The following is a 57048-nucleotide window of genomic DNA, read 5'->3' on the forward strand; positions in this document are numbered from 1 at the left end:
GGCCAGGGCCGCCCGGCCGATGGCGCGGGCGGCGACGCGGCGGTCGCCGACGGCCGCGGCGGCGGACTCGTCGGCCCAGCGCTCCAGCGCGTACGACAGCGGGCCGCGCAGCAGCCGCAGCGCCGGGTGGGCGGCGCAGGCCAGGGCGAGGGCGGTGAGGAAGAGGTGGTGGCGGCCGGTGAGGTGGGCGCGCTCGTGGGCGAGCAGCACCTCGCGTTCCGCCGGGTCGAGCGCCTTGAGCATGCCGGTGGTGACGACGATGCGCCCGGGCCGCCCGGGAAGGGCGTACGCGTCGGGGCCGTCCTCGTCCAGGACGGTGAGGTCGCCGCCTGCCGTGCCCGACGCGGCGGCGGCGCGGCGGGCGCGGGCGGCCAGGACGACGTGCTGCCGGGAGGTGTGCACGAGCGCTGCGCCGACCGCGGCGAGCAGCACCGCGGCGACGCAGGCGGCCGGCACGGTGACCTGGTCGCCGACGACCGGCAGGACGAGGTGGCCGAGCGCGGCCACCGGCGGCAGCCGCAGCGCGCCGGCCCCGGCCAGCAGTGCCAGCGCTGCCGTGCTGCACGCGGCCAGCGCGACGGCGGACCCGGCGAGCGCCCAGGCCGCGGCCCGCGGCGCCAGCGCCTCGGCCAGCCGCCTGGCGGCGGGCGCGGCGAGCAGCGGCAGCAGCAACGGCACCCACACGGCATAGTTCACGCCTGACCACCGCCCGTCAGCCCGCGGCAGGCGCCAGGGTCCGCGGCGAGCGGCCGGCGCGTCGTCGGAGCGTGGTCCACGCGCCACCGCAGCCCGGAGCATGCCGGCCGCGTGGCGAGCGGCAGGGACGCCGTCACGGCACAGTTCACGCCCCTGCACCCCCTCCGTGCCCGTCGGTGCCGTCGGCGCCGTCAGCGCCGTCAGCGCCGTCTGCGCCGTCAGCGCCGTCAGCGCCGTCTGCGCCGTCAGCGCCGTCAGCGCCGTCGGTGCCGTCTGCGTCCTGGGCCAGCAGCTCGCGCAGCAGGCGTTCGTCGTCCGGGTCCAGCTCGGAGACGAAGCGGGCCAGGACGGTGCCGCGCAGGCCCTCCGCCGACTTGTCCAGCTCGGTGCGCATGCGGCGGGCGGCGAGGCCCGGGGGGTCCTGGGCCGGGAGGTAGGCGTAGCCGCGGCCCGCCCTGGTGCGGCTGACGGAGCCCTTGTCGTGGAGGCGGGCGAGGATCGTGGTGACGGTGGTGCGTGCGAGGTCGGCGCCGAGCGCGGCGACCAGTTCCCGCTGGACGTCGGCGGGGCTGAGCGCCCGGCCGTTCGCCGCCCAGAGCGCAGCGAGCACGCTTGCTTCCAGCTCGCCCGAAGGGCGGCGGGCTGACGCACTGGCGTCCGGCATGGAATCGCTCCTTCCCGCTCGTTCGTCTACAGTTCTGTAGACCGACTACTCGACTGTAGTCGGAAGGGGTGCCGCACCGCGCCCCCCGGACCCATTATGGGAGGGCTCCACCGCCATGCCCCTGCCCGTGCTGAACCAGGCCGTGAACGTACTCGACGCGACCTCCCTGCTGTCGTCCTTCGGAGCCGTCGGCATCGCCGTCGTCATGTTCGCCGAAACCGGTCTGCTCATCGGCTTTTTCCTGCCCGGTGACTCGCTGCTCTTCACCGCAGGACTGCTGAGCGTGTCCGGTGCGTCCGATGTGGTGCATCTCTCGCTGTGGCAGGTGCTCGTCGCCGCGCTGGCGGGGGCGCTGCTCGGCGCGCAGACCGGTTACGCCATCGGGAGGCGCGGCGGCCCCGCCCTGCTGGCCAGAACGCGGAACCGCAAGATCCACCAGGGCACGCAGCGGGCCGGCGAGCTGCTGGAGCGGTACGGCCACGCCAAGGCCGTCGTCCTGGCCCGCTTCGTCCCGGTGGTGCGCACCGTGCTGAACCCGCTGGCCGGCGCGCTCGGCGTGTCCGCCAGGACCTTCACGCTCTGGCAGGTCGCCGGCGGCACCCTCTGGAGCGTCGGCCTCGTCCTGGGCGGTTACGGGCTCGGCTCGTCGATCCCGCACGTCGACACCTACCTGCTGCCGATCGTGGCGCTCATCGTCGTCGTGTCCCTGGCGCCGCTGGCCGTGGAGGTCGTCCGCAGCCGCCGCGCCCCCGCCGACACCGCCGACTCGTCCGTGGAGGGACTGTGACCTCGCAGTTCGACGCGGGCCTCTACCGCTGGGTCACCGACGTCGCCCACCGCACCCCGCAGCCCGTCGACGACGTCGTCCGCTTCTTCAGCGACTACGGGCTCGGCGTCTTCGCCGTCATGATGCTCGTCGTGTGGTGGCGGGCCAGGTCGGGGGACGCCGCACGGATGGCGGCGGCGCTGTGCGTGCCGCTCGTCGTCGTCGCCGTCTTCCTCGTCAACGACCTGGTGAAGTCGGCCTTCGCCGAGCAGCGGCCCTGCCAGACGCTCCACACGGTGACCGTGGAGACGTGCCCCGCGCTGGGCGACTACGCCTTCCCGAGCAACCACTCCGCCATCGCCGCGGCGGCGGCCGTCGCCCTGCTGCTGGCCTCCCGGCGGATCGGCCTCTACGCGCTGCCGGTCGCGCTGCTCATGGGCGCCTCGCGGGTGTGGATCGGGGTGCACTACCCGCACGACGTGCTGGCAGCACTCGTCCTGGGCTCCCTGGTGGCCTGGCCGCTGGCCCTCGCCTCGCGGCGGGCCGCACCGGTGGTGGTGCGGCTGCGCGAGACGAAGCTGCGGGCGCTGGTCAGCAGCGGCGCGACAGCGTAGGAGCGCGCAGTTCCCCGCGCCCCTGACGGCTTGCCCTCTGCGTATGAGGGTGACCGTTTTCCAGGAGACGCCGGTGCCCCCGGGGCAAGCTCCGGGGGCGGAACTGCGCGACCAGCCCCCACCGGGGGAAGACGCACCGCACACGGCAAGGGGCGGCCCGTCAGGCGAGCTTGCCGCGCAGAGACGCGAGCCGTCGGAGGGCGGCGCCCGCGCCGGAGGCGAGGGTGTGGGCCTCGGCCCGGTAGTGGTCGGTGATGAGCGCGTCGACGTCCGCGGGCGTCAGGGTCGGGTGGAGGCGCCCGGCGAGCCGGGCCATGTCCCGGTAGGAGCCCTGGAGCTGGAAGGGCTCCCCGCCTTCCACAGCGGCAGCGATGTACGCCGCGTTGACCGCGAGCAGCACCCGCCGCACGTGCAGCGCCTGCCGCAGTACGGCGAGGATCGACGCCAGCTCGTCGGCCTCGTAGGGGTACGTGAGCGCGTCCGCGCGGGCCGTCGGGTCGTCGGCGGCGAGCCGCAGCAGCAGTTCGAGGTCGGTGCGTTCGCGGCCGGCGAGCGGGGCGAGCACCGGGTTGGCGGTGAGCGCGTTCTCGACGTAGCTGAGCGCGAAGACCTCCTCCCGGCCGGTCAGGACGTCGCCGAGGTTCCAGACGTCGGCGCGGTTGGCGAGCATGTCGGGGACCCGGAAGAGCCGGCCGGACTCTGTGTAGGGGTTGCCCGACATGCAGACGGCGAAGCGCTTGCCGCGCAGCTCGTGCGTACCGCCCGCGCCCTCGATGCGGCGCTGGGCGTCGCACAGCGGGATGAACTTCTGCAGCAGTTCCGGCGAGGTGTGCTGGATGTCGTCCAGGTGGAGCAGGACGTTGGAGCCGAGCGCGAGCGCGAAGTTCAGCTTCTCGACCTCGCGCCGGGCGGTGGCGTCGGGCGCGCGGTCCGGGTCCAGCGAGGTCGTGCCGGTGCCCAGCGCAGGACCCGAGACGGTGACCAGGGCCAGGCCGAGGCGGGCGGCGACGTACTCGACCAGCGTCGACTTGCCGTATCCGGGCGGCGACAGCAGCATCAGCAGGCCGCCCGCGGTGCCGAACTGCTTGGCGAGGCTGTCGCCGACCAGCGGCAGGTAGACCTCGTCGAGCAGCCGGTTGCGGACGAAGCCGGTGAGCGGGCGCGGGCGGTACGCGGCGAGCCCGAGCCGGTCGCGTTCCGCGGCGACGACGGCGGTGCGGTGGCGCTGGTACGCGCGGTACGCGGGCACGTCGTCCGCGCCGAACCGCCGTACCCGGGTCAGCAGTTCGTCCAGGCGCAGGGTCAACCGGCCGTGCACGACCCGCGGGTGCGAGCCGAGCAGGCCCTCCACCGTGACCTCGGCGGTGCCGTCGGCCTCGTAGCGCACGGCGTCCGCACCGCAGACCAGCGCGGCGGCCGTCTCCAGGTGGTCGCCGTGCGCCCCGGCGAAGGCCGCGAGCCACCCGAGGGCCAGCTGCCAGCGCGCCCGCAGGTCGCCGCCCAGCGCGTCGAGATCGCCGACGACCTCCTTGTACGGCACCGCGTCGATCCCGCCGAGCGCCTCGGCGAACCGCCGCCCGACGTCCACGGCGGCCTCCCCGGCCACGAACCCGGCCTGCTCGACGGCGAGTTCCGCGACCAGGTACTCGCCGACCAGGGCGCCGTCCACCTCGCCCTCGATTCCCGCGCCCCGCAGGAACCCGGCGGCGGCACCGCCGAGTTCTGCCCCGAGCGCGTCCAGGGCGCCGTCGGTGGCGGCCGCGCCGAAGGCCGCCGCCCGGGTCAGCGAGCGCGCCCGGGTCGTCCAGGCGGCCCGGGCCTGAGCGGTGGTGCCGTGCACCCAGAACAGCTGTGCGGCCGCCCGCACTTCCGGCGGGTACCGCAGCAGCCCGGCCCCTGCCGCGATCCCGGCGAGCGCCCCGAGCAGCAGCACGGCGTCGTGGTCGTGCACCCCGCGCTGGTACCCCTCGTCCACCCGCGCCTCGACCGCGCCCCGCACGAGCGCCTCGGTGTCGCCGAGTGACCCGGAGACGGCGTCCCCGCCGGGGCGCGGCCCGACCGCACCCGCGGCAGCCAGGTCCCCGCCGGACGCCGATCCGCCGGGTTGCGGACCTGCCGCCCCCGCGGCCGCGTTCCTGCCGTCACCGCCCGACGCCGGCGCGCCCGCGCGCGGACCCCGGGCACCCGCACCCGCGGTTCCGCCCCGTGCGGACAGCGCGTCCAGCAGGAGGCCGGCCGCCAGGTACTCCGCGCGGTACAGATCCGGGGTCTCGGAGACCAGCGGGCGGTCCCAGAAGCGGCGGGTGGCCGCGAAGGCCGGGTCGCCCACCGGCGCCAGGTAGTCCGTGCCGGTGATCGTGAAGGCGAGGGCGTCGCCGTGCGGGACGAGGGCCAGGTCGAAGGGGTGGGCGTTGACGGGGAAGCGGTGGCGGCCGAGCCGGATGGTGGCGCCGTCGTCCTCGTAGAGGTCGGCGCGGTCGCGCAGGGTGCGGGCGGTGTCCTGGCGGGCGGCCGCCAGCGCGGCGGTCAGTTCGGCCGCGCGGGACGGGTCGCCCAGGGCACGCAGCTCCGCCGCGATCCTGCGGTGCTCGGCCGGCATCGGGTCGGCGGCGAAGTAGGTGTTGACGTCGTCGGGCGAGGACAGCGCGGCGGCCCGGCGGCGGATGCCGTCGAGGATGCGGTCGGCGGAGGCGGCCAACCGGGAAGCCCGCTGGGCGCGTTCGTCGGCCAGGGACTGCCGGCGGGCGCTGAGGGTCTGCTGGATCTCGTCCCGCCGCCCGGCGAGCGCGGCGAGGCGCTCGGGGTCGGTCGCGAAGCGGGTGGTGAGGTTCTCGACCTGGACCAGCAGCCGGCCCAGCTGCAGGTCGCACGCCTCCGGGGTGTCCGCCGCGGCCAGCGCGCCGCTGACGCTCTGCGCCAGCAGGGCGCTCTCCGCGGCGAACTCGGCCGCGGACTCGGCGCCGAGCAGCGAGCGGCGGCACGCGTCGAGGACGGCCCGCGCCTGGTTGACCGCGCCGAGGACGTCCGCGGCGGCGGCGAGGATGCGGGTGCGTACGGTCGCGTCGGTGATCTCCAGGGTCGCGGCCGTCTCGGTGACGGTGGCGAGGCCGCCCGCCAGCTCGTCCAGGTCGGCCCCGACCGCGTCCCCGTCGGCCGCGGTGCCCAACGAGGCCGCTGAGGCGGCGAGTTCGGCCGCCCGCTCGCGGAAGCCGTCGAAGGCGTGCTCGTCGGCGAAGCAGTCGGCGGCCCTGCCGGCCGCGTCGGCCAGCTCGCCCGCCAGGGAGGCCGCGAGGGAGTCGAGCCGGCCGAGGTCGGCGTACCGCGTCTCGCGCAGGGTCGCCAGCCGGCCCTGCGCCTGCCGCAGTTCGGTCAGCCGGGTGACCCACTCGGCCGCGCTCGCGGCGGCCTCGCCGCGCACCCGGCGCACCAGGGCGGCGGCCCGGGCCGCGGCCTCGTCCACGGCCTGCGCGGCGCGGGCGGTGGCCTCGCGCACCCGGGCGTACTCGGCCAGCACCTCCCGTGCGGTGTCGCGGACCGCGGCGAGCGGGGCGTCGAGGCCGAAGCAGCCGTCGTCGGCCAGCCAGTGGTGCCGGTCGAGCACCCGGTCGCAGGAGGCGGCGAGCGCCTCGTAGACGGCGGCGCCCGGCGCGGTCTCCAGGGCGGCGCGGGCCACCGACAGCGCGTCGGAGACGGCCCGTACGAGGTCGGCGTTGCCGATCCTGGCCAGCGGCCCCTCGCCCGCGGGCTGCGCGGCGGCCCAGGTGTCGGAGACGAAGGGCGTCTCCCAGCGCTGGAGGGTGTGCACCCGGGCGGGCTCGTCGCCGTCGGCCGGGCGCAGGGTGAGCAGCGTGCCGTCGTCGTAGAGTGCGGCGCCCTGCACCGTCAGCGGGGCGGCGACCTCCTTGCGGATCAGGTTGTACGGCAGCAGCAGCCTGCGGCCCTCGGCGTGGAAGACGTAGAGCACGTCCTCGCCGTTCGCGGACCGCACCAGGCGCTCGAAGTCCAGCCGCACACCGGCGGTTTCGAGGTCGAAGGTGCGGGTGCCGCCGGTGGCCAGGGCGTAGCCGCCGGGGAAGACGACGCCCTGCTCGTCGGGCAGGCGCAGGCAGGCCTGGCCGATCGCGTCGAGCCGTTCGACCTGCTCGGTACGGGTGTTGACGGCGAAGTAGCGGTCGGCGTCCTCGCGGTAGGGGCGCACCCGGAGCAGCAGCAGCGGCTCCACGGCGGCGTGTTCGACCTCGGCGTCGGCGAGGGACTGCAGCGCGTCCTCGACCGGTTCCTCGTGCACGGTGTCGCCGACGGTGATCGTCAGGGTGCCGCCGGTGGGGTCGACGGTGACGCCGCCGAGGGCCAGGTGCGGGCGGCGCCCCGGCACGTGGGCCTCGCGCCCCGCGGGCGTCCAGGCCACCGCGTAGGCGCCGCCGTCGGCCTCCGCGGTGTCCCGGGCGGTGCCCTGGTAGGCGTAGGAGCCGTCGGTGCCGATGCGCCAGCCGAGCGCCTTGACGTCGGCGGGCGAGGGGCCGGTGCGGAAGACGGCGAGCAGCCGGCCCTCCAGGGCGCGCAGCCGCAGCAGCCGGGTCTGCCGGTAGTAGCGGTACAACTCCCTGAAGTCCCGTACGAACTGAGGGTCGTCGAGCAGGCCGGACACCGCGTCGTCGGCGTCCCGCAGCCGCAGGACGTCGGCGACGTCCTCGACCTGCGCGGGGTTCGCGCCGAACAGCAGCCGCCCGGCGACGGGGGCGACGTCCGCTGGCAGCGACGCCCGCACCGTGCCGAGCGTCTCGCTGCCCGCGAGCCGCAACCCGCCCCCGCCGAACACCTCCTGCCGGGCGCCGTTCAGCGCCTGCGCGCGCCCGGCCAGGTCCCGGGCCGCCCCGGCCAGCCGCTCCCGCAGCAGGTCGTACGCGTCGACGTCGAGCCCGTCCCCCTGATGCCCGCCGCCACCGGCGTCCCCGCCGGATTGCCCGGCCCCGCCCCGCCCGCCGTCGCCGCTCATGTCGTACCGCCCGCTCACTTCTTCGCGACGCCGTTGGCCGGGGTGCCGGCCGGCAAGGGCTTCTGGTCCTGGAGCTGGCCGAGCAGCGCGGCCAGCACGCTCGCCGCGTTGCCGTTGCCTGTGGCCCCGCCGTTGCCCGCCGCCAGGGCGCTGAGCACCTTCGTGGCGTCCTCGGTGAAGCGGCCCGAACCGTCCAGCCAGTCGGCGCCCAGTGCCTTGACGGTCTCCGAGCTGCCGACGAAGGAGTCGACGCTGCGGCCCGCCGCGACCGCGCCGAGCAGCCGGTCGAAGAAGACGGTGTCGCCGCCGACGATCTGGATGTCGGCCTTCTCCAGGCCGGTGGCCAGCACGGTCGCCTGCGCCTCGGCGATCTGCCGCTGCGTGTCCAGGCCCGCGAGCCGTACGTCCCTCTCCGCCGCCAGCCGCAGCCGGTACTCCTCGTGGCCGCGCGAGGCGTCGTCCAGTGCCGCCATCGCGGCGGCCTTCTCGGTCAGGCCCGCGGCCTCCGCCTTGAGCCGCCCGCCGATCAGCGCGGACTCCGCCGCCGCCTGGGCGGTGGTGCCCTCGGCCTCGGCGAGCGCCTTGGCCCGCACGCCGTCCGCCTCGGCCGTCAGCCGCGCCGCGGTCGCCTGCGCCTCGGCCACGCCCACCTTGCTGATCGCGGCTGCGCTGCGCTCCTGCACCTCGACCTCCGCGAGCCCGGCCGCCGCGGCCTCGGCCCGCATGCCCTCGGCCATCCGGATCTTCGCGGCGGCGTCCAGCTCGGACGCGGCCTTGCGCGCCTCGGCCATGGTCAGCGCCTCGCGCGCCCTGTGCTGCGCGGCCTGCTCCGCGGCCTCGGCCGCCTTGATGTCCTTGACCAGCTGCTCCTGCGCCTGCGCCTCCGCGGTGATGACCAGCGCCTGCCGCTCCCGCTCGGCCTCCTGCACCAGCCGCAGCGCCTTGATCGACTCCTCCTGCTCGGCGACCGTGCGGTCCACCGCGATGCGCTCGCGGACGACGTCGGCGACCTCCCGGCGCTCGCCCTCGACCTCCTTCTCCTTGGAGATCCTGGCCAGCTCCGTCTCCCGCTCCCGCGCGATGACTTCGAGCACCCGGTCCTTCTCGATGCGCTCGTTCTCGACCGCGATGACCCGCTCGCGGTTCTTCTGCGCGACCGCGATCTCCCTGGCCTGGTTCTCGCGCTGCACGCCGAGTTGCTCCTCGGTGCGCAGGAACGCGCCCTGGGCGCCGAGGCGTTCCTCCTCCTGGACCCTGGCGGTGACCGCCTCCTCCTTGGCCCGCAGCGTCTCGACCTCGCGGCGCTGCTTGATCTCGGCCTCGGCCTGCCGGCGTTCGAGTTCGAGGATGGTCTCCCGGGCGTCGACGTTCTGCCGGGTGATCTCCTTCTGCTCGGTGCGCTGGAACTCGTTGGTGCGGACGTGCTCGATCGCGGTCAGCTCGGTGATCTTCCTGATGCCCTGCGCGTCGAGGATGTTGGCCGGGTCCAGCTGGGTGAGCGGGGTCTGCTCCAGGAAGTCGATCGCACAGTCCTCCAGGTGGTAGCCGTTGAGGTCGGTGCCGATGACCTGGATGATCTGGTCGCGGAAGTGCTCGCGGTGGGTGTAGAGGTCGACGAAGTCCAGCTGCTTGCCCACGGTCTTGAGCGCCTCGGAGAACTTCGCGCTGAACAGCGCCTGCAGCGTCTCCTGGTGGCTGGCCCGCTCGGTTCCGATCGCCTGCGCGACCTTCACCACGTCCTCCTTGGTCTTGTTGACCCGGACGAAGAAGGTGAGGTGGATGTCCGCGCGGATGTTGTCCTGGCAGATCAGGCCCTCGCGGCCGGTCCGCTGGATCTCGATGGTCTTCACCGAGATGTCCATCAGCTCGGCGTTGTGCAGCACCGGCAGGACGACGGCCCCGGTGAAGGTGACGTCCACCTGCCGGGTGCGGGAGATGATCAGCGCCTGGCCCTGCTCGACCTTGCGGAAGAGCCGGCTGACGGTGAAGAGCACTCCGAGTGCGATGAGCGCGAGAACGGCGACGAGAACACCGATCCCGATGGCAGTGGCATCCATGGCGGATCCTCAGGTGGTGGTGAAGGTGTCGAGAGTGTCGAACGGCGCGACCCAGAAGAACTCGCCGTCCGGGTCGTAGGCGTAGAGCAGCGCGCTGCTGCCGGAGGTGAAGGCGTCCGCGCCGGTCTGCCGCACCTGCACCACGGCGGTGGAGCCGTCGGGTGCGGCGACCTCGGCCTGCCCGAAGCGGGCGGTCACGGCGCCGGTGCGGATCACGCAGACCCGCCCGACGAAGTCCTCCCGGGAGGGCGGCCGGACGTCGGGGAACAGGCGGCGCAGCGGGCGCACCAGCAGCCAGGTGCCGGACCAGGCGCCGGCCAGTGCGGCGGCGGCAACCGCGAGCCCGAGCAGGACGCGGACCGGCCGGCCGGGGACGTCCGCGCCGTGCAGGGCCGCGGAGCCGGCGAGCGTCAGGAACCAGGACAGCGCGACGAGCAGTGACAGGACGACGGTGACGGGCACCCCGCCGAGTCCAGCGGCGGCCAGCGCACCGGCTCCGCCGCCGTGGCGGTCCGCGCCGCCGGCCAGCCGGTCATGGCGCCCCCCGTTGACGCCATGACCGCTGTTCCCCCCTGCTCCCCCGTGTCCCCCGTGTCCACCCGTGGCGCCGTGGTGCCAGGGCCCGTGCGCGTCGGCTCCGCCGACCAGCACGATGGCCCAGAAGGCGACCACGGCCACCAGTCCCCCGGTGAACACCACGGTCGGAAAGCCGAGGACGACGTCGGTGAACTGCCCCATTCCCCGTTCGCCTCCCCCTGCCGGCTCTTCGACCGCCGCAGCGATCGTGGCAGCACGGGGGCGGGCCGGGCATTGCCGCTTTCCGGCAGACTTCCCGCGCCGATCGCGTCCGGGTCGTACGGGAACCGAAACGCCACCGGCCGCCGTCCGCGTGCTGACGCGGACGGCGGCCGGTGGACGGGGCCGTGCTGTGCGGCCGCTCCAGCGGGGCGGCCGGGCGGATCAGGCCTGGGCCAGGCCCGCCTCGATCTCCAGCGCGATCTTGATCTTGTCGCTGACCGCGGCACCGGCGGCACCGCCGGTGACGCCGAAGTCGCCGCGGCTGATCTCGGTGGCGGCGGAGAAGCCGGCCACCGCGTTGCCGTCGAAGCCCTTGCCGAAGCCGTTCAGCTCCAGCTGGAGGGTGACGGGCTTGGTCACGCCGTGCAGCGTCAGCTGGCCGTCGACCTCGAACAGCTCGGAGGTCTGCGGGCGGATGCCGGTCGAGGTGAAGGTCATCTCGGGGAAGCTCTCGACGTCCAGGAAGTCCGCGCTGCGCACGTGGCCGTCCCGGGTCTCGTTGTTGGTGCTCACCGACGCGGTCTTGATCACCGCGTTGACGGAGGACTCCACCGGGTCCTCGGCCGTCACGATGGTGCCCTCGAAGGCCGCGAAGTGACCGCGGACCTTGGAAACGCCGAGGTGACGGACGTAGAAGGACACGTCGGAGTGCACGGTGTCGATCGTCCACGTACCGGCGACATAGCCGTCGATCACTGCGGTCTGCGAGCTCATGGCGGATACTCCTTGGACGGAACCATCAGATGATGGTGGTGATTGAAAGCTCAGCCACCATATCCCGCTGGTGTTGAGAGTTCAACCACCGTTATGATGAACATATGGACGATGTGCGCTGGCTGAGCGCGGAGGAACAGGAGATCTGGCGGGCGTACCTGTCCGCGAGCGTCGCCTTCTCCGCGCACATAGACCGGCAGATGCGGCAGGACTCGGGCATGCCCATGGCGTACTACGAGATCCTGGTCCGCCTCTCGGAGGCGCCGCGCCGGCGTCTCCGCATGAGTGAACTCGCCGACGTCTCACTCTCTTCCCGCAGCCGGCTCTCCCACGCGGTCGCCGCGCTCGAACGCAACGGGTGGGTCGAGCGGCGCCCCGCCGACGGGGACCGCCGCGGGTGGGTCTGCGCCCTGACCGAGGACGGTTACGCGGCCCTCGCCGCGGCCGCGCCCGGCCACGTCACGACCGTGCGCGAGCACATCTTCGACGTCCTCACCCCCGAGCAGCTCGCGACCCTGCGGGACATCGGCCTGGCCATCAGCGCAGGCCTGAGCCAGGAGTGCGCCGCGGCCCGCGCGGAGGACGAGCAGGCCGACCCCTACGCCGGCTGAGCCTCAGGCCGAAGGGGCCGACGGCGGCCAGTTCAGCAGGCGGGCGCCCAGGGCAGCGGTCTCCAGGGTGTAGCGCTGGAGCGGGTCGTCCGGGTCGAAGCCGGTGAGCGCGGCGATGCGCTCCAGGCGGTACGACAGGGCGCGCACGCTCAGGTCGAGCCGGCGCGCGGCCTCCGCGTTGACATAGCCCGCGGCGGCGTACGCGGAGATCGTGTCCAGCAGCGGCGCCGCACCGCCCCGCGCCGCCTCCAGCGGCCCCAGCACCGACTGCACCAGATCCGTCATCGCGGCCCGGTCCCGCATCAGCACCGGGAAGACCAGCAGGTCGGCCGCGCTCAGGACCCGCCCGTCCAGGGCGAGCCGCTCGGCCAGGTCGAGCGCGCTGAGCGCCTCCTCGTAGGAGCGCACCACGCCCACCGCCCCGCTGTGCGCGCGGCTGACCGCGACCCGGGCGCCGTCGGCCGCGGAGACCAGCTTCACGAACGCGTCCAGCACCGGCCGCTGCCCGGTGGGCGCGACGCACACCAGCCGCCCGTCCTTCGGCGCGATCAGCGCGTCGTGGTCGCCGAATCGGCCGGCGAGCTCCCGCTCCACCCGCCGCAGCAGCGGGTGCGCTTCGTCGTACGGATGCCCCGGCGGCGGGGTGCCGACCGCGACGACGTGGCGCTCGGCGAGCCGCAGCCCGAAGCCCTCGGCCAGCTCGGCGATCCGGCCCGGGTCGCTGCGGCCGTAGAGCAGGTCGTCGACGAACGCGCGGCGGGCCGCCTCCGCCCGCCGTACCGCGTGCCGCTGGGCGCGCGCGTGGCCCTCGGCGAGCGCGCCGATCCCCGCTTCGAGCGCGCCGAGCACCGCACCGCCGACCCTGCGCAGCTCGGCGGCGTCACGGGCGCCCGCCACCCCCGGCAGCGCGGCCCAGGCGCGGCGGGCCGCGGCGAGGTGCCCCGCGGTCAGCTCACGCAGGCCTATACCGGCGTCGGCGGCCTGCTCGCCCAGCGCCCTGCGGCTCTCCCGCTCCGCCCGGGTCAGCGTCCGGCAGCTGCGGGAGATCTCGGCGAGCGTCTCGGGGAATCCGGCCAGGAACTCCGCCGGCACCGCACCCGCACCCCCGCCCGTACCCGCCGGCGCACCGGAACCCGCACTCGTACCCGCACCGGCTCCCGCCGTCATCACGTCCCCACCCCTGCCCGCCCGGCTTCCGCAACCCGGACGCCGAGAACCTACCAACACTGCCGGAACCCGGAAAAGGCGGCCTCCGGCGGCCCGCACCCGCGCACCACGCCACGAAGCCCCGGACGGGTGCCGTCCGGGGCTCGGCCGCAGCCGGGCACGGGGCCGCGGTGCGAGGTGGTGCAGGGTGCTGCGGGTGCGCTACTTCGCCGTGGTGGTGGCCTGCTGCGTCGGGGCGGCCTCGTTCGCGGTCACCACGTCACTGGGAGTGATGGCCTCCGGCGCCGGGGTCGGCGTGGACGCCGGCGCGGTGCTGGCCGCGGTCCCCGGGTCGTCGGTCTTCATCGCCTTGGCCTCGGACTTCAGGATGCGCATCGACTTGCCCAGACCGCGGGCGGCCTCGGGGAGCTTCTTCGAACCGAACAGCACGATGACGACGATCGCCACCACGATCAGGTGCCACGGCTCCAGCCCGTTTCGCAACATGGGATCCTCGCTTCATTCAGGGGGACTGCTTCGTACGTCTTGCGCCTCGACTTCGCATTGTCACCCGAAAGCCGCCGCAGACGGCACCCGGGTACTCAAAGCATGCGCAAAAAGCGCGTGAACGGGAAGACCCCCCAGCTCTGGCACCTTCCGTCGCGATGTGTCAGCCGTTGGCCGCGCCGGACTTCGACGTGTCCGTCTCCGCCTTCGAGTCGGCCGCCGACGAACCGGGCTTGCCGAACGTGCCGGACTTCGAGAGCCCGGCCAGCACCGGCTTCCAGCTGTCGCTGGTGACCATCGCCGTCATCTCGGCGATGTCCAGCGGCGGGTTCGGCCGCGTGATGGGGGCGTCCTTCTCCTGGCTCGAATTCCACTGGCTCAGCTGGACCTGGGCGCCGCTCGCTGTGACGAACGTCGCTGTCCAGTCCTTGGTCTCGGCGCGGTGGTCCGGGTACTCGAAGCCCTTGAAGATCTGCAGGGTGCCGCCGTGCACATGGGTGATGGAGCACCAGGTGCCCGGGTTCTGGGCGGGCGGCGGGCAGCCCTCGATGTCTTGGCCGTCGGGCTGCAGGCCGACCTCGACCAGGGCGGGGCCCGGGCCGTCGTCGAAGACGGCCTGCGCGGCCGCGAACGGGAATCCGACGTCCTTCGGGCCGCGGCCCTCCAGGTCCTTGACCTTGCCGGGCGGCAGCAGCCCGGCGAAGATCGCGGCGACCTTCTTGCCGGTCACCTGCGGTGCGGCCGGCTTCGCGGGGGCGGCGGTCTTCGGCTTCGACGGCTGCTCGGGCGCGGCGGCCACGCCGCTGCCGTTGCTGCCGTTGCTGCCGTTGTGCGCGAGCCCGCCGGCCATCACCCCGCCGACGGCGACCGCGGCGAAGGCTGCCGCTCCCGCCACGACGGTGGCGGTACGCCGGCGGCGCATCCGGCGGCCTCTGAGGTGGCCCGCGTCCACCAGGTCGCGGGGGTCGTCGGGCCGGAAGGTGTCGGCGGTCCGGCGCATGGCGTCGCCGAGGTCGTCTTCGAATTCCACGGGCATGGGTGTCCTCACGGGGGTGTTGAGGGGTGGGCGTGTCGGTGTTCCGGTGTGTCAGTGCGCGATGAGGTCGGCCAGCTCGCCGCCGAGTTCTTCGCGCAGCCGGCCCAGGGCGCGTACGCAGCGGGTGCGTATCGCGCCGGGGGTCGCGTCCATGGCCGCGGCCGTCTCCTCGATGCTGCGGTCCTCCCAGTACCGCAGGACGAGGACGGCCCGGTCCTTCGGGGCGAGGCGGGCGAGCGCTTCGAGCAGGGTGATACGGAGAGTTGTGTCGCTGCCCGCGCCCGCCGGACGGTCGGGCGGCTCGGCGATCGGGCGCTCGGTGCTGCTGCGCCGCCGCTGGTGCGTCAGGAACGCCCGGACCAGGACGGTCTGCGCGTACGCGGCGGGGTTCCCGAGCTTGGACGTACGGCTCCACACCAGGTACATCCGCCCCAGGGTCTCCTGGACCAGGTCCTCCGCCAGGTGCGTGTCGCCGCTGGCGAGCAGGCACGCAGAGCGGTACAGCGGACCCGTTCGTACCCGGGCGAACTCCAGGTAGGCCTGAGTCTGCACTTTTCGCACGCCTGCGGCTCCCTTCGCGTCGGCCTTCACCCTGAAGACGCGATGGCCCCGCACTTGCGTTACACAGGAAATCGCACCGCGGAAAACGGCAGGCCGCAGGGGCCGCCGCCAGGCCCTCCCGGACCGGCGGCGGGCACTCCCGGGCATGGGCCGGGACTTCCCGGACCGGCGGCGGGCCGTCTGCGCGGCCGTCAGGCCCTCTGCGCGGGCGTCAGTCCCGGGTCTCGCCGGCTCCGCGGGTTCAGACGCGCCGGGTGATCCGCTCCAGCAGCGGGAGGGCGGCCGCGAGCGTGGCCTGTTCCTCGGGCGTCAGCTCCTCGGTGATGGCCCGCGTCAGCCGCCTGCTCTTCTCCCGCCGGGCGCCGCGCAGGCCCTCCCGCCCTGCCGCCGACAGGGACATGACGATGCGCCGGCCGTCCGCGGGATCCGACTCCCTGACGACCAGGCCGCGTTCGTGCAGGACGGCGAGGATCGCGGCCATCGACTGCGGCCGCACGCCCTCGCCCGCCGCCAGCTCCGAGCCCGTCGCGGGGCCCTCGCGGTCCAGCCGGACCAGGGCGGAGGTCTGCGAGAGGGTCAGCTCGCCGTCGGGCCGGAACTGGCGCAGCCGCCGGACCAGCGGGCCGAGGGCCGCGCGCAGGTCCGCCGCGATACGGGCCGGGCTGCCGTCGGCGGGCGGTGCCGCCGGCTCAACCGCCTCCGCCGGGTCCGCCGCCTCCGCCCGAGGCGGGTCTTCCGGGGCGGGGTCCTTGCTGCTGGCCGTCATAATCTTCAGCATAAACTGATCAGTTCAGCCTTATGGTATAGCTGGCGGCATGACTGACTACCCGGACACCTCCCCCGGCTCGCTCTTCGCGACCACCCTCGCCGTCGCCGGGCACGACGGCGACCAGATCGAGGCGTACCTCGCCCGCCCGGCGGGCGAGCGCAGCCGCGGCGGCGTCGTGGTCATCCACCACATGCCCGGCTACGACCGGGAGACCAAGGAGATGGTCCGGCACTTCGCGGAACTGGGTTACGACGCGATCTGCCCGAACCTCTACAGCCGCGAGGCGCCCGGCGCCGACCCCGCCGACGCCAGCGCGGTGGCCCGCTCCCGCGGCGGCGTGCCGGACGACCGGCTGGTCGGCGACGTCGCCGGCGCCGCCGCGTACCTGCGCTCGCTGCCCGCCGCGAACGGCCGCGTCGGCGTCATCGGCCACTGCTCGGGCGGCCGCCAGTCCGTGCTCAGCGCCTGCCGCCTCGACCTGGACGCCGCCGTCGACTGCTACGGCGCCTTCGTCGTCGGCGAGGTGCCGGCGGGGATGGACCTGCGGATCACCAACCTGATCCCCGACCTGCCGAACCTGTCCGCCCCGCTGCTCGGCCTCTTCGGCGCCGAGGACCAGCACCCCAGCCCCGAGCAGGTCGCGGAGCTGGGCCGCATCCTCACCGAGCACGCCAAGGACTTCGAGTTCCACAGCTACGAGGGCGCCGGGCACGGCTTCTTCGCCGTCAACCGCCCCGCGTACAACGTGGCAGCGGCCAACGACGGGTGGGAGCGGATCGCGGCCTTCTTCGGCAAGCACCTGTCGACGGCAACGGCGACGGCGACATCAACATCGGCGGAGGGCTGAGACATGTGCACGTACGCGACCTTCAAGGACACGGTCGACGGCAGCGCCAAGGGTCCCGGCGGTTCGTGGTTCCACGTCACCGACGTGACCGTCTACTTCGACCATCCCGTGCACGCGATGGCCGAGCACACGCTGAACATCGACTTCGCCGACCCGGGCAGGGGGCCGGCGGCCCGCGTGGCCGTGGAGCTCACCGCGGAGTCCGCGGAGCGGCTGGTCGCGGCCATCCAGGCCGCACTTGCGGCTGTGCCGGTGGAGATGCGCGTCTGACGCGGACGGAGAACGCGGTGCGGACGGCAGGTCTGCCGTCCGCACCGTGGGTGCATCCGCTGGCTGTACGACTCGCTGCGCGTCAGCGCGCGCGCCGCTTGCCTCCCATGAATCCCAGGCCCATCGTGGCCAACCCGAGCGCACAGGCGACGCCGCCGATGATCGCGTTGTTCACGATCGTGTGGGTTGTCGCCGCGTCGGGTCCGGCGATCGCCCAAGGTGCCACGATCGTCCACACGCCGATCGCGACCGCGCACCAGCCGAGGCCGACGGTCCGCTCCAGCACCGAGCCGAAGCCCATGGCGAGCACGGCCAGCGCGATACCGGTGATCAGGTTGCTGACCCGCAGGCCCGAGAAGTTGGTGAAGCCCACCACCCAGGGCGAGATCGCCAGGTAGAGACCGGTCAGCAGGCAGAGGCCCTCGATCAGCCCCGAGATCGGCTTCGCAGACGCCTCCGCGTAACGGCCGCGCAGGGCCATCAAGTCGGGATGGCTCTCGATCTGCGACGTCGAGTGAGTCGAATCGGTGGCCATTCCAGCCACCTCCTTCGCAGTGTGCTTTGTCGTTTATACCGACGGATGTCCTCCGGGTCTCCGCCCCGGATCTGCCGCATCCTTACTCAGCGTAAGTCCGTAGGCAGCCCTCTGGCCACTTACGCGGGCTTTAACTTTGCGGTTTTCTGCCCCGATATGTTCCCAATCCAAGACGCAACCCGGAGGTTGCGCGTCGTCGAGGTCAAGTGCAACCATGAGGTTGCACTTGGTCCGGGGTGAAGGGAAGCACATGTCCGAGACACACATGACAAGGCGCGAGCGGCTGACCCTGCTCGTACTGCTGGGAGCCGGCTTCACGCTGTCCGTCGACTTCTCGATCCTCAACGTCGCCCTCCCCGAGGTCGGCGCCGGCGTCGGCCTCGGTCTGACCGGCCTGCCGTGGATCGCTTCCGCGTACGCCCTGCCGGCCGCCGGCTTCACGCTGCTCTTCGGCCGCCTGGCCGACCTGTTCGGGCGGCGGCGCCTGTTCCTGGCCGGCATGGTCCTGCTGGTCGTCGCCTCCCTGCTGGGCGGCTTCGCGTCCGGTGCCGGCACCCTGCTGACGGCCAGGGCACTGCAGGGCTTCGCCACCGCCATGGCGACACCCGCGGCACTGTCCCTGCTGACCAGCACGTTCCCCGAAGGCCCGCTGCGCACCCGCGCCCTCGGGCTGAACGGCGCGCTGCTGTCCGCGGGCTTCACCGTGGGTGCGATGGTCGGCGGCAGCCTGATCGACCTGCTCAGCTGGCGCGCGGCCTTCTTCCTCAACGTGCCCGTCGCCGTCGTCGTCATCGCGCTCACACCGTCGCTGATCGCCGAGAGCAGCCTGCCGGAGCGGGTGCGTACGGACCTGCCGGGCGCGGTGACCGTGACCGGCGGCCTGCTGGCCGTGGTCTACGCCGTCATCGAGAAGAACGCGCTGGTGGGCGCCGCCGGCGCCGTACTGCTGGCCGCGTTCTGGGTCATCGAGCGGCGCTCGCCCGCCCCGCTGGCACCCGTACGCATCCTCGGGCGGCCCACGGTCAAGTGGGGCAACTACGCGGGCCTGGTGATCTTCACCATGGAGACGTCCATGATCTTCCTGATGACGCTCTACCTCCAGCGCACCCTGGGCTTCTCCCCCCTGGTCACCGGCCTGGTCTTCGGCATCCCCGGGCTCGCCTCGATGGCGGCGGGAGTGCTCGCCGGGCGCTTCATCGGGCGCTTCGGCTACCGCAGGGTGCTGGTCACCGGCCTGGCCGTGCAGGGTGTGTCGAACCTGCCGCTGGTCTTCGTCGGCTCCGGGCGGGAAGGGCTCGCGCTGCTGGTGCCCGTGCTGTTCGTGTCCTTCTTCGGGCACGTCACCGCGATCGTGGGCTACACGGTCACGGCGACCTCCGAACTGCCGGACGGGGAGCAGGGCCTCGCGACGGGCCTGACGCTGATGACGCAGAACGTCGCCATCACTGTCGGCATCCCGCTGCTCAGCTCGATCGCCGCGACGCGGAGCACCGAACTGGCGGGCATCCACCTGGCGTTGGGCGTCGACATGGCGGTGGTGCTGGTCAGCGCGGCACTCGTGTGGTTCGGGCTGCGGCCGCGCGGCGGACCGGGCACGGCGGTGGCAGCGGCGGAGGTGGTGGTGAACGAGGCGCCGGTGCGCACGGCGGGCTGAGGTCGAGCACCGGCGCGCGGTCGCCGGGCCCGGCGCCGGGCTGCGGCGCCGCTAGCCGCGGGCCGCCCGCAGGGCGAGGGCCGCCAGGGCCTCCGGGGCGCCGGGCTGGTTGCGGACGCCGGGGAAGGCGTTGACGTCGACGATCAGCGGGCGGCCGCCGCCCGTGTCGATCACGTCGACGCCGTAGACGTCCAGGCCGAAGACCTCGCCGACCCGGCGGACGAGGGCGGGCCAGCCGGGCGGGAGCTCGGCGAGCGGGACGGGGCCGCCGCCCGGGGCGGCGGGGGCCAGCTCCGAGCGGCGCAGGGCCGCGAAGACCTGCGGGCCGATGGCCCACAGCTTGTGGTCCCAGCCGGGGTTGGCGACGAAGTCCTGCACGACGAAGGGCTCGTACGCCGCCGAGTCCGCGAACTCCCCGATCTCCGCTTCCCCTTCGAGCCGAACGACCACGTCGCCCTTCCTGCTGTGCCGGCTCTTGACGACCACAGGTCCCGGCGGCTGCGACCCGGCCAGCCCGCGGGCGAGGTCACCGCCGGAGGCGTACGTGCGGGTCGGCGCGAAGGGCAGGCCCGCACGCAGCGCGTCCTGGGCCATCGCCGTACGGTCCTGGCACCGCCCGGTCGCGGCGGCGGAGTTGACGACCGGCACCCCGCCCGCCTCCATCGCGCGGGCCAGCGCGAGCGCCCGAGGGGTGCGGGCCTTGAGGAGGTAGACGTCGGCCGGGTCGGCCGGGGCCTGCGCGGTGGCCGGGTCGAGCACCTCGACCCGGTGCCCTGCGCCCGGGGCGGTGAGCAGGGCGCCCGCCGCGGCCAGCAGCGGATGGCCGGGGTCCGGCGTGATGAGGCCGATCCTCACAGCGTGTCGCCGGCCGCGACCGGCACCGGGGTGGTGACGGCCGCGGTGGGCCTGCCCCCCGCGGCCAGTGCCAGGACGGCGTTGGCGACGCGCGAGGCGGCGTCGGGCACCTGCCGGAAGCTGGGGAAGTCGTTGACGTCCACGACGACGGGGCCGTCGGGGCCGAGCAGCACGTCGAGGCCGTAGAGGTCGAGCCCGTAGACCGCGCCGACCTGCGCGGCGAGTGCGGCGACCTCCCGCGACAGCGGCACCCGGCGTTCGCGGTGCGGCCGGTCGGGGTGCAGCGGCGAGCGGCGCTCGGTGGCGTAGAAGTCGTCGCCGACGCAGTAGACCTTGATGTCGACGCCCGCGTTGGGCACGTACGGCTGCGCGATGAGCAGGCCCTCGCCGCGCAGTTCGGGAAGGAGGGCGGCCAGCCGGTCGGGCGCGGCCAGCAGGTGCACCGCCCGCCCGGAACTCCCGTCGGCGGGCTTGACGACCAGCGGGTAGTCCGACTCGGGTATCTCGGCGAGCAGCTCTGGCTTGGCGGCGGCGTACGTCGTCGGCATGGGCAGGCCGCGGCTGCGCCCGATCGCCGCGGCGAGCGCCTTGTCGCGGACGCCGCGGATCGAGCGGGCGTCGTTGACGGTGGTCATCCCGGCCGAGGCGGCGGCTTCGAGCAGGGTGAGCCCCGGCCCGCCGGACACCGTCTTGAGCACCCACGCGTCATGGCTGCCCGCGCTGACGACCTCGGTCATCCGGTGCAGCGATCCCCCCGGTCGCAGCACGTCCACCTGGTGGCCCCAGGCGTGGAGTCGGCGGATCACCTCGACCGGCATCCCGTCGTGGCGGTAGTTCTCCTCCACAAGGAAGCAGAGCTTCATGCGACCTTCCCCCCAACCCCCCCTGACCGTTCGCCGGCCTCGACCGGCGAAGCGTGAAGGTCACAGGATGCCACGCGTGTCAGGGACTTCCGACGCTGGTCCCAAGTGCGATCGGAGCGGGGCTGTTTGCCGCCGGAACCCGGCCCTCGGCGCACCGCGGGGCGGCACGTCGGAGGGGGAGCTTCCGGCCCGCGGCACCCTCAACCCGCCTGCCCCAGCGGGTCTATCTGCTCGGGCGTCGCGTCGTCCGCGGTGGTGGACCGGCTGAGCTCGCCCCACCGCTCGTCCTCCGCGAGCAGCGCCCGGCCGGCGGCGGTGGCGTACGCGTACGCGTCGGGGCCGACCAGCAGCCGCAGCGGCGGTTCGTCGAGGGCGACGACGTCGAGCAGCAGCCGGGCAACCTTCGCCGGGTCGCTGGCCGCGGTCAACTCGGGGTTGTGCCGCGCGGCCATCACGCCGACCGTCTCGGCGTACTCCGGGCGGACCGGGTCGATCCGCATCGAGGAGCCGGCCCAGTCGGTGCGCATGCCGCCGGGCTCCAGCACGGTCACCTTGATGCCCAGCGGGCCGACCTCGGCGGCCAGCACCGAGGAGAAGCCGCCGACGGCCCACTTCGCGGACTGGTACGCCGACAGACCCGGAATGGCCAGCCGCCCGCCGACCGAGGACACCTGCACGATGTGCCCGGAGCGCTGCTCGCGCATCACCGGCAGGGCGGCCCGGGTGAGCCGGACGACACCGAAGAGGTTGGTGTCGACCTGGGTGCGGAAGTCGTCGAAGTCGACGTCCTCGACCGCGCCGACGTTGGCGTATCCGGCGTTGTTGACCAGCACGTCGAGCCGCCCGAAGCGGTCGACGGCGGTGCGGACCGCGGCGCGGGCGGCCTGCTCGTCGGTCACGTCGAGCGGGACGACGGCGAGCCGGTCGCCGTACTTGGCGGCGAGGTCGTCCAGCGCCTTGGGGCTGCGGACGCCGGCGACGACCTGGTGACCGGCGTCGAGGACGGCGCGGACTATCTCCCGGCCGAGGCCGCGGGAGGCGCCGCTGACCAGGAAGACGGAGGGGGTGGCAGGGGTGGGCATGGCCGGCTCCTTCGAGCGGGGGGGCTACTGACTAACCGGTTGATTAGCAGCTGTCTCCAGGAAACTCCTCGATCGGGCAGATGTCAACTGTCCGGTTAGTTGATACGCTGGGTGTCATGAAAAGGGACGTCGCCGCCGCCAAGGCCATCGGCCGGGACGCGGACGCCACCAGGCGCCGCCTGCTGGACGCGGCCACCCGCGAGTTCGCCGCGTACGGCATCGCCGGCAGCCGGGTCGACCGCATCGCGGCCGACGCCCGCAGCAACAAGGCGCAGATCTACCACTACTACGGCAGCAAGGACGGCCTCTTCGACGCCGTCTTCGACGCGATGTGCCACGAGACGCTCGACGTGGTCCCCATCGACGCCGCCGACCTCCCCGAGTACGCCGGCCGCCTCCACGACTCCTACGTGGAACGGCCCTGGGTGCAGCGCCTCGCCACCTGGTACCGCCTGGAGCGGGCCGGCAGCGGCGGCCTGCTGCCGATCGTCCTCGACAGCAACGCGGCGAAGGTGCGGGCGATCACCGAGGCGCAGGAGGCGGGCAGGCTGCCCACCCGCTTCTCCGCGGCCGAACTGCTGGGCCTGGTGCTGCACCTCTCCGGCTTCTGGAGCAGCAACGTGCCGGAGTACGACGCGGTGGTCTCCGACGGTGCCGCGGGCTCCGCGGCACACCGCCGCGAGGTCGTCGTGGCGGCGGTGGCGGCGCTGATCGCCGCCTGACGGCGGCGGTACGCCGTCCCGGCGGGAGTACGGCTTCTCCGCCACGGTGGCGGCCGTGCCCGCGCTGCGCACGCGCGACGCGTGACGCTGCCGGGGTGCCCGGCAGCAGGTTCACCAGTCGTCGGCGGCCGTCTCTCCGTCCGTATCCGACGCTGCGGCGGCCGCTTCCCGCTGCCACTTGGCGAGCCCGTTCCGGGTCGCCACGGTCCCATGGTGTTCAGGACCGTTGACCGCCTCGCGGTCGGCAAGCACCTCGGTGAAGGCGGCGACCGCGCCGGAGAGGTCGCCGGCTTCGCCGCGGTACCAGGCCAGGTTGTGCCGGGCGACGAATGTCTTGGCGTCGTCAGGACCGATCGCTCAGCCCTGGGAGGCGTCCGGCGGCGTAGGGCGGTCCTGGCTCTCCTCGGCGCGGGCGGCCTCGGGGCGGCCGACGTGCACGTCCCCGCGCACGACGGCGGCCGCGACGGAGCCGTCCTGCGCCCGTACGGTGAGGTTGCCGCCGACGGCGACGCCGCCGCGGTCGGCGCTCACCCCCGCCTGCGGGAGGGACAGCCGGGCCAGCAGCGCGCGCAGGTCGGCGGCGGCACGCCCGCGTTCGGCGGCGTCGTCGAGGTCGTCGAGCAGGTCCTGGATGCGGGTCTGCCAGATCGCGCGGTAGGCCGCCCGTACGGACTCGGCCCGATCGGCTTCCACCGACGCCAGTTCCGCGCCGGTCTGGTCGAGCCGTTCCAGTACCGACGTCTCGCGGCGTGGGTTCCCGCGCCCGAACCAGCGTGCCAGGCTGTCGCGCAGGCCGGTCCAGGCGTCCGTACCGGCTGCCGTGGTGACAGCCGCTCCCCCCGAGGCCGCGAGTGCGGCGAGTGCTTCGTCCAGCATGGACACCCCTGTACACACCTGTACGCAAAAGCCGTTGGGAAGACGGTATCCCGTGCCGCGGGGCGCTGTCCCGGTCATGGGACGGTGCCCGCCGCGAATCGCGGGAACGCGCGGCGAGGGCCGGGAGGGCGCCCTGTCCCGCCGGGGAGGGGTCCGGTGGGACAGGGCGGGGAAGGCCCCGGAGAGGGGCGGGGTTCAGGACGTCTGCGGAGCCGTCCACTTCTGGGCGTTGGTGCCGTTGCAGTCCCAGAGCTGGAGTTGGGTGCCGTCGGTGGTGGAGGACGACGGGTCGTCCACGCAGCGGCCGGAGACCGGGTTGCGGTAGCCGCCGTTGTAGGCCGTCCACTTCTGGGCGTTGGTCCCGTTGCAGTCCCAGATCTGGAGCTTGGTGCCGTTGGCGGTGCCGGCCGAGGTGGCGTCGAGGCACTTGCCGAGCACCCGCAGGGTGCCGTCACCGGGTACGTTCCACACCTGGGCGTTGGTCCCGTTGCAGGACCACAGCTGGACGGCGGCGCCGTTCGTGGTGGAACTGGCGTTGTCGTCCAGGCACTTGCCGCTGATGCCGGAGTGGATGACGCCGCTGGTCAGCGCGACGGGGGCGTGGATCCAGCCGGCGGCGTCCGCGGCCTGGACCGCGGAGTTGAAGGCGGTGGCCATCTTGACGTAGCCGCCGTCGTTGGGGTGGAGGGCGTCCGCGAGGTCGGCGGCGGTCAGCGCGCCCATGTCGACGTAGCCGACGTGCCTGCCCGCCGCCTGTTCGGCCTGGACGATGCCGGGGACGGCCTGGTTGAACGCGGGCCGGTTGGGCTCCTCGGTGGAGTTGGTGGAGATGATCAGCGACGCGAGGAGCACGGTCGCGTCGGGGGCGTCGGCGGTGATCTGGTCGACGAGCGCGTGCAGCCGGTCGGTGGCGGTGGGCACCTGGTAGTTCTGGTTGAGGTCGTTGGTGCCGATCTCCAGGGTGATGACGTTGGGCCGGTAGCGGGCCAGCACGGAGTCGGCGATGCCGGCTATCTGGTCGATGCGCCAGCCGGAGTGGCCCTCGTTGTCGGGGTCGGACATGACGCCGTCGCGCCCGCTGCCGACGAAGTCCAGCGTGTGGCCCTCGCCCGCGAGGTCGTTCCACAGTGCGGAGCGGTAGCTGTCGCCGGTGCTGCTGCCGACGCCCCAGGTGATCGAGTCGCCCAGCGGCATCAGCCGCAGCGGGGCGGGAGCGGCGGCGGCCGCGGGTGTGGCCGCGGGTGTGGCCGCGGGTGTGGCCGCGGGTGTGGCCGCGTCGGCGGTGGTGCCGCCCACGGCGGTCAGTGCGGCCGCCGCGGTCAGTGCGGCGGCGAGTGCTGCGGTGAGTCGCCTCATCGTCCGGTCCCCCAGATCTGGTTGGTGCCACCGGTGCAGGTCCAGATGTCCAGCGGCGTGCTGTCGGCCGTGCCGTGCGCGTCGGCGTCCAGGCACTTGCCCGAGGCGACACCGACGACCGTGCCGTCGGACCTGACGTTCCACTGCTGGCCCGCGCTTCCGTTGCAGTCGTAGATCTCCACGCCGGTGCCGTCGGCCGTGCCGCCGCCGATCGGCTGCAGGCACTTGGTGTCGAAGACGGTCAGCCGGCCGTTGGGAGTGGAGGTCCAGGCCTGGTTGCCCGCGCCGTTGCAGTCCCACAGGGCGGGCTGGGTGCCGTTGGCCTGGTTGGCGGCCGGTACGTCGACGCAGCGGCCGGACTCCTGGCCGCGCAGCGGGGTGGTGACGCTGCCGCGGTCCCACTTCTGGTTGGCCCCGCCGTTGCAGGTCCACAGCTCCAGCGGGCTGCCGTTGGTGGTGCCGTTCGCCGTGGCGTCCAGGCACTTGCCGGAGCCGACGCCGACGACCGAGCCGTCGGCCTGGATGTTCCACTGCTGTCCCGCCGTGCCGTTGCAGTCGTATATCTGCACGGCGGTGCCGTCGGCGGTGGCGCCGCCTGCCGCGTCGAGGCACTTGCTGCCGTAGATCATCAGCTGCTTGGACGGGGTCGCGGTCCAGGTCTGGTTGCCGCCGCCGTTGCAGCCCCACAGGGCGACCGCGGTGTTGTTCGCCTGGCTGGAGGCGGGCACGTCGGCGCACAGGCCGGACTGCCGGCCCTTGAGCACGCCGCTGACGTTGCCCGCGGGGTTCGCGGTGACGGACAGGTTGTCGAACTGGTCGGTCTGGTAGCCGACGACGCCGAAGCCGATCTGGCCGCTGCCGTAGGAGTTGTCGTTGACGGTGCCGAGGGTGCCGCCGTCGAGGGTGGCGGTGATCCGGTCGCCGGAGAAGCCCAGCGTGAGGGTGTGCCAGGTGTTCAGGGCCAGTCCGGCGTGGGTGCCGGAGGCCAGCGTGGTCAGCGTGCCCGAGCTGGTGTTCTTCGCGATCGACCAGGCACCGGTGTTGCTCAGCCTCAGCTGGTACGCCGCCTGGTGGCCCTGCGGGCGGTTCTGGGTGTTGGCTCGGCCGAGCAGGGTGACGGTGCCGGCCTGCTGGAGGTCGACGTCGGTGCTGACCGTGTAGTCGGACCAGGTGGGGTCGCCGGCCAGGGTGAAGGCGTCGGAGTCGTCCTGCCACTCGATCGGCTTGACCGGTGCGACCTGCTGGACGCAAGTCCCGGAGCGTCCGGCGGCGCACGGCCTGGCCTCGAAGGAGCCTTGCATGTCGGACAGGTACCTGGCTTCGGTGTTGGTGGCCGTGCCGTCGTAGCTGTCGGAGTACGGCAGCGCCAGCGCGTGGTCGGCGGGCGCGGTCGCGGTGCCCTTGCCCTGCCCGGTGGTCGTGGTGACGGTGTAGACGTAACCGGGCTGCAGCGTCAGGGAGTAGCTGCCGCCGGACGGCGTGATGTCCTGGGTGTGGACGAAGTCGGTGGCCGCGCTGGGCGAGTTGACCCGGGTGGCCCAGACGTGGACGGCGCCGGTGGACAGGCCGCCCTGGACGTGCACGGTCGCGGTCTGTGCCGCGGTCGCGGTGGTGGTCTCCAGGACGGTCGAGTAGTCCGTGCCGTTGGGGGACTTGAGCGTCACGTAGCTGCCGTTGGTCTCGGCGCCGCCGAGGTAGCCGGACGCGGAGTCGACGAACTTCCAGCCGGGCTGCGCGAACTGCGTGACCTGCGCGGTGGCCCAGGTGTTCTCGCCGATGCTGTAGTGCCCCGACCAGGGGGAGGCGGCGGTGGCCAGGCCGACCGTGGCGTAGGGCAGGTTGGGGTAGATCGCCGCGACCAGCGGCCAGTTGAGGTACGCCGTCATGCGGGCGTCCACGTAGCCGCGGACGATGGAGCGGATCAGCGGCGGTGCGCCCTGGTCCATGTCGATCGAGCCGTTCTCGCTGGCCCACAGCGGTTTGCCGTTGTTCTTCGCGGTGGTGCTGGACGAGCAGGTGTTCGCGTTGCCGCCGTCGCCGCCCTGGCAGGGGTAGTGGGCGCCGATGACCGAGACGGCGTTGTTGAAGGCGGAGTTGGCGGCCATGTCGTCGGCGACGCCCCACCCGCTGTCGTCACCGACGATCTGCACGCTGCCGTATCCGGCGGAGTTCAGGGCCGAGCGCAGCTGGATGTACCAGTTGATGTCGTGGCCGCGCTCGTTCCAGCCGCCGAGGTAGTCGACGGTCAGGTTGTGCTGCTTGGCGCAGCCCAGCCACGAGATGAGGTAGTTGATGGTGTCGGTGGACCAGAAGCCGCCGCTGATCCAGCCGGGCGCCGCCCAGGCGAGCCCGTACAGCTTGATGTTCGGGTTGCGGGCCTTGGCCTGCTCCATCAGCCAGAACTCGTATCCGGCGTTGCAGTTGATCTGCCCGCGGACGTGCTCGATCGAGGGTTCCGAGCCGTCCGTGGAGTTGGCGTCGCCGCCGATCTCGGCCTTGAGCAGTTGCAGGCTCGCTCCGTAGCCGGGTTTGAAGAGGTAGTCCAGGATCTGCGCCTGCTGGGTGGCCGGATAGTCGGTCAGCAGGCGGGAGTTGCCGCCGCCGCCGCTGATGGCGCCGATGCCGTCGAAGGTCCTGCCGCCCTGCGTGCCGTCCACGGTGATCGAGGTGGTGGTGGCGGCCTGCGCGGAGGTGAGGGGGACGGCCGCGAGCAGTGCGGCCAGCAGACCCAGGACCCACAAGGGCGTGAGTCTCCAGTGTCGGGACATGGTGGGGGGACCCTTTCGGAGGAAGGAGGTGTCAGCCGGCCGCGTTGAGCAGGTCGAGCACGCTCTGCTGGCAGCCGTAGTCGCTGCTGCCGCTGCCGCCGGCCCAGTGCGGGCCGTACTGGTCGAGGGCGTTGCGGTCGTGCGCGTAGGCCGAGTCGGCCCAGGTGGTCAGCACCCCGCTGTAAGGGTGGTCGGACAGCTGGGAGTTGAGCTTGCCCAGGCCGCGGACGTACGCGCCCTTGAAGGTGGGGCCGTCGCCGGTGCAGGAGTCGCCCTCGCCGGGTTCGCGCAGCACCCCGCCGGAGGCGAGCCGTACGGTGGAGGCGTCGGCGAGGCCGCGGGCGGTGGTCAGCAGCCCGGCGTCACCGGTGGCCCGGTACAGCTCGGTGAGCCCGCCGAGCACCACGCCCTGGTTGTACGTCCAGGTGGTCTGGCCGTTGTTGGCGCAGGACGACGTCAGGCCGTCGTTGACCATGTGGTCGCCGTTGATCATCCCGCTGGCCTTGAACCAGTTCCACTCGGCCTGCGCCCGGGCGAGGTAGGTGGTGTCGCCGCCGATGCGGTTGTGCAGGGCCGCGGTCAGCTGCAGGAACAGCTCGTTGGTGATGGCGTTCTTGTACGTGCTCGCCTGGCTCCACCAGACCCCGCCGCCGCAGGTGCCGTTCCAGTACGCGTACATGTGGTCGGCGTCGGCGCGGGCGGTCGCCAGGTAGCGGCTGTCACCGGTCAGGTCGTACGCGTCGATCCAGGCCAGGCCCCACCAACCGGTGTCGTCCAGGTAGTCGTTGGTGAAGTTGCCCTGCTGGGCGCCGAGGTTCTTGTCGTAGGTCTCGGCGATGGCGTAGCGGTAACTGCCCATGCCCGTCACGCGGACGTTGTCGATGATCGCGGTGAGCGCGTTGGCGCCGGTCCACCAGCCGTTGCCGCCGAAGAGCTTGGTGGAGCGGTCGAAGGACATCATCAGGGCGGTGGCCGCGGCGGTGCGGCGGTTGCCGGCGTTCCAGGTGGTGCGCGCCCACGCCGTACAGGCGATGTCGGCCCGGTCGCCGGCCTTGCCGCAGGCCCGCAGGGCGCCGACGCCCTCGGCGCCCCAGTCGTCCACGTTGTACATCTGTGTGCGCCAGCCGCGCTGGCCCGCGGGGGTCGTGGTGTCGCCGAGCCTGCTCCCCGACGACCAGGTCCTGCCGCCGTCGAAGGACCGGTCGATCCACACCTCGTCGCCGGGGTTGCCGTTGTCGATCGACGCCCAGCCCATCGCGTCGGCGTCGTCGAAGTGCAGGGTGATGGTGCGGGAGAAGACGCCGGCGGTGACGGGGGCGCGGTCCCCACCGCTCAGGCCCGGGTCGCGGGCGTCGCAGTACGCGTTGCAGATGCTGGTTGCTGCGGCGGCCTGGGGGATGCCGCTGGTGGCGCCGAGCAGTGCGGTGGCGGCTAGCGCCGCGGCCAGCAGGAAACGTAAGGAGCGCATGGCTGCCCTTCCTGGGTGAGAATGTTGAGGCTTCACCGTTTCTCCGGTGGACAACGTTGTCATCCGTGGGGGTGTGCGCGGAAAACAACAGATTTCCCCAGAAGGGAACTGCGTGCGGCCTCGCTTGTCAATGCACCTGACAAGTTGCGCTCCCCCGTCCCGCGGGGCGCGGGTCGCCACCGGCCCGGATGGGGGCTGTTCGGCCCGCCCCGGACCACCGACTGGCGAGCGAAGGGAGATGGGGGCGCCCCCAGGCGAAGCCGTTCCTCGGCCTGTGCCGAGAACTCGCCGCACAGCAGCAACGTTCGCCCTGCATTTCGGGAAAGCGTGAACGTGGCATCTTGTGCCTGCGACCCTCCGGCGTCCGGATCGGGCGGCGTACCGTAGAGCCACCATCCTTCACCGGGGGTAGACGTGGGCGGATTCGAGTCCGGAATGGGCGACCGTATCGCGGAGCTTCGGCTGCGTCGCGGCCTCTCCCAAGAGGGGCTGGCTGACAAGGCAGGCCTGTCGGTCGACGTCGTACGGAAACTGGAACAGGGTCGGCGGACCTCAGCGAGGCTGACCACGGTCAACGCTCTGGCCAGGGCGTTGGACACCGAGCCGTCCTTTCTCGTCGGCCAGCCCTCGACGTTCGAGGGTTCTCACGCGGTGGAGTCCGACCTGCCCTCGGTGCTCGCGTTGCGCCAGGCGGTGTCGCCGTTGACGGACCTCATGGGGGGCGAAGCGGACCCGGAGGAACCACCGTCCATCGCTGACCTGCAAGCGTCGCTTGCCTCGACCGAGGTCATCCGGCGTGAAGGGCGTATGGGCGAAATCGGCTCGCTGCTCCCCCAGTTGATCCGTGACGCCCGTGCCGCTGTGCATGCCTACACCGGTGTTGACGCTGCCGCCGCCCAATCGGTACTGGCGGTGGCGTATCAGGTGGCGGCCACGACACTGACGGCGCTGGGCAAGGAGGACGCGGCCTTTACGGCGATGGAACGTTCGTGGGCTGCTATCAGGTGCTGCGACGACCCGGACCTTGAGACGCTGGCTGCGTCTACGCTCTCGTGGGTCTTCACCAAGCAGGGGCGGCTTGAGGATGCCGAGCGCGTTGCGCTCATCCGCGCTGAGCAGATTGAGCCGGGCTTCCGCTCCTCGCCCAGGGACCTGGCGCTGTGGGGGGTACTGCTGTTACGTGCCGCCACTGCCGGCGTACGCCAGGAACGTCAGGTGAGTGATCTCCTGAATATGGCGACCGGCGCAGCGGCCGGCATCGGCGAGGATGTGATGGTGTACGCAACGCCTTTCGGCCCGACCAATGCCGGGGTGGCCAAGGTCAACTTCCTTGTTGAATTGGAACGCAGTGACGAGGCGATCCGCGCTGCCCGTACTGTGCCGGGCCTCGATTCGCTGCCGCCGACATGGCGGGCACGCTTCCACGTCGACCGAGCGCTGGCCTACTCCGATCTCGACAACGACGCGGCAGCGACCCGGGCTCTGTTGTCCGCTGAACACGACGCTCCCGAGTGGATGAGCTACCACTCGACGTCGCGGCGCCTGGTGGAGGATCTGCGTGGCCGTGCTCGCCGCCGAGATGCCCCGGTACTCGCGCTGGCTGACCGTCTCGGTCTCAACAGGTAGGACGCTGCGTCCTACCTGATCGCAAAGGTAGGGCGGTTCGTCACTGTGGCGCTGGAGAGGGCGCTCCTAGCGTGAGCTGCGGTAGACCCCGCGACCGTGCTGTCGGTCCCGGGGTGTGGCTCAGCGCTGGAATGGAGCTTCAAGCATGCGCGCTTTTACGGGACTTCGGTTCGGGGAGTTAGGGATCGCTTTCCGCCTGGCCCGCTCTCATGCTGGGGCGGTGGCCTGATGGGAATGCGCCTGTTGCCGTGGGCGGGTGAGGGTGGTCAGCCCTGTTACCTGAGCACCGAACGTGGGGACTCATTCATGTCGCGCCTGGCCGACGACTTCGAATCCGACCACCACCCGGGCACGGCCGGGAACCTGCCCGACCACGCCGGGGCGAGCGCGAAGGCGGGAAAGCAAGCCGAGGCTACGGGCGTTCCCATCCCGGATCGTCATCACGCTCCGAGCGGCATGCCGTCAACTGTGGTGTACCGATGGTGCCGTGACCCGTGCATCGTGATCAGGGTGCGGCGGCTGCTGGTGTGGCATCTGGCCGCGTGGGGCCTGAAGGGGCTGGCTGACGTGGCCGAACTGGTGGTCTCCGAGCTGGTCACCAACGCTGTTCAGCACGCCCACGGGCCGGAAGACACTCTGGTCGAGACGCGGTTCGAGCGCCTGCGGGACGGTGGTCTGCGCATCGAAGTGCACGACGCGAACGAGGACAAGCCGGAGCTTCGTCGGCCGTCTGCGGACGCCGAGTCGGGGCGTGGCCTGGAGCTGGTGGACGCGCTCACCGGCGGGCGCTGGGGGGTGAGCGGCCGCGAAGGAGTCGGGAAAGTCATGTGGGCCGAATGCGCGGCCGACGACGGTAGTGGGGAGGCGGCCGCCGAGGTGCGAGCCGGGCGTGAGCGGGATCGTCCCCGCAGACTGCGCCAGGAGCCCGAGGCCGTGACCTGGGCGCGCGAGAAGAGCGGCCTGACCAGGCGGCGGCTTGCCGAACTGGTCGGCATCTCGGAGCAGTTGATGGGGGAGGTCGAGTCCGGCCGGCGCAGCGCCACCCCCGCCGACCTGGCGACGATCGCCCAGGCGCTGAACTGCCCGATCGTCGTGCTGGAACGCAGACGCCCAGGCAGTACTGGCACCCGCAGCCAGGCAACGCCCTGACCCGCCTGCACCCTCAAGTACCCGGTGGCACGTGGGCCGGCCGTCGACGTCACGTGCCGAGGGTGACCGGGCCGAGGCCGGACGGCAGGTGGTGCGCAGCCGCGGCCACAGCTTCGTGGGGTGTGGCGAACCGGCCGAGGTCCTGGTCGGCGGCCATGGTGGTGCCCACCGCATATGTGCCGTCGCTCCGGGCGCTCAGACAGGGTCCGACCACGGTCAGGCCCGGCTGGGTAGTGAGGGAGAAGCGCAGCGTCCAGTGGCTTGTGAACGGATAGAGGGCGCGTAGCGTCGGCTCGGCGTGAGCTGCCTCGATCAGAGCCTGGTAGGTCTCCTGCCAGGTGTAATCCATATCGGCTGCCTCCTGGCGCATGGCCTGCCACTCGGATGCCGTCAAGCGCGCAGGGTCGAGGTGGGGTATCTCGAACCGCCCCGTCAGGTGCACGAAGGACGCGGCCAAGGCGATGTCATCGAGGTCCGCCCCGTCGTGCCACGCCTTGGCGACCCGGGCGACTGCCGCCAGATCGTCCGTTCTGCCGTCGACGAGAGCCAAGTTCTCAAACGGTCCTGTGCCGCGAATCGACCACCTCCGCCCGTGCACCCACGCGCGGACCTCAAGGGGCTGACGGTGAGGCAGGCCGCTGGCGACCGTCGCGTGGAGCAGCGGATCGGAACCCGAGGATATGGCGGGGGCGGTCCCAGGGCAGCCTTCCGCCGCAGCCCTGAGCGCGGCGGCCAGGCTCCCGGCGGCTGCGACGTCGGGGTACAGGACAGCGTGGTCAGGCGGCGTGGGCATGCCCCGATTGTGCCCGACACCCGGCCACTCACCTGTCCCGCGCATCGCCCCCTGCCCGGTCCACGCCCGCCGATGCGATCCCGCCGTACGGACCCCGCGCGCCGGGCGGAAACGGACCTGCCCCCCTGCGCTCCAGCAGGTTCGTCGCTCCGGAGACCTCCCAGCGACCACATGCCCCACCCGCCGGTGGCGGCCTGGGCGCGCCGTTCCCCGCGCCGCCGAAGAGCGCCGCCTTCCGCAGAGGCACCCTCAAGCCGCCACGCCCCGCGGAAGCGCACCCCCCGCCCCGGGGGACGCGGAGGTCGCAGGCGCGAGGGGCGCATGGGTCAGTCCCGCAGCGGCCCCGTGCTGGCCCGCACCACGAGTTCCGTGGCCAGCTCCAGGCGGCGCATGCCGCCCGGGAGCACCGTGTCGACGCCCTGGAGGACGATGCGGGCGGCCATGGCCGCCATCTGGCTGAGGGGCTGGCGGACGGTGGTCAGCGGGGGTGAGGACCAGGACGAGGTGGGCAGGTCGTCGAAGCCGACGATGCTCACGTCCCGGCCGACCTGGAGGCCCGCGTGCCGCAGGGCCTCGTACGCGCCGAGCGCCTGCAGGTCGCTGCACGCGAAGACCGCGGTGGGCGGGTCGGGCAGCGCGAGCAGCTCGCTCATGCCGGTGAGCCCGGTGCCGTGGTGGAAGTCGCCGGGCCGCATCAGGCGGGGGTCGACGGGGATGCCGGCGCCCTCCAGGGCTGCGCGGTAGCCGTCGAGGCGGGCGCGGGCGCTGAGGACGTCCTCGGGGCCGGCCAGCAGGCCGATCCTGCGGTGGCCGAGCTCCAGCAGGTGCTGGGTGGCGGTGAGCCCGCCGTGCCAGTTGGTGGCGCCGACCGACGGGATCGAGGGGTCGGGGTTGCCCACCGGGTCGACCACGACCAGCGGGGCGTTGAGGGCCTGGACCTGCCGCCGCTGCGCCTGGGCCAGTTCGGTGACCGCCAGGATGACCCCGTCGCTGCCGCGCTGCGCGAGGTTGTCCAGCCAGCGCAGCGTGTCCGCGGGCCTGCGGTGGACGGCGGTGACGACCACGCCGGTCCTGTGCTGCGCGGCGTACTCCTCGACGCCCCTGACGAGCTCCACCGACCAGGGGCTGTCGAGTTCGTTGATGACCAGGTCGATCAGGCCGACGGTGTGCGTGGGGCGGCTCCGCCGGCGCAGGTAGTTGTGGCTCTCCAGCAGCGCCTCGACCTTCTCGCGCGTGCTGTCGGAGACCTGGCTGTGGCCGTTGAGCACCTTGGAGACGGTGGCCACCGACACCCCGGCCTCCTGGGCGATGGCCGCGATGGTCACCCGCGCGGCGGGCGCCTCGGCGGCGGGCCGCGGCGAGGTGGCGGGCCCGGCCTGCGGCGCCTGGTCAGGCACGTTGGTGCGGCCGGTGTCGACCACGGTCACCTCACTGCACTCGTCGGACGCGGTCAGCGTAGAGGACGCCGCAATGATTTCCCCGCACCCGGGTCGCACACGGGTACGACCGCCGGCCACCGGCGGAGCGGCCGCCTCCGAATTCGCCGAAACTTTCGGGACCTTTCACGCGTTCCCGGCTTACCGTCTCACCACTCGGGACGTTCAACACCCGTTCAATGAGGCCGTGTCCAGTGTGGCCGCACTGTTACCGAACCGACCGTTGACGAAACGTCATCGCAACCCTACGTTCCTTCAAGCGTAAATTATCGTAACTTTCAACGGATTGAGCCGTGCTCCCCGGCTCCCGGAGGAGCGTGTGCCAACGATGAAACGTTTCGCAACCCTGCGGTCAGCCGCCACGGTGGCCGCGGTCACCGCACTCGCGCTGACCGCGACGGCCTGCGGCAGCAGCAGCTCAGGAGCGCCCGGGTCCGGCAAGGTGACCCTGTGGACGCTGCAGAACGACGGGGTCAACCCGCTGCAGAAGGTGTCGATCGCCTCCTACAACACCGCGCACAAGGCGTCGGTCACGATGAAGACCTTCGTCAACGACCCGTACAAGCAGAAGCTGCAGTCCGGGCTCAGCGGCGCCGACGCACCGGACGTCTTCCTCAACTGGGGCGGCGGCAACCTCGCCGGATACGTCAAGGCCGGCGACGTGGCGGACCTCAGCGGCCGGCTGGACGACAGCTTCAAGAAGGAGTTCCTGCCCAGCGTGCTGGACGGCGGCACCATCGGCGGCAAGGTGTACGGCGTCCCGATGGAGGGCGTGCAACCCGTCGCGCTCTTCTACAACAAGACCGTCTTCGCCCAGGCCGGCATCAAGGAACCACCCGCCACCTGGGCTCAGTTGCTCACCGACGTCGACAAGCTCAAGGCCAAGCACATCACCCCGATCGCGCTGGCCGGGTCGCAGTCCTGGACCGAGCTGATGTGGATGGAGTACCTGCTCGACCGGGTCGGCGGGCCGGAGGTCTTCAAGGCGATCGAGGAGGGCAAGCCAGGGGCCTGGGAGGACCCGGCCGTGACCACCGCGCTGAGCATGATCCGCGACCTGGTCGACCGGGGCGCCTTCGGCAAGAAGTACAGCACGGTCGGCCAGGACTCCGGCGGCACCTACACGCTGCTGTCCAGCGGAAAGGCGGGCATGCACCTGATGGGCTCCTGGGCGTACGCCGACATGCTGACCACCGCTCCCTCCTTCGTCAAGGGCGGCCATATGGGCTGGGCGCCCTTCCCGACCGTCCCGCACGGCAAGGGCGACCCGAAGGACGTGGTCGGCAACCCCTGCAACTACTTCTCCGTGACGGAGAAGTCGGACAACAAGTCGGGGGCCGTCGACTTCATCGAGAACACGGTGGCGCAGCCGTCGTACATCGCGGATCTGCTGTCCATCGGCCACGTGCCGGCCATCGCCGGCATCAAGGGGCAGCTGATGGGCGGCATCAACCCGGACTACACCGTGTTCATCTACGGCTTGGTCGAGGACGCACCGACCTTCACCCAGTCATGGGACCAGGCGCTGCCGCCTGCGACGTCGGCGACGATGCTCACGGACCTGCAGAAGGTCTTCAACAAGCTGATGACGCCGAAGCAGTTCGTCCAGGCCATGGCGTCGTAGGACCCTGCGGGCAGCCACACCGGCAGCAATCCGGTCGGCAAGCCGATACCGATCATCCGGCTCACCCCGCAGGGCAACCCCCGGGTGCTGACGGTGAAATGGCCGGACCAGGCCCCGCCGGTGGGCTGACCGGTAGGGTACGGGCGACGGATCGGCCCGGGGCCGGAGGGGGAGCGACGGTGCACGCGAGCACGCGTATATCTGCTGGTGACGGGCCGGTGGCAGGGTCCGCGGTGACGTCCGTGGTGGTGCACTCCTCGGGTGCGGTCTGCACCCGGTCGGCCCGCCTGGACCTGCCGGGTCCACCGCCCGGCGGCGGTACCGCGACCGTACGCGTCACGGGGCTGCCGCCGACCCTCCACGAGGACTCGCTGCGCGGCCGGGTGGTGTCAGGACCGAGCGGGCTGCGGGTCACCGACATCCGCGTCGAGTACGGCGCGACGCTGCGGCGCGGCGACGAACTGCCGCGGCTGCGGCTGGACCTGGAGGACGCGGAGGACCGGGAGTCGCGGCTGCGGGACCGCAGGGACCGGCTGGCCGCCGAGGTCGCGCAGGTCGCCGCGCTGCGGGCCGAGCCGCCGCTCCCCCGCCGCGGCGACCCGCCCCGCTGGGCGCCGGTCGAGTCGATCCTCGCCCTCGCCGGCTTCGTCGACTCGCGCCTGGCGGTCCTGCACCGCCGGCTGCGCGCGGTCGAGGAGGAGCTGGAGCAGGCCGACCACGCCTCCGACGTCCTGCGCCACCGCCTGGCCGAGGCCTCGAACGCCACCTCCACGAGCCGCGCGGCCCCGTCCGCGACGGCCCTGGTGACCTTCGCCCACCCGGAGCAGGAGAGCGACGCCCCCGCCCAACCCGAGGCTGTCGAGCTGGAGTTGGAGTACCACGTACCGGGGGCCACCTGGGCGCCTGTGTACCAGCTGCGGCTCGACGGGCGCAGCGGGGCCGGGACCCTGGTGCTGCGGGCCTGCGTGGCCCAGCGGGCGGGGGAGGACTGGAGCGGGGTGCGGCTCGGGCTGTCCACCGCGGACCTGCTGCGCCGGGCCGACCTGCCCGAGCTGCGGTCGCTGCGGATCGGGCGGCGGCAGGAGGAGCCCGCGCACCTCAGCTGGCGCGAGCCCCCGGCCGGGCTCGACGACCTCTTCGCCGGTTACGACGCCGCCGCCGCCGTCGCACCGGTGACCCGCGGTCTTCCCGTACCGCCGCCGCCCATGGCGGTCTCCGCGCCCCCGCCGATGCCCGCCGGCGGCTACGGAGCCGCCGCGGACCTGGCCGCACCCGCACCCGCCCGCGCCCCGGTGGCCCGCTCCCGCAGCGCGGCAGTACCGCACGCGGCCTTCGCGCCCGCCGCCCCCGGCGGCCCGGCCCTGGAGAGCGACGGGTTCGGCGCCGCGCCGGACCTGCAGCCGCCCGCCGCCCCCGCGGCGCCCGGCGCCGACCTGCTGGACTACGCCCGGCTGACCCTCGCGGGCCCGGACGCGCCCGAAGGCCGCGGCACGCTGCGGCCCGCGTCCCGGGCCGCGCACCCGGTCGCCGCGGAGTACCAGCGGCGGGCGGCCGCGGTGGGCCGCCTCGCGCGGCCCGCGCACGCCGTGGACGTACGGCGGTCCGCCGGGTCCTTCGACTACCGCTTCGACACCGCCGCCCCGGTGGACGTCGCCGCGGACGGCCGCTGGCACACCGTCCCGGTGAGCGAGGTGCAGGTGAGCACCGAGTTCGAGTACGTGTGCGTGCCCGCCGTCGACCCCGCGGTCTTCGGCACCGTCCTGGTCACCAACACCTCGGGGCACGCGCTGCTCGCGGGCCCCGTGGACGTCATGGTCGACGGCGACTTCGTGCTCACCGCCCCGCTGCCCACCCTCGCCCCCGGGCAGCGGCAGGCGGTCGGCGTGGGCGTCGCGGAGAGCGTGCGGGTCGCGCGGCGCGCGCACATGCGCGAGTCGACGGCCGGCCTTCGCGGCGGTACGACGGTGCTGGACCACACCGTGGAGATCGACGTCGCCAACCGGCTGCCCTACCCGGTCGTCGTCCAGGTGCGCGAGCGCGTACCGGTGTCCGCGGACAAGGACGTACGCATCGAGGAGCACAAGGCGAGCCCGCCGTGGACCGCGGCGGAGCGGCCGGTCGACGGGCAGGAGGACGACTACGTGCGCGGGGTGCGCAGTTGGCGCGTACCGCTGGAGCCGGGCAGCACCGCGACCCTCAACGGGGGCTACGCGATTCGGCTGCCTGCGGGCAAGGCCGTCGTCGGCGGCAACAGGAGGAACTGACCGTGGACGACGCCATGACCGCGGCGGAGGCGGACGCCCCCGACGCGCTTCCCGAGCTGACCGCGCTGCCCATCACCGCGGTCACCTGCATGGAGGACCGCGCCCAGGTCGAGCGCGCCGGCAGCGTCCGCCTCACCGCGGGCGTGACCCGGCTGCGGGTCGGCCCGGTCTCCCCGCTGACGGCGGACCGCTCGCTGCGTGCCGACGCCGCCGCGGGCAGCGGCGCCCGGGTGGTCGACGCGCGCGTCGTGCGCACGTACACCCCCGCCCCGCCGGGGGAGCCGGATCGGGACGCCTCCGGGCTGCGCCGCGAAGTGCACGAGCTGGAGCAGGAGTCGGCGGACGCCGAACTGCTGCGGCAGCGGCTGGAGAGCGCGCTGGAGGTCATCGGGCAGGCCAGGACCGACCTGCACCGCGACATCGTGCAGGGCGCGGGCGGCGGCGACGCCGACCCCGAGCGGTGGGCCGACCGGCTCGACCGGGTCGAGCAGGAGGCGGAGCCGCGGATCGGCGAACTCCACAAGCTGCGGCGCCGGTTGCACGACCTGGGCGAGGAACTGCTGGAGGCCGAGCAGGCGCTGGCGGCGGTGGAGACCGAGCCGCGGCAACTCACCGCGTATCTGGACCTGGTGGTCGAGGCCGAGCGGGACGCCGAGACGGAGCTGCGGGTGACCGCGCTCGTGCCGTGCGCGCTGTGGCGGCCCGCCTACCGGGCGACGCTGGCGGACGACCGGAGTTCGGTGCGGGTGGAGACCGACGCCTTCGTGTGGCAGGAGACCGGCGAGGACTGGGACGGCGTCCGGCTGACGCTGTCCACCGCCCGCCCGACGCTGGCCGCGAGCCCGCCGGTGCTGGCCGAGGACGTCCTGACGCTGCGGGAGCGCTCGACGGAGGAGCGGCGCACGGTCGAGGTGAACCTGCGCGAGGAGGAGATCCGCACGGTCGGCAGCGCGTCCCCCGCGGTGCCCGCCGCCCTGCCCGGGCTGCACGACGGCGGCGACGTCCGCGTGCTGGCCGCGCCGCACCCGGTCAGCGTGCCCTCCGACCACCGCCCGCACCGGGTGCACGTGACGTCCTTCACGGCCCCCTGCACGGTCGAGAACAGCTGCGCCCCCGAGCTGTCGCCGCTGGTGGTGGCCACGGCACGGCTCACCAACACCTCGGGCCACGTCCTGCTGGCGGGGCCGGTCGACCTGGTGCGCGGCAGCGGCTTCGTCGGCCGCGGCACGCTCGACTTCGCGGGCGCGGGCGAGGAGTTCGAGGTCGCGTTCGGCAGCGAGGACACCTTCCGGGTGGTCCGGCACACCGAGGACAGCCGCGACACCACGGGCCTGGCCGCGATCAACCAGCGGACCGTACTGACCCGCAGGGTCCGGCTGTTCGTCTCCCGGCTGGACGCGCAACCGGGCGCGCCCGAGCGGGAGATCACCGTACGCGAGCGCATCCCGGTCTCCGAGGTCTCCGCCGTCGAGGTCGAACTGCGCACCGCCGACTGCCGGCCGCAGCCCGACTCGCTCGACGCCGAGGGCATCGCCCGTTTCGCCCTGCGCCTCGCGCCGGGCGAACACCGGGAGATCGACCTCGTCTACGACATCACCGCGGCCGGATCCGTGACGGGCCTGTAGGGCGGCGGTGCCGGCACCGGGACCGCTTCCCACCAGCGCCCCCGGGCGGGTACGCCCCCGTCGGCCGCACCCGCGCCGCGGGCGCGCGCGTCACTCCCGCGCGTCCCCTTCGGCGGCCTCCGCGGCTTCCGCCGCTTCCGCCAGGCGCTTGATGCCGGCCAGCCGGCGGTCCCAGTCGGCGGCCAGGGCCACCATCCAGCGGGCGGTCGCGTCGAGCGCCGCGGGGCGCACCTCGTAGCGCACCTCGCGCCCGACCCGGCGGCCGCCGACCAGCCCGGCGGCGTCCAGCACCGCGAGGTGCTTGACCACCGCCTGGCGCGTGACGGGCAGCGCCTCGGCCAGCGTCGTGGCCGACACCTCGCCCTGCGCGGCCAGCAGGTCGAGCAGGCGGCGCCGCGTCGGGTCGGCGAGCGCCGCGAGCACGCCGTCGACGGCCCCGGCCCCGCTTCCCGCAGCTGCCTCGTCGGTCACACGGCCTGCGCTTCCGCGCGCGCCTTGAGGTCGTCGACGACCTGCGCCCATCCCCCGGTGTTGTCCCGGTGGGCGCCGGCGCGCAGCTCTTCGGAGCCACTCAGCGCCGCGAACCCGCTCTCGACCACCCGCAGCCGCGTCCTGCGGTCGCCCTCCGCGGTGAGGGTGAACTCCACCAGCGTGCTGTTGCCCGCGACCGGCTCCTGCCCGCTGAACGCGCTGGCCCAGCGGTACGCCAGATACCTCGGCGGGTCGACCTTCTCGACCCGGACCGGGAACTCGCCGTACTCCGCGTGCTTGGCCACCACCAGCTCGCCCTCCCTGGCCACCGTCCCCGACACGCTCCCCGCGTCGGCGGCCCAGAAACCGGGCTCGGCCACCAGCGACCATACCTTTTCCACCGACGCCTCGATCAGCGTCTCGCGCTCGATGCGGTCCTCAGCCATGGCACGCTCCTTCGTCCGTAACGCCACGATCAGTGCAACTCCAGGGTTGCACACCACCTGCCGAGGTGCAACCACCGGGTTGCGCGACCGTCCTCCGGACGCTCATTGCCAGCGGCGGGGGCGTCGATTACCGTCTGCCGTGTGCATCAAGGGACGAGGCTGGTCTGCCGCCTCCACGTCGACCTTCTCCGGTCGTCCAGCGCACTGTGTCCGTAGGGCCGTCGGCTCCGTAGTACGTACCGGCCGGCGGCCGCTCGCCGCTCAGCGACGACGTCGCTGACGCCTTCCGACACCTCGTTCAGGGCGGCGATCCGCCCTGCTCTGCTGCGCAACGGAGTCCTGGCATGAGCCGAGAGTTTCTCTGGTACATCCCCAACACCGTCGAGCCCGGCCACCGCGGCGACGACACCACCACCGGGTGGGGCACGCTCGACTTCTCCACCGAACTGGCCCGCGCCGCCGAGGACCACGGCTGGGGCGGCGCGCTGCTCGGGACCGGCTGGGGGCGGCCCGACACCTTCACCGTGGCCACCGCGCTGGCCGCCCGCACCACCACCTTCAAGCCGCTGGTCGCGATACGCCCCGGCTACTGGCAGCCCGCGCACTTCGCGAGCGCCGCGACCACCCTGGACCAGCTCAGCCAGGGGCGGCTGCTGATCAACATCGTCAGCGGCCTGGACGACGCGGCGGCCTACGGCGACGGGGAGGCCGACCCGGCCCGCCGCTACGACCGCACACGCGAGTTCCTGCAGCTCGTACGGCGGTTGTGGACCGAGGAGAACGTCACCTTCCGCGGCGAGTTCTTCCGCGTCGACGGCTCGACGGTCAACCCGCGGCCGTACGGTACCGAGCAGGGCCGCACCCCGCGGCTCTACTTCGGCGGCGCCTCCGCGGCGGCCGAGCGGGTCTCGGCCGCCGAGGCCGACGTGCAGCTCTTCTGGGGCGAGCCGCTGGACGGGGTGGCCGAACGGATCGACCGGCTGCGGGAGTTGAGCGCGTCGCTGGGGCGGGAGCACGCCCCGCTGGAGTTCGGCCTGCGGATCACCACGCTGGTCCGCGACACCACCGAGCAGGCCTGGCACGACGCCGAGGCGAAGGTCGCCTCGATGGCGGACCGCGCCGCCGACTCGACCATCACCCGCAACTGGCGCCGGGCGGTGGGCCAGCAGCGGCTGCACGACCTGGCCGAGCGCGGCGAGGTGCTCGACTCCTGCCTCTACACCACGCCCGGCAAGTTCGGCGGCGGCGGTGCGGGCACCACCTGGCTGGTCGGCTCGCCCGACGACGTGGCCGACGCGCTGCGCGCCTACGGCAAGCTCGGCATCACGCACTTCGTGCTGTCCGACACCCCGTACCGGCCCGAAGTCGCCAGGATCGGCGACCAGTTGCTGAGCAGGCTGCGGGAGCGGGACCCGGCCTGACGGGTCCCGGCTCCCGGGTGGGCACCTGCCGGCTACCGCCAGTCGTAGCGGTAGGCCCGGTAGGTGTTCACCCCGGCGGGGAACTGCGCGTTGAAGAGCAGCTCGCCCTTGCTGCCGAACTCCGAGACGTAGGGCAGCGATCCCCAGCCGACGACGAGGTGGCCGTCGCGCAGCGGCTGCGCGTTGCCCTGCGAGGACGCGCTGAGCAGGTCGGGCTGGTCGGCGGCGGAGACCAGCGTGGCGGTGTGCGTACGGGAGTCCAGCCGCACGGTGACCACCCGGCTGTAGGGCAGTTCCGCGACCGCGCCGGTGCCGGTGTTGGCGACGCCCGCGGACTCGTTGTCGAAGAAGGTGTACAGGCCGCCGCCGAGCGGCTGCGGGTCGTGCTGCCAGGCGAAGATCCGGTCCTTGCTGTTCAGCACCTGGCCGGGCGCGGCCTTCAGCGCGAACGAGCTCGCCTTGCCGCCGAGCTGCCACAGGACCCGCCCTGTGCGGTGCGAGATCTCGTACGCAGTCCAGGTGTTGCGCGCGTCGACCAGCAGGTTCCCGCCGGCGTCGAGCTTGACGGCGTTGACGTGGAACCAGTCCCACGGGGTGTCCGCCGACGCCGGCAGCGGCTGCTCGCTCTGCGCGTACGGCACGTGGTCGGCGCTGTTCCACTGGAAGAGCACCTTGCCGGTGCGGATGTCGACCTCCTGGACGACCCCGTCGATCACCTTCTGGTCGGCGGGACCGCCGAGAGAGCGCAGGTCGGCGGTCCTGACCGCGTAGGCGAGGATCAGGGCGGTGTTGCGCGGGGTGATGAGGAACTCGTGGCCGTCGGCGGAGTAGCCGTTGCCCGCGCGGACCTCGGCGATCTTGTCGTAGTGGTCGTCGTAGACGACGTCGACGCCCTGGGCCGCCCCGCCCAGCCCGGTGCCCTGCCACCAGGTCAGCACCGGCTTGCCGCGGTAGGTCTGCCTGCGGAAGTCGGCGGCCGACTGCCCCGCGGGCAGCGCGTGCGACCACACGGTCCGCCTGCCGTCCTGGCTGAGGATCTCCACCCCGCCCGCGTACTTGCCCGCCACCGCGTTGGGCGACACGAACAGGTCGCCGTGGCTGGTGCCCGGCCTGTCCGTCAGCACGGTCACCGGCGCCAGCGGGAGGCTGCCGGCCGTGGTGGCCGCGGCCGCGCCGGTGGCGGGGAGGAGGGCGGCGAGCGCGGCGGTGGACGCCGCGGCGACGGCGTATCGGGACAGGGTGTGCTTGCGCATGGGTGGTCCTTCGGGAGGCAGGCAGCCGGAAGCCGGGCCTGGGCAGGGGTGGTTGTCCCGCACGGCGGGCGCGCGGGCATGACGGCGTGACTCGGCGCCGCGTCGGCGCGAGGGGCAGACCGGGGTGAGGTCAGCGGTTCAGGACGGGGCAAGCCGCTGGGGCCGCGTCATACGCGGCGGGACTCCCTTACGGGAGCGGGGAGATGTGCTCAGCAGGAGCAACAGGCGGCAGAACAGACCCGCATGAGGTCGATGTGACCACGGGTCGTCAGGGTACGCAGGAGCTGCCGCATGCCGAGGAAGCTAGCCGGACGCTGCGGCCGGCGTCAACGCACGTCCGCATCCTGGCCGTTCGGCCGGGACGTGCGGCGAAACGCCCCGCACCAGGGCGAATGCCGGAACGGCCGCCCCGCATGCGCGGCGGGGCGGCCGTTCCTCCGGTGCGCGATCAGGCCGCGCCGCCGTTGACGTACAGAGTCTGGCCGTTGGTCCAGCGGCCGGCCGGGCCGGCCAGGAAGGCGACGGCGTCGGCGATGTCCGCCGGGGTGCCGAGGCGCTGCATCGGGTTGAGGCCCGCGATGTGGTCGACGACCTCCTGGGGCTTGCCCTCCAGGAAGAGCGGGGTGGCGGTCGGCCCCGGTGCGACCGCGTTGACGGTGATGTCGCGGCCGCGCAGCTCGCGGGCCAGGATCAGCGTCATCGCCTCGACGGCGCCCTTGGACGCGGCGTACGCGGCGTAGCCGGGCTGCTGGAGCCGGGTCACGGACGTGGAGAAGTTGACCAGCGCACCGCCGGCGCGCAGCCGCCGCGCGGCCAGCTGCGAGACGACGAAGGTGCCGCGGATGTTGACCCGGTGCATGCGGTCCAGGTCGGCGAGGTCCAGCTCGGCGACCGGGGCGAGCAGCATGATGCCCGCGGTGTTGACGACGACGTCGACTCCGCCGAACTCCTGCTCGGCGCGGTCGAAGGCGGCGGCCATCTCCGTCTCGTCGGCCACGTCGGCCCGCATCGCGACCGCCCGGCCGCCGCTCGCGGTGATGCCCGCGACCGCCTCGTCCGCGCGGTCCCGCCCGCCGCTGTAGAGCAGGACGACCGCGTCGCCGTCGGCGGCCAGCCGCTCGGCCACCGCACGGCCGATGCCGCCGGACGCCCCGGTGACCAGCGCGACCCGCGTTGCCGGTGCGTCCTGGCCGTTCACCGCGGCCGTCGGGGTGCTTGTCATGGCGGTGCCTCCTCGCGAAGCTCTATGTGGACGATCCGTCCACATAGAAAATGTAGACTGGTCGTCCATATAATGCAAACGCCCGAGGCCCCCACCAGGAAGGAGGACCCGATGCCCGCAGAACCCGCCCCCGCGCGCCCCGGCCGCGGCCGCCGCCCGGCCGCCGAGGTCCGCGCGGCCGTCCTCGCCGCGGCCGGCACGATGCTGCTGGAGAACGGCCTGCGCGACATCACCTTCGAGAAGGTCGCGGCCCGCGCGGGCGCCAGCAAGATGACCCTCTACAAGTGGTGGCCCTCCCCCGGGGCGCTGGCCCTCGACGCCTACTTCGCCGCGACCGAGCAGACCCTGGCCTTCCACGACACCGGCGACCTCGCCGCCGACCTCGCCCGCCAGTTGCACTCCTTCGTGACCTTCCTCACGTCCCGCGAGCACGGCCCGGTCATCGCGGAGCTCGTCGGCGCCGCCCAGTCCGACCCCGACCTCGCCACCGCCCTCGCCGAGCGCTACACGCTCCCCCGCCGCGCGCTGGCGGTGGCCCGGCTGCGCACCGCCCTCGACGCGGGCCAACTCCGGCCGGGGACCGACCTGGAGAGCGTGGTCGACCAGCTCTGGGGGGCCTGCTACCACCGCCTGCTGATGCCAGGGCTGCCGCTCGACACGGACTTCACCGACACCCTGGTCCGCAATCTGCTGTCCGGCATCCGCCCGTAGCGACGGCTCCGTCACCACCGCGACCAACCCCGTCACCACCTTGACTGGTGACGAAAGCGGTGACATTCTCGTTGCTGCAGGGCGCGGAAGCGCGCAGCACGGCAAGAGTGGAGGACGGCAATGGAGAGCATCAGCCTCAGCACCAAGGACAGCGCCGCGGCGGCACGGCACGCGCGGTTCGGCAGCCTGCCCGAGCGCATCCGTTTCGAGGACATGGTCCAGGAGCAGCGAGCGGCCTCGGTGACGGGTGACGAGTACAACCCGGAGCGCTCCTTCATCTCCTACTCCTGCCTGGCCCTCGACCTCGGCCTCTGAGTCCCACCCGGGCGCCGGAGAAGCGGAGTTGCTTCCGCTCCGCCGGCGCCTGCCGCTATGCTCGCGGTGATGACGACTTCATCTCCCAGCAGATTGGGGGACCCGTCCGCGCAAGGTGAGTGCTGATGCCCACCGAGATCGCGAACGAGGATCCCCGGCTTTCCCTGTGGCTGCGCGTGCGCACGTTCGCCGTGCCGGCCCCCATGATCGAGACCGCGACCGCCCGCCGGCAGGCCGGCGACTGGGCGGGGGCCTGTGCCGCCGCCGGTTTCGACGTCGATGTCACTCCACGTACCGTCGCGCGTACCCATGGCCGGGAGCTGGCCGGGCGCGTACGGACCGACCTGCGGCGACTCGCTCCCGACCTGCTGCGCTGGCACATGCCGAGAGTCGGCCCCGACGGGGTGCTGCGCCCCGGGCTCACCCTCGCGCTGGCCAGGTACGACACCGCCGAAGGCCCGGTCCACCTGGTCGCCAGGACACCGCCCGCGTGGGCGGACGCCGGCCAGCGGATCAGCCTCGCGCTGTGGGACGGCACCGGGACCGGCTCCGGCCGCCACCCGCACCGCCGCCCCGACCGGCGCTTCCGGCTCGACCTCCACCGCCACCTGTGGGACGCCTCCCGGTCCGCTGACCTGCGGATACGTTCAGGCTCCGGCCTTACGCCCAGCGACGCCCACGATCCGGTGCCACCCGATCTCCCCTGCGCGGTGGACCGCTGGGCGCCCGAGGCCGCCCTCGTCCTGCGGGCCGAGGGCCGTACCGGCGGCCCCGTCGCCGTACGCCTCGGCGGCCGCGGCCGGCTGGTCGTGCACGTCGACCCGGACGCGGACGGGCCGCCCGCACACAGCGGTCAGGACCCCGGCGGACATCCGCGGGGCGGACCCCGGATCACCCCCTGGCCCGGCCGCGGCGGCGGCGCAGGGCTGCCGGTGCTGCCCGACGCGGCGACCTGGACGCTGCCCGACCTGGAGCTGCTGCGGGCCGGGCTCATCGAGCCCGGGCAGCTGCACCCGCTGGTCGCCGCGGCCCTTGTCGCCGGGTATCCGGCGGCCGGCTGGTCGCCGGCGCGGGACCCGGCGGGGCAGCCGCTCCTGGTGGACTGCCGGGGCGCTCGGCACCGGATCGGCCTGGTCGACGGTGTGCTGGCCGCGCTGGACCACGATCCCGACGAGCTGCGCAGGGAAGAGCTGCTGGCCGCGCTGAGCGGTACGCCGCTGCCCTGCCTGCGGGCGATCGACGCCACCCACCGGCAGCCCGACTGCCTGCCCGAGGTGCGCGGCCGCCTGGACCACGGCGACACCGCCGCCGCGGTGGCCCTGGTCGAGGGGCTGCTCGGCCCCGAGGCGGTGCTGCGCGGCGGTGACCTGCGCGACGAGCTGGCGGCCGCGGCGCAGGGCCGGGTCACGCACGGCCTCTACCGGGCCGGCCTGTGGGACCCCTGGCCCGGCCCCAAGGCAGGACCCGTCCACCGCGCCGGCCGGGAAGAGCGCCGCCGCCTCGTCGACTTCCGCAGCCGTCCCCGGCTGGCCCACCTCCGCTGATCCTCCGCTGAGCCTCCGCTGAGCCCGCCCTCCGCCCGGCCCTGCGCGCGGCCGCGCGGTTGCGCGCGCCCCTGAAGAGCACCGCCGTCCGCCCATGCGCCCGCGGTCCGCGCAGGACCGCCCTCGAACCCCAAGGTGAACCCCTGTGACGATGACGACCACCCCTCCCGCCTCCCAGCTCGACATCGCCGGCGACCTGCTCGCCCTTCTCGCCGACACGACCACGGAACCGCGTCCCGACGTCCAGCTCGAAGCGCTCACCCTGTCCGTTGCCGCCGACCTGCCGGTGCTGCTGTGGGGAGAGCCGGGGATCGGGAAGACCGCGGCCCTCACGCAGCTCGCCGCGGCCCTCGACCTCCCGCTCACCACGGTCATCGCCAGCGTCCACGAGCCGTCCGACTTCTCCGGGCTGCCGGTCGTCGGCGACGACCCCGCCGTGCAGGGCGTGCCGATGGCCCCGCCGGACTGGGCGGTCCGGCTGGTACGGGCGGGCCGCGGCCTGCTCTTCCTCGACGAGCTGTCCACAGCACCGCCCGCCGTCCAGGCGGCGTTGCTCCGGCTGGTCCTCGAACGCCGGATCGGCGCCCTGCAACTCCCGCCGGGGGTAAGGATCGTGGCGGCGGCCAACCCGCGGTCGTCGGCCGCGGACGGCTGGGAGCTGAGCCCGCCGCTGGCCAACCGCTTCGTCCACCTGCAGTGGACGCACGACCACGACGTCGTCGTCCGCGGCCTCGGCGGTACGTGGCCGCGGGCGGCCCTGCCGCAGCTCGGTTCCGGCGGCCTCGCGGACGCCGTGGCCCTCGCCCGCCGCGCGGTGTGCGGGTTCCTGACCGCGCGGCCGGGCCTCGTCCACCAGCTGCCGACCAACGAGGCCCGCAGGGGCGGCGCCTGGCCGTCGCCGCGGAGCTGGGACATGACGCTGCGCCTCGTCGCGTTCGCCACCGCGGCCGGCTCCTCCCGGGAGGTGCTGTCGCTGCTGGTACGCGGCACGGTCGGGGACGGCCCCGGGCTCGAACTGCTCGCCTGGCTCGACCGGATGGACCTGCCCGACCCCGAAGTGCTGCTCGCCGACCCGGCGGGCGCGGAGCTGCCCGAGCGCGGCGACCTGCGGCAGGCGGTGCTCGACGGCGTGGTGGCCGCGGTCCGCGAACGACCCGAGCGGTCCCGCTGGGACGCCGCATGGGCGCTGCTGGTACGGGCGTTGGAGACCGGCGCCCCCGACCTGGTGGTCGTCCCCGCGACCACGCTGGCCTCGCTGCGCCGCGACGACTGGGACGTACCTGCGGCCGTCGAACGCCTCGCCGGAGTGGTGACGATGTCCCGCCGCGCCGACCGCGCCGCATCCCGTGTCGCCGACCGGAAGGCCGCCCGATGAGCGCGCCCGACCGCCGGCCGGCGGCCGGACCCGCGCCGCTCCCCCTGGACCTCGACAAGCTCTTCACCGCCCGGCTGCAGGCCGCCCGCGCCAGGCCGTATCTGGCAACGGCACTGTTCGCACTGCATGTTGTGGAGTCCAGGGCGGTCCCGACGATGGCCGTCGACCGGCACTGGCGGTGCTACGTGTCACCCGGGTTCGTGCAGGTCACACCGGTCGAGGAGCTGGCCGGGGTCTGGGTGCACGAGGTGTCGCACCTGCTGCGCGACCACCACGGGCGCGGCGAGCGGCTGGCCCGCAGGCAGGGGCTCTCCGGCCCTGCCGAGCAGCTGCGCAGGAACATCGCGGCGGACTGCGAGATCAACGACGACGCCTTCGGCGACGGCCTGGCGACACCCCAAGGCGTGGTCACACCGGCCCTGTTGGGCCTGCGCGACGGCGAGCTGATGGAGGACTACCTGCGGCAGTTCCGGCTCGGCCCGCACACCGCGCAGCTGGCGTGGCTGGACTGCGGCAGCGGTGCCGACGGCGTCGAACGGCCCTGGGACCTCGGTCCCGACGGTGCGCACGGGCTGAGCCCGCAGGAGCGGGACGGGGTCCGCTTCCGGGTCGCCCGCGGCATCAACTCCGCCCCCGGCGACACCCCCGACAGCTGGCGGCGGTGGGCGGAGGAGGTCGTCCACCCGCCGCAGCCCTGGCGGGAGTTGCTGGGGGCGGCGATCCGCTCGGCGGTCTCGGGCGGCGGCGCGGGCGACGACTACTCCTACGGCAGGCCGTCGCGCCGCTCGACCGCCGTGCCGGGCGCTGTCCTGCCGAGCCTGCGCCGCAGCCCGCCCCGGGTGTGCGTGGTCATCGACACCTCGGGGTCGGTCAGCGACGAGGAGTTGGGCACCGCCCTGCTCGAAGTCGCCGCCATCTCCCGTGCGGTGGGCGGCCGCAGCGACCAGGTGAGCGTCCTGTCGTGCGACGCGGCGGCCGGGCAGGTGCACCGGCTGTGCCGCGCCGAGGGCATCCCGCTGGTCGGCGGCGGCGGCACCGACCTGCGCGCGGGCTTCGCCCGCGCCCTGGGGACCCGGCCCGACGTCGTCGTGGTCCTGACCGACGGTTACACGCCCTGGCCCGCCACCCGCCCGCCGTGCAGGACCGTGGTCGGCCTCTTCCGCCGCGACCCCGCGAGCCGCTACAGCCCCCGCGCCCTGCGCAACGCGCCACCCGGCTGGGCCAGGGTCGTCACCGTCGGCTGACCGGGACCGGTCCGCCGCGGCCGAATTCCGGCGGCCCTGATAACCGGCCGATAAGTTACCGGCGCGAATGCCGGAACCCCGAAACATTTCGGTCCCGAAGAATTTCCAGACCAGTGGTGACCTCGGCGTTTACCTCGGTATTCATATTCTGTAGATTCGGTGGCGGGCCGGCGCCATGACGGCCGGTGGGCGACTGAGGCGGGAATTTCCGTGAGCATGGACGTATCGACTGACGTACACGCGGCATGGCTGCCGCCCGAGGCCTTCCGTGCGCTCGGGTCGCACCGGGTGCTGGTGCAGGGCGACGGGCCGCAGGGCGTGACGGTGTACGAGGAGGTGGCGCAGGCCTGTGCCGCGTACGGCGGCCGGGTGGGGCGCGCGCCGGGCGACGAGGCGGGGCCTTACGACCTGGTGTTCGCGCTGACCGGCGCCGAGCCCGCGCTGCCCGAGGCGGCCGCGGTCCTGGCCGGCGGCGGAGTGGGGGCGCTCGGCGACGAGGGTTTCCTGACCGCCCGGCGCGACGGTGTCACCGTGGTGCTCGCCGACGCCCCGGCCGGGCTGCTGTACGGGCTCTTCCACGTGGTCAGGCTCGGCGAGGCGGCCTTCGGGGGCGGCGACGCCCCGGCCGAGGCGCACCGCCCGGCGATGCGCACCCGGATGCTGGACCACTGGGACAACCTCGACGTCCACCCGGTGATGGGCCATGTCGAGCGCGGCTACTCGGGCGGGTCGATCTTCTGGCGGGACGGCGGGCCGCGCGGCGACCTGCCGCGGGTGCGGGCGTACGCGCGGCTGCTGGCGGCGACCGGCGTCAACGCGGTGTCGGTGAACAACGTCAACGTGCACACCGCGGAGACCCGGCTGCTGACCGAGCGGCTCGGCGACGTCGCGGACCTCGCGGACGTCTTCCGCCCCTACGGCATCCGGCTGCACCTGTCGGTCAACTTCGCCTCGCCCGTGGTGCTCGGCGGGCTGCCGACCGCGGACCCGCTCGACGGCGACGTCCGGGCGTGGTGGGGCAAGGCCGCGGCGCGGGTGTACGAGGCGATCCCGGACTTCGGCGGCTTCGTGGTGAAAGCCGACTCCGAGGGCCAGCCGGGTCCCTTCACCTACGGGCGCAGCCACGCCGACGGCGCCAACATGCTCGCCGAGGCGCTCGCGCCATTCGGCGGCGAGGTCCACTGGCGGGCGTTCGTCTACAACCACACGCAGGACTGGCGGGACCGCTCGACCGACCGCGCCCGCGCCGCGTACGACCATTTCGCCCCGCTGGACGGCGCATTCCACCCGAACGTCGTCCTCCAGGTCAAGCACGGCCCGATGGACTTCCAGACCCGCGAGCCGGTCTCCCCGGTGATCGCGGCGATGCCGGCCACCCGGCTCGCGGTGGAATTGCAGGTCACGCAGGAATACACCGGGCAGCAGCGGCACGTCTGCTACCTCGGCCCGATGTGGAGCGAGGTCCTCGGATTCCGGCCGTGGGGTGCCGACAGCGAAGGCCGTACGGTCGCGGCGCTGGCCGCGGACCCCGCGGCGGGCGGCGGCCTGGTCGCCGTGTCCAACGTCGGCGACGACCCGTACTGGACCGGGCACCCGCTCGCGCAGGCCAACCTGTACGCGTTCGGGCGGCTCGCCTGGGCGCCGCACTCGGACCCGGCCGCGCTGCTCGACGAGTGGATCGACCTGACCTTCGTGCCGCTGCTGTCCCGCGACCCGGTACCGCTGCGCCGTGCGCTGCACGCGATGATGGACGGCTCGTGGCACACCTACGAGCGCTACACCGCGCCGCTCGGCGTCGGCTTCATGGTCCGCCCCGGGCACCACTACGGCCCCGACGTGGACGGCTACGAGTACACCCCGTGGGGCACCTACCACTACGCCGACCGGGACGGCATCGGCGTGGACCGCACCCGGGCGACGGGCACCGGCTACACCGGCCAGTACCCGCAGCCCTGGTCGGCGGTCTACGAGTCGGCCGAGCGGTGCCCCGACGAGCTGCTGCTGTTCTTCCACCACGTGCCGTACGGGCATGTGCTGCAGTCGGGCAGCACGGTGATCCAGCACATCTACGACACGCACTTCGCCGGCGCCGAGGAGGCGGCCGGACAGCGGTCTTCGTGGCAGGAGTTGGCGGGCAGCGGGCTGGTCGACGCGGCCCTGCACGCCCGGGTGCTGGAGCGCCTCGACGAGCAGGTGCGGTGCGCGCAGGAGTGGCGCGACCAGGTCAACGCCTACTTCCTGCGCAAGTCCGGGGTCCGGGACGCCCGCGGCCGGCACATCCCGTAGGTGAACGGCGAACGCCGCCGCCCCGGACGGAGGGGCGGCGGCGCTCTGGGCCGGGGCGCGGGTTCAGTCGTTCTCGCGCAGCACCCTCACCCCGTAGGGGTCCAGGCCGAACGGGCGGCCCGGGTCGATACGTTCACCGGTGAGCAGGTCGAGCCCGCCGGCGCCCGCGGGCACCTCGACGGGCTCGGCCGCGTGGTTGAGCAGGAACAGCAGCCGCGTCCCGTCGGGCGCGACCCTCGCGGCGGTCTCCAGGCCCGGCAGTTCCGGGTAGCGGCCGGTGATGCCGTGGGTGTCGAGCACCTGCCGGACGACCCGGCCGACCCCGGCCTGGTCCAAGCCCGCGGCGACGTACCAGCCGTGCCCGGCGCCGAAGGAGTTCCTGGTGACGGCGGGCGAACCGGCGTAGAAGTCGGCCTGGTAGGTGCCGACGACCTCGGCGCCCTGCGGGATGACCAGTTCGAACAGCAGCCGCGCCTCGACCTCCGGTGAACCGTCCGCGAAGCGCACCGGGTTGGCGAACTCCGGGCCGCGGGCGTCCCATTCGTCGATCCTGATGCCCATGAGCGGGCCGAGCGGCCCGGGGACGTCCATCAGGAAGGCGTTGTCCGACTCGTCGACCCGGCCCGAAAGGTAACTCGTCAGCACCGATCCGCCGCGCCTGGCCACCGCTTCGAGCCGCTCGGCCAGGTCGTCCTTGATCATGTGCAGCGCGGGCGCGACGACCACGTCGTAGCCGGACAGGTCCGCGGTCACCGGGACGACGTCGACGTCGACGCCGGCCTCCCACAGCGCGCGGTAGTAGCTGAGCACCACCTGCTGGTAGCGGACCAGCCGCGAGGGGCCGTCGGACAGTTCCAGCGTCCACCAGCTGTCCCAGTCGAAGAGCAGCGCGGTCCGCGCCGGGGTGCGGGCGCCCAGTGCCACGCTGCCGAGGCGTTCCAGCTCCTCGCCCAGCGCGGCCACCTCGCGGAAGACCCGGGTGTCGTCGCGGCCCGCGTGGTTGATGACCGCGCCGAAGAGCTTCTCGCTCGCCCCCTTCGAGGCGCGCATCTGGAAGAACAGCACCGCGTCGGCGCCGTGCGCGACCGCCTGCCAGCTCCACAGCCGCATCACCCCGGGCCGCTTGACCGGGTTGACGTCGCGGCACGCGGTGGTGCTGGGCGCCTGCTCCATCAGCCAGAACGGCTGCCCGTCCTTCAGGCCGCGCATCAGGTCGTGGCTCAGGCCCATCCAGGCCGGCGACTGATCCTCCGGCGGGTAGTTGTCCCAGGACGCGAAGTCCAGGTGCGGCGCCCACCGGTGGTAGTCCAGCGGGCGGTACATGCCCATGAAGTTGGTGGTGACCGGGGTGTCCGCGCTGAAGCGGCGGATCGCCGCCTTCTCGTCGCGGAAGTTGGCGAGCATCGCGTCGGACATGAACCGCAGGTAGTCCAGGGTGATGCCCTGGAAGGCGGTGTGGTCGGGGCCGCGCCAGTGCTCGGTGAGCGCGGAGGGCGCCTCGATCTCGTCCCAGTCGTAGAAGGTGTGCGACCAGAACATGGTGTTCCAGGCGGTGTTGAGCGCGTCCAGGGTCGTGTACTTCTCGCGCAGCCAGCCGCGGAAGGCGGCGGTGCAGTTCTCGCAGTAGCAGGCGCCCCCGTACTCGTTGCCGACGTGCCAGGCGATGACGGCGGAGCGGTCGGCGTAGCGTTCCGCGATGCGCCCGGCGACCTCGGCGGACAGCCGGCGGAAGACCGGTGAGCTGGGGCAGGAGTTGTGCCGCTGCCCGTAGCGGTGCCTGCGGCCCTCGAAGTCGGTGCGGGTGACCTCGGGGTGGGCGCGGGCAAGCCACGCGGGGTGCGCGCCGGTGCCGGTGGCCAGGCAGATCCGCCGGCCGTGCGCCTCGGCCTCGGCGACGATCCGGTCCAGGACGGTGAAGTCGTAGACGTCCTCTGCGGGTTGGGTCTGAGCCCAGGTGAAGACGCCGAGGGTGACGGTGTCGATGCGTGCGGCGTCGAAGAGCCGGTAGTCCTCCTTCCACACCTCCTGCGGCCACTGCTCCGGGTTGTAGTCCCCGCCGTAGGGCGTGCTGGGAGTGGCGGGCAGGCTCATGCGGTGAATTCCTCGCGGATCTCGGTGATCATCGGACGGCTGTTGAGCAGGGTTCCCGCGGCGACGACCGACGCCAGCAGGAGCGGCAGCACCTGGGCGCCCGCGGCGGTGACCGCGACGGCGGCGGCGAGCACGCACAGGTTGCCGACCGTGGCCCGGAAGGACTTCACCAGGAAGTACGCGGCGAGCCGGGCGGTGTCGACGGCCTTGAAGGTGAACAGCGAGGTGATCACCAGCGCGTTGGTCACCCACAGCGCCGAGACCACCGCGACGACCAGCAGCAGCCCCATCCACCAGCCGGGTACGCCGGCCGCGTCGCGGTGGGTCAGGACGGTGCAGATCAGCGCCATCGCGGCCAGCCACGGCGCCCAGACCGTGAACACCCCGGGGACGGCGGCCCGGTAGCCGCGCCGGTAGGCCCGCGCCGGGTGCAGCTCGGTCAGGTCGCGGCTGCGGTGGTGCCAGGCGTAGAGGGCGGCGGACCAGGCGGGTCCCGCGGGCAGGGCGCAGAGCGCGGCCAGCGGCACGTTGCTTGCGTCCCGGTCCAGCAGCCCGAGCAGCACCAGGCCGGGCGCGGCCCCGAGCACGAGCAGCACTTCGAGCACGAGCAGGCTGTAGACCAGGGCGGCGGCGCGGGCCAGCGGGCCTTCGCCGAACTCCTTGCGGGTCGCGGATGCGGTGCTCACCGGGTGCCTCCTGCGCCGCTGTGCGGCGGCTGCGGTGTCAGGCCGAGCAGCCGGCCCTCGTTCCACCACGGCGGCGTCTCGTCCTGGACGGGGGTCAGCTCCAGCAGCGTGACCTCGTGCCGGCCCAGCACCAGGTCGCAGTCGACCCGGCCGCCGCCCACCGGCAGGGAGCGGTGGCTGCGGGCGGGTTCCGCGGCCTCCCGCAGCGCGTCGAGCCGCCGCCGGTCGGGCGAGGCGGGCCGGCCCATCTCGCACCAGGCGGCGTAGGCGTTGCCCGCGTCCTCGGACACCGAGGAGCGCTGGACGTAGACGGTGGAGCCGTCGGGACCCCCGACCGGGACCGACAGCCGCACCGTGTGCCCGTCGGCCGGCTCGCCGCCGGTGACGTCGACCGGCGCCCAGGCCAGGACGCTGATCCGGCCGTCGTCGTGCCGGGTGACCAGGTGGTCCTCGCCGCGGGAGAGCACCGCGTCACCCATGCGGGCCATGAACGCGTACAGGTGGTAGGTGGGCTTCTTGATCTGCCGGTGGGTCAGCAGGCCGAACCCGCCGTGGAAGAGGGCGGTGGGGATGCCGACCTCCTCGAACATGTCGCTGAAGGTCCAGTAGGAGAAGGAGTCGACCAGGTCGCCGCCGGCCGCCAGCACCGGCGCCAGGTAGGCGGCGTGCAGCGCGGTGTCGTGGATCGGGTTGTCGGGTCGGTAGGAGGAGTTGAACTCGGTGATATGCACCGGCAGTTCGGCCAGCGCGGTGCCGGCCAGCTGCTCGCCGGGCGCCGCGAACTGCTCCAGCAGCCCGGAGGCGGGGACCAGGGTCTGGTGGGTACCGAAGGGCACCTCCTGGGCCGGGCCCGAGGTGTAGGCGTGCCTGCTGACGAAGTCGATCGGCGCCGAGCGCTCCGTGACGAAGTCGGCGAAGCGGGTGATCCACTCAGGCTGGTAGCCGGGCGCCAGCGACGGCCCGCCCACCTGGAGTCCGGCGTCCACGTCCTTGACGGCCGCGGCGGTGACCTCGTAGAGCCGGTGGTAGGCGTCCTGGTCGGCGCCGGCCCAGAAGTCCTTCAGGTTGGGCTCGTTCCACACCTCGATCGGCCAGCCGCGGACCTCCTCCAGGCCGTAGCGGTCGACCAGGTGCCGCACGGTGGCGCTCACCAGGTCGGCCCACTCCCGCCAGTCCCGCGGCGGGGTGACGTTGCCCTGCCACCAGAAGACGGTCTGGTCGCCGGAGGCCAGCGTGGAGGGCATGAAGCCCAGCTCGACGAACGGCCTGATGCCCAGGTCGAGATAGGCGTCGACGACCTGGTCGACGTAGGTGAAGGAGTGCCGCACCCGCCGGACGCCCTGGTGCTCGTACGGCCGGTGGATGCCGATGCCGTCGCTCAGCAGGCCGTGGCCCCTGATGTGCCGGAAGCCGATGTCCTGCTGGACGAGCGCCAGGGAGTCCTGGTAGTCGCGCCGCAGCGCGAGGTCGAACCGGCCGGTACCGACGCAGAAGCGCCATGCGTCCGTCAGCCGTCCTGTGGGCTGGTCGGGAACGTGAATCCGCATGTGGGTGATCCTTCGATGACGTCGTCGGTGCCGGACGGTCCTGCTGAGCCGGGTCGGTCAGCTCTTGTCGCCGCCGGTCTTGGCCTTCTTGAAGCGGTCGTAGGCGCCGTTGAGCAGGGACAGGTACTGGTCCCCGTTCTTGCCCTTCAGCTCGCCCTTGAACGCGTCCCACTCGCTCAGCGGGCGGTCGCCGAGGATGAACTTCAGCGTCTGCTGCTGGACGTAGTCCTTCAGCGGCGCCTCGTACAGCGAGAACTGCTCCTGCTCGTCTGCGTTGAGCGGGTGCGGCGGCGGCACGGGCAGCGTCTTGCGGGCGGTCATCACCTTCTGGAAGTCCTTCTCCTCCTGGGAGAAGGTCGACTCCAGCAGCTGGGTGCTGCCGCCGTAGGCGAAGTTGCCGTTGGAGAAGCCGAAGTCCACGTTCAGCTTCTTGGTCGCGGTCGGGTTGAGCCCGACGTAGTCGACGTCGTTGGTCAGGTGGAAGTTGCCCGACGCGTCACGGGTGTACGTCACACCCTCGACGCCCCACTTGGCGAAGATCTGGCCGTCGTCGGAGTAGAACAGCCAGTCCACGAACTGCATCATGGCGACGAAGTCCGCCGAGTTGCGGGCCTTCTTGGAGATCATCAGGCCGTTCTCCAGCCGCAGGCCGACCTTCACCTCGCCCGCCGGGCCGGTCGGGACCGGG

The 57048-nt window shown here is 73.2% G+C and carries 48 protein-coding genes (1 of these 48 only partly in view); 19 read left to right on the forward strand and 29 right to left on the reverse strand.

Annotation, left to right across the window (positions count from 1 at the left end; genetic code table 11):
- Together NFU81_RS35215 and NFU81_RS35220 are read right to left on the reverse strand one after the other, a co-directional pair.
- A partial coding sequence (locus NFU81_RS35215; protein WP_251499545.1) for a M56 family metallopeptidase occupies window positions 1-696 on the reverse strand: 696 nt, incomplete at its 3' end.
- A 145-nt stretch (window positions 697-841) separates the two neighbouring features.
- Window positions 842-1360: a BlaI/MecI/CopY family transcriptional regulator gene (locus NFU81_RS35220; RefSeq protein ID WP_251499547.1), complete on the reverse strand. Its 519-nt coding sequence runs from the start codon at window positions 1358-1360 to the stop codon at window positions 842-844.
- A gap of 115 nt (window positions 1361-1475) precedes the next feature.
- Here NFU81_RS35220 and NFU81_RS35225 point away from each other — a divergent pair, with 115 nt between their 5' ends.
- Complete coding sequence (locus NFU81_RS35225) at window positions 1476-2147, forward strand: DedA family protein (protein WP_251499550.1); 672 nt, start codon at window positions 1476-1478, stop codon at window positions 2145-2147.
- Complete coding sequence (locus NFU81_RS35230; RefSeq protein ID WP_251499553.1) at window positions 2144-2740, forward strand: phosphatase PAP2 family protein; 597 nt, start codon at window positions 2144-2146, stop codon at window positions 2738-2740. Before NFU81_RS35225 ends, NFU81_RS35230 begins: the two co-directional genes overlap by 4 nt.
- 160 nt (window positions 2741-2900) lie before the next feature.
- On the opposite strand, the gene NFU81_RS35235 is transcribed toward NFU81_RS35230, so the two are convergent.
- From NFU81_RS35235 to NFU81_RS35250, 4 genes are all read right to left on the reverse strand, one after another.
- The gene (locus tag NFU81_RS35235) at window positions 2901-7736 is read right to left on the reverse strand and encodes a DNA repair ATPase (RefSeq protein WP_251499555.1); all 4836 of its coding nucleotides are present in this window, start codon (window positions 7734-7736) and stop codon (window positions 2901-2903) included.
- A 14-nt stretch (window positions 7737-7750) separates the two neighbouring features.
- Complete coding sequence (locus tag NFU81_RS35240) at window positions 7751-9793, reverse strand: flotillin family protein (protein ID WP_251499558.1); 2043 nt, start codon at window positions 9791-9793, stop codon at window positions 7751-7753.
- Window positions 9794-9802: 9 nt separating this feature from the next.
- The gene (locus NFU81_RS35245; RefSeq protein WP_251499561.1) at window positions 9803-10531 is read right to left on the reverse strand and encodes a hypothetical protein; all 729 of its coding nucleotides are present in this window, start codon (window positions 10529-10531) and stop codon (window positions 9803-9805) included.
- Window positions 10532-10753: 222 nt separating this feature from the next.
- On the reverse strand, window positions 10754-11305 hold the full coding sequence (locus NFU81_RS35250; RefSeq protein WP_251499563.1) for a YceI family protein: 552 nt from the start codon (window positions 11303-11305) through the stop codon (window positions 10754-10756).
- Between the two features lie 104 nt (window positions 11306-11409).
- On the opposite strand from NFU81_RS35250, the gene NFU81_RS35255 reads away from it, so the two are divergent.
- The gene (locus NFU81_RS35255; protein ID WP_251499565.1) at window positions 11410-11916 is read left to right on the forward strand and encodes a MarR family winged helix-turn-helix transcriptional regulator; all 507 of its coding nucleotides are present in this window, start codon (window positions 11410-11412) and stop codon (window positions 11914-11916) included.
- Window positions 11917-11919: 3 nt separating this feature from the next.
- Here the strand turns inward: NFU81_RS35255 and NFU81_RS35260 are convergent, their stop codons facing one another.
- The 5 genes from NFU81_RS35260 to NFU81_RS35280 all read right to left on the reverse strand — a co-directional run bounded on the left by NFU81_RS35260 (window position 11920) and on the right by NFU81_RS35280 (window position 15932).
- The gene (locus NFU81_RS35260; protein ID WP_251499568.1) at window positions 11920-13008 is read right to left on the reverse strand and encodes a PucR family transcriptional regulator; all 1089 of its coding nucleotides are present in this window, start codon (window positions 13006-13008) and stop codon (window positions 11920-11922) included.
- Between the two features lie 276 nt (window positions 13009-13284).
- Complete coding sequence (gene tatA / locus NFU81_RS35265; protein WP_251499570.1) at window positions 13285-13569, reverse strand: Sec-independent protein translocase subunit TatA; 285 nt, start codon at window positions 13567-13569, stop codon at window positions 13285-13287.
- 163 nt (window positions 13570-13732) lie between these two features.
- Entirely contained in the window at window positions 13733-14599 is an 867-nt protein-coding gene (locus NFU81_RS35270) for a hypothetical protein (protein ID WP_251499573.1), read from the reverse strand.
- A gap of 57 nt (window positions 14600-14656) precedes the next feature.
- Window positions 14657-15166, reverse strand: coding sequence for a SigE family RNA polymerase sigma factor (locus NFU81_RS35275; RefSeq protein ID WP_251499574.1), 510 nt, complete (start codon window positions 15164-15166; stop codon window positions 14657-14659).
- A gap of 241 nt (window positions 15167-15407) precedes the next feature.
- Window positions 15408-15932: a MarR family winged helix-turn-helix transcriptional regulator gene (locus NFU81_RS35280; RefSeq protein WP_251499578.1), complete on the reverse strand. Its 525-nt coding sequence runs from the start codon at window positions 15930-15932 to the stop codon at window positions 15408-15410.
- A gap of 49 nt (window positions 15933-15981) precedes the next feature.
- On the opposite strand from NFU81_RS35280, the gene NFU81_RS35285 reads away from it, so the two are divergent.
- Window positions 15982-16782: a dienelactone hydrolase family protein gene (locus NFU81_RS35285; protein ID WP_251499581.1), complete on the forward strand. Its 801-nt coding sequence runs from the start codon at window positions 15982-15984 to the stop codon at window positions 16780-16782.
- Window positions 16783-16785: 3 nt separating this feature from the next.
- Window positions 16786-17052: a DUF6295 family protein gene (locus NFU81_RS35290; RefSeq protein WP_251499583.1), complete on the forward strand. Its 267-nt coding sequence runs from the start codon at window positions 16786-16788 to the stop codon at window positions 17050-17052.
- Window positions 17053-17134: 82 nt separating this feature from the next.
- Here NFU81_RS35290 and NFU81_RS35295 read toward each other — a convergent pair whose 3' ends face one another.
- Complete coding sequence (locus tag NFU81_RS35295) at window positions 17135-17587, reverse strand: SPW repeat protein (protein ID WP_251499585.1); 453 nt, start codon at window positions 17585-17587, stop codon at window positions 17135-17137.
- A 250-nt stretch (window positions 17588-17837) separates the two neighbouring features.
- Between NFU81_RS35295 and NFU81_RS35300 the strand changes: the two genes are divergently transcribed.
- A complete protein-coding gene (locus NFU81_RS35300) occupies window positions 17838-19241 on the forward strand; it encodes an MFS transporter (RefSeq protein WP_251499588.1) in 1404 nt (467 codons plus the stop codon).
- Window positions 19242-19292: 51 nt separating this feature from the next.
- Here the strand turns inward: NFU81_RS35300 and NFU81_RS35305 are convergent, their stop codons facing one another.
- The 3 genes from NFU81_RS35305 to NFU81_RS35315 all read right to left on the reverse strand — a co-directional run bounded on the left by NFU81_RS35305 (window position 19293) and on the right by NFU81_RS35315 (window position 22041).
- Window positions 19293-20096 carry an ATP-grasp domain-containing protein gene (locus tag NFU81_RS35305; RefSeq protein WP_251499590.1) on the reverse strand — a complete coding sequence of 268 codons (804 nt, stop codon included), beginning with the start codon at window positions 20094-20096 and terminating at the stop codon, window positions 19293-19295.
- Entirely contained in the window at window positions 20093-20959 is an 867-nt protein-coding gene (locus NFU81_RS35310; protein WP_251499593.1) for an ATP-grasp domain-containing protein, read from the reverse strand. The genes NFU81_RS35305 and NFU81_RS35310 overlap by 4 nt, the downstream gene beginning before the upstream one ends.
- A 200-nt stretch (window positions 20960-21159) precedes the next feature.
- Complete coding sequence (locus NFU81_RS35315; protein ID WP_251499595.1) at window positions 21160-22041, reverse strand: SDR family NAD(P)-dependent oxidoreductase; 882 nt, start codon at window positions 22039-22041, stop codon at window positions 21160-21162.
- Window positions 22042-22157: 116 nt separating this feature from the next.
- On the opposite strand from NFU81_RS35315, the gene NFU81_RS35320 reads away from it, so the two are divergent.
- The gene (locus tag NFU81_RS35320; protein WP_251499598.1) at window positions 22158-22763 is read left to right on the forward strand and encodes a TetR/AcrR family transcriptional regulator; all 606 of its coding nucleotides are present in this window, start codon (window positions 22158-22160) and stop codon (window positions 22761-22763) included.
- A gap of 357 nt (window positions 22764-23120) precedes the next feature.
- Here the strand turns inward: NFU81_RS35320 and NFU81_RS35325 are convergent, their stop codons facing one another.
- The 4 genes from NFU81_RS35325 to NFU81_RS35340 all read right to left on the reverse strand — a co-directional run bounded on the left by NFU81_RS35325 (window position 23121) and on the right by NFU81_RS35340 (window position 29231).
- Window positions 23121-23639, reverse strand: a complete 519-nt coding sequence (locus tag NFU81_RS35325; protein ID WP_251499601.1) for a hypothetical protein — start codon at window positions 23637-23639, stop codon at window positions 23121-23123.
- 195 nt (window positions 23640-23834) lie between these two features.
- Window positions 23835-24995: a ricin-type beta-trefoil lectin domain protein gene (locus NFU81_RS35330; protein ID WP_251499603.1), complete on the reverse strand. Its 1161-nt coding sequence runs from the start codon at window positions 24993-24995 to the stop codon at window positions 23835-23837.
- Window positions 24992-27736, reverse strand: coding sequence for a ricin-type beta-trefoil lectin domain protein (locus NFU81_RS35335; protein WP_251499606.1), 2745 nt, complete (start codon window positions 27734-27736; stop codon window positions 24992-24994). The genes NFU81_RS35330 and NFU81_RS35335 overlap by 4 nt, the downstream gene beginning before the upstream one ends.
- Before the next feature lie 58 nt (window positions 27737-27794).
- Window positions 27795-29231, reverse strand: a complete 1437-nt coding sequence (locus NFU81_RS35340; protein ID WP_251499610.1) for a glycoside hydrolase family 76 protein — start codon at window positions 29229-29231, stop codon at window positions 27795-27797.
- Window positions 29232-29666: 435 nt separating this feature from the next.
- Here NFU81_RS35340 and NFU81_RS35345 point away from each other — a divergent pair, with 435 nt between their 5' ends.
- Complete coding sequence (locus NFU81_RS35345) at window positions 29667-30857, forward strand: helix-turn-helix domain-containing protein (RefSeq protein ID WP_251499612.1); 1191 nt, start codon at window positions 29667-29669, stop codon at window positions 30855-30857.
- Between the two features lie 306 nt (window positions 30858-31163).
- A complete protein-coding gene (locus tag NFU81_RS35350) occupies window positions 31164-32006 on the forward strand; it encodes an ATP-binding protein (RefSeq protein ID WP_251499614.1) in 843 nt (280 codons plus the stop codon).
- 49 nt (window positions 32007-32055) lie between these two features.
- On the opposite strand, the gene NFU81_RS35355 is transcribed toward NFU81_RS35350, so the two are convergent.
- Together NFU81_RS35355 and NFU81_RS35360 are read right to left on the reverse strand one after the other, a co-directional pair.
- A complete protein-coding gene (locus NFU81_RS35355) occupies window positions 32056-32556 on the reverse strand; it encodes a DUF6193 family natural product biosynthesis protein (RefSeq protein ID WP_251499617.1) in 501 nt (166 codons plus the stop codon).
- Window positions 32557-33125: 569 nt separating this feature from the next.
- The gene (locus NFU81_RS35360; RefSeq protein WP_308208353.1) at window positions 33126-34226 is read right to left on the reverse strand and encodes a LacI family DNA-binding transcriptional regulator; all 1101 of its coding nucleotides are present in this window, start codon (window positions 34224-34226) and stop codon (window positions 33126-33128) included.
- Between the two features lie 337 nt (window positions 34227-34563).
- Here NFU81_RS35360 and NFU81_RS35365 point away from each other — a divergent pair, with 337 nt between their 5' ends.
- The 3 genes from NFU81_RS35365 (at window position 34564) to NFU81_RS35375 (ending at window position 39748) form a co-directional block, all read left to right on the forward strand.
- Window positions 34564-35859, forward strand: a complete 1296-nt coding sequence (locus NFU81_RS35365; protein WP_251499619.1) for an extracellular solute-binding protein — start codon at window positions 34564-34566, stop codon at window positions 35857-35859.
- A gap of 218 nt (window positions 35860-36077) precedes the next feature.
- The gene (locus NFU81_RS35370; protein ID WP_251499622.1) at window positions 36078-38123 is read left to right on the forward strand and encodes a DUF4139 domain-containing protein; all 2046 of its coding nucleotides are present in this window, start codon (window positions 36078-36080) and stop codon (window positions 38121-38123) included.
- Between the two features lie 2 nt (window positions 38124-38125).
- A complete protein-coding gene (locus tag NFU81_RS35375; RefSeq protein ID WP_308208354.1) occupies window positions 38126-39748 on the forward strand; it encodes a mucoidy inhibitor MuiA family protein in 1623 nt (540 codons plus the stop codon).
- A 90-nt stretch (window positions 39749-39838) separates the two neighbouring features.
- Here NFU81_RS35375 and NFU81_RS35380 read toward each other — a convergent pair whose 3' ends face one another.
- Complete coding sequence (locus NFU81_RS35380; protein WP_251499625.1) at window positions 39839-40219, reverse strand: ArsR/SmtB family transcription factor; 381 nt, start codon at window positions 40217-40219, stop codon at window positions 39839-39841.
- Window positions 40216-40665 (reverse strand): SRPBCC domain-containing protein, encoded by a 450-nt coding sequence (locus NFU81_RS35385; RefSeq protein WP_251499627.1) that lies wholly within the window; start codon window positions 40663-40665, stop codon window positions 40216-40218. Before NFU81_RS35385 ends, NFU81_RS35380 begins: the two co-directional genes overlap by 4 nt.
- A 344-nt stretch (window positions 40666-41009) precedes the next feature.
- Here NFU81_RS35385 and NFU81_RS35390 point away from each other — a divergent pair, with 344 nt between their 5' ends.
- Window positions 41010-42086 (forward strand): LLM class flavin-dependent oxidoreductase, encoded by a 1077-nt coding sequence (locus tag NFU81_RS35390; protein ID WP_251499630.1) that lies wholly within the window; start codon window positions 41010-41012, stop codon window positions 42084-42086.
- A gap of 32 nt (window positions 42087-42118) precedes the next feature.
- On the opposite strand, the gene NFU81_RS35395 is transcribed toward NFU81_RS35390, so the two are convergent.
- Together NFU81_RS35395 and NFU81_RS35400 are read right to left on the reverse strand one after the other, a co-directional pair.
- Window positions 42119-43339 (reverse strand): arylsulfotransferase family protein, encoded by a 1221-nt coding sequence (locus NFU81_RS35395; protein ID WP_251499632.1) that lies wholly within the window; start codon window positions 43337-43339, stop codon window positions 42119-42121.
- 448 nt (window positions 43340-43787) lie between these two features.
- Window positions 43788-44561 carry an SDR family oxidoreductase gene (locus NFU81_RS35400; protein ID WP_251499635.1) on the reverse strand — a complete coding sequence of 258 codons (774 nt, stop codon included), beginning with the start codon at window positions 44559-44561 and terminating at the stop codon, window positions 43788-43790.
- Window positions 44562-44672: 111 nt separating this feature from the next.
- Between NFU81_RS35400 and NFU81_RS35405 the strand changes: the two genes are divergently transcribed.
- The 6 genes from NFU81_RS35405 (at window position 44673) to NFU81_RS35430 (ending at window position 52036) form a co-directional block, all read left to right on the forward strand.
- Window positions 44673-45272: a TetR/AcrR family transcriptional regulator gene (locus NFU81_RS35405; protein WP_251499638.1), complete on the forward strand. Its 600-nt coding sequence runs from the start codon at window positions 44673-44675 to the stop codon at window positions 45270-45272.
- A gap of 120 nt (window positions 45273-45392) precedes the next feature.
- Window positions 45393-45587 (forward strand): hypothetical protein, encoded by a 195-nt coding sequence (locus tag NFU81_RS35410; protein WP_251499640.1) that lies wholly within the window; start codon window positions 45393-45395, stop codon window positions 45585-45587.
- A 125-nt stretch (window positions 45588-45712) separates the two neighbouring features.
- On the forward strand, window positions 45713-47131 hold the full coding sequence (locus NFU81_RS35415; protein ID WP_251499643.1) for a hypothetical protein: 1419 nt from the start codon (window positions 45713-45715) through the stop codon (window positions 47129-47131).
- 151 nt (window positions 47132-47282) lie between these two features.
- Window positions 47283-48506: an AAA family ATPase gene (locus NFU81_RS35420; protein ID WP_251500125.1), complete on the forward strand. Its 1224-nt coding sequence runs from the start codon at window positions 47283-47285 to the stop codon at window positions 48504-48506.
- A complete protein-coding gene (locus NFU81_RS35425; RefSeq protein ID WP_251499646.1) occupies window positions 48503-49750 on the forward strand; it encodes a vWA domain-containing protein in 1248 nt (415 codons plus the stop codon). The genes NFU81_RS35420 and NFU81_RS35425 overlap by 4 nt, the downstream gene beginning before the upstream one ends.
- Before the next feature lie 216 nt (window positions 49751-49966).
- Window positions 49967-52036, forward strand: a complete 2070-nt coding sequence (locus NFU81_RS35430) for an alpha-glucuronidase (RefSeq protein WP_251499649.1) — start codon at window positions 49967-49969, stop codon at window positions 52034-52036.
- Between the two features lie 63 nt (window positions 52037-52099).
- On the opposite strand, the gene NFU81_RS35435 is transcribed toward NFU81_RS35430, so the two are convergent.
- The 4 genes in view from NFU81_RS35435 to NFU81_RS35450 are tightly spaced (at most 57 nt apart) and all read right to left on the reverse strand, a layout consistent with a single transcriptional unit that may run on beyond the window.
- Window positions 52100-54127 carry a beta-galactosidase gene (locus tag NFU81_RS35435; RefSeq protein WP_251499652.1) on the reverse strand — a complete coding sequence of 676 codons (2028 nt, stop codon included), beginning with the start codon at window positions 54125-54127 and terminating at the stop codon, window positions 52100-52102.
- Window positions 54124-54813 (reverse strand): hypothetical protein, encoded by a 690-nt coding sequence (locus NFU81_RS35440; protein WP_251499655.1) that lies wholly within the window; start codon window positions 54811-54813, stop codon window positions 54124-54126. The genes NFU81_RS35435 and NFU81_RS35440 overlap by 4 nt, the downstream gene beginning before the upstream one ends.
- Window positions 54810-56360 (reverse strand): GH39 family glycosyl hydrolase, encoded by a 1551-nt coding sequence (locus NFU81_RS35445; RefSeq protein WP_251499658.1) that lies wholly within the window; start codon window positions 56358-56360, stop codon window positions 54810-54812. Before NFU81_RS35445 ends, NFU81_RS35440 begins: the two co-directional genes overlap by 4 nt.
- 57 nt (window positions 56361-56417) lie before the next feature.
- Window positions 56418-57048: the final stretch of an ABC transporter substrate-binding protein gene (locus NFU81_RS35450; protein ID WP_251499661.1), read on the reverse strand. It continues 1046 nt past the right edge of the window; the window shows 631 of its 1677 coding nt (coding positions 1047-1677); the start codon falls outside the window, past its right edge — the gene reads right to left on this strand; the stop codon is at window positions 56418-56420.

Source organism: Actinacidiphila cocklensis, assembly GCF_907177275.1.
In the GTDB taxonomy this organism is placed as follows: Bacteria; Actinomycetota; Actinomycetes; order Streptomycetales; family Streptomycetaceae; genus Actinacidiphila; species Actinacidiphila cocklensis.

Coding starts and splice junctions, on each gene's coding strand:
- NFU81_RS35220 (WP_251499547.1), bottom strand. CDS start 1,360: ATGCCGGACGCCAGTGCGTCAGCCCGCCGCCCTTCGGGCGAGCTGGAA.
- NFU81_RS35225 (WP_251499550.1), top strand. CDS start 1,476: ATGCCCCTGCCCGTGCTGAACCAGGCCGTGAACGTACTCGACGCGACC.
- NFU81_RS35235 (WP_251499555.1), bottom strand. CDS start 7,736: ATGAGCGGCGACGGCGGGCGGGGCGGGGCCGGGCAATCCGGCGGGGAC.
- NFU81_RS35240 (WP_251499558.1), bottom strand. CDS start 9,793: ATGGATGCCACTGCCATCGGGATCGGTGTTCTCGTCGCCGTTCTCGCG.
- NFU81_RS35245 (WP_251499561.1), bottom strand. CDS start 10,531: ATGGGGCAGTTCACCGACGTCGTCCTCGGCTTTCCGACCGTGGTGTTC.
- NFU81_RS35250 (WP_251499563.1), bottom strand. CDS start 11,305: ATGAGCTCGCAGACCGCAGTGATCGACGGCTATGTCGCCGGTACGTGG.
- NFU81_RS35255 (WP_251499565.1), top strand. CDS start 11,410: ATGGACGATGTGCGCTGGCTGAGCGCGGAGGAACAGGAGATCTGGCGG.
- tatA (WP_251499570.1), bottom strand. CDS start 13,569: ATGTTGCGAAACGGGCTGGAGCCGTGGCACCTGATCGTGGTGGCGATC.
- NFU81_RS35280 (WP_251499578.1), bottom strand. CDS start 15,932: ATGACGGCCAGCAGCAAGGACCCCGCCCCGGAAGACCCGCCTCGGGCG.
- NFU81_RS35285 (WP_251499581.1), top strand. CDS start 15,982: ATGACTGACTACCCGGACACCTCCCCCGGCTCGCTCTTCGCGACCACC.
- NFU81_RS35290 (WP_251499583.1), top strand. CDS start 16,786: ATGTGCACGTACGCGACCTTCAAGGACACGGTCGACGGCAGCGCCAAG.
- NFU81_RS35295 (WP_251499585.1), bottom strand. CDS start 17,587: ATGGCCACCGATTCGACTCACTCGACGTCGCAGATCGAGAGCCATCCC.
- NFU81_RS35300 (WP_251499588.1), top strand. CDS start 17,838: ATGTCCGAGACACACATGACAAGGCGCGAGCGGCTGACCCTGCTCGTA.
- NFU81_RS35310 (WP_251499593.1), bottom strand. CDS start 20,959: ATGAAGCTCTGCTTCCTTGTGGAGGAGAACTACCGCCACGACGGGATG.
- NFU81_RS35315 (WP_251499595.1), bottom strand. CDS start 22,041: ATGCCCACCCCTGCCACCCCCTCCGTCTTCCTGGTCAGCGGCGCCTCC.
- NFU81_RS35320 (WP_251499598.1), top strand. CDS start 22,158: ATGAAAAGGGACGTCGCCGCCGCCAAGGCCATCGGCCGGGACGCGGAC.
- NFU81_RS35325 (WP_251499601.1), bottom strand. CDS start 23,639: ATGCTGGACGAAGCACTCGCCGCACTCGCGGCCTCGGGGGGAGCGGCT.
- NFU81_RS35330 (WP_251499603.1), bottom strand. CDS start 24,995: ATGAGGCGACTCACCGCAGCACTCGCCGCCGCACTGACCGCGGCGGCC.
- NFU81_RS35340 (WP_251499610.1), bottom strand. CDS start 29,231: ATGCGCTCCTTACGTTTCCTGCTGGCCGCGGCGCTAGCCGCCACCGCA.
- NFU81_RS35345 (WP_251499612.1), top strand. CDS start 29,667: ATGGGCGACCGTATCGCGGAGCTTCGGCTGCGTCGCGGCCTCTCCCAA.
- NFU81_RS35350 (WP_251499614.1), top strand. CDS start 31,164: ATGTCGCGCCTGGCCGACGACTTCGAATCCGACCACCACCCGGGCACG.
- NFU81_RS35365 (WP_251499619.1), top strand. CDS start 34,564: ATGAAACGTTTCGCAACCCTGCGGTCAGCCGCCACGGTGGCCGCGGTC.
- NFU81_RS35385 (WP_251499627.1), bottom strand. CDS start 40,665: ATGGCTGAGGACCGCATCGAGCGCGAGACGCTGATCGAGGCGTCGGTG.
- NFU81_RS35390 (WP_251499630.1), top strand. CDS start 41,010: ATGAGCCGAGAGTTTCTCTGGTACATCCCCAACACCGTCGAGCCCGGC.
- NFU81_RS35395 (WP_251499632.1), bottom strand. CDS start 43,339: ATGCGCAAGCACACCCTGTCCCGATACGCCGTCGCCGCGGCGTCCACC.
- NFU81_RS35400 (WP_251499635.1), bottom strand. CDS start 44,561: ATGACAAGCACCCCGACGGCCGCGGTGAACGGCCAGGACGCACCGGCA.
- NFU81_RS35405 (WP_251499638.1), top strand. CDS start 44,673: ATGCCCGCAGAACCCGCCCCCGCGCGCCCCGGCCGCGGCCGCCGCCCG.
- NFU81_RS35410 (WP_251499640.1), top strand. CDS start 45,393: ATGGAGAGCATCAGCCTCAGCACCAAGGACAGCGCCGCGGCGGCACGG.
- NFU81_RS35415 (WP_251499643.1), top strand. CDS start 45,713: ATGCCCACCGAGATCGCGAACGAGGATCCCCGGCTTTCCCTGTGGCTG.
- NFU81_RS35420 (WP_251500125.1), top strand. CDS start 47,283: ATGACGACCACCCCTCCCGCCTCCCAGCTCGACATCGCCGGCGACCTG.
- NFU81_RS35425 (WP_251499646.1), top strand. CDS start 48,503: ATGAGCGCGCCCGACCGCCGGCCGGCGGCCGGACCCGCGCCGCTCCCC.
- NFU81_RS35430 (WP_251499649.1), top strand. CDS start 49,967: ATGGACGTATCGACTGACGTACACGCGGCATGGCTGCCGCCCGAGGCC.
- NFU81_RS35435 (WP_251499652.1), bottom strand. CDS start 54,127: ATGAGCCTGCCCGCCACTCCCAGCACGCCCTACGGCGGGGACTACAAC.
- NFU81_RS35445 (WP_251499658.1), bottom strand. CDS start 56,360: ATGCGGATTCACGTTCCCGACCAGCCCACAGGACGGCTGACGGACGCA.